The organism is Acidiphilium sp. 34-64-41, assembly GCF_002282635.1.
In the GTDB taxonomy this organism is placed as follows: Bacteria; Pseudomonadota; Alphaproteobacteria; order Acetobacterales; family Acetobacteraceae; genus Acidiphilium; species Acidiphilium rubrum.
Genome location: NZ_NCJX01000001.1, coordinates 148,678 through 192,292, shown reverse-complemented (window position 1 = coordinate 192,292; position 43,615 = coordinate 148,678). Strand labels below are relative to the sequence as shown.

Genomic DNA, 43,615 nt, shown 5'->3' with positions numbered 1-43,615 from the left:
GGTAACGATGCGGGCTAGATGGGCGGGGTCGGTTACCGCTTCGCCTTCGGTGATCTCGAAGATCAGCCGGTCGGTCGGGAAGCCGACGCGCGCCGCGGTCTCCAGCGTTTTGCGGATGCAGGCCTTGGGTTCGTACACCGCATTCGGCATGAAATTGATGGAGAGGGCGGCGGATCTGCCCACAAGTCCGAGCGCGGTTGCCTGTTCGATCGCGGTTATGCGGCAGGCCTGGTCGAAACCGTAGAGCAAGGTTTCGGTCACAGCCTCAAAGACCGAAGCTGCATTTTCTCCGTTCGGACCGCGAACCAGCGCTTCATACGCGAAGATCTCTTGCCGACCGATGTCGACAATCGGTTGGAATGCCATTGTCAAAGGAAAATCGTAAGCCCCGCGGCGACAGGACCCGCATTCAGCCCGCTGAATCGCCCGGGTATCATCCGTTTCCATGTTGCAACTTCCGTCTCGCATCGGTCTGCTACCATTATCGCCGTGATTCCTAACATATAGAAAACAGAATCCCAGGATTTATTCACAATCTGGCGATGACAGCCGCCGCCGGCGGCATGAGCCTGGCCGATCCGCGACCAGATCGGCAATCGATCATCGAGCCCCGCCGATTGCGGCGACCGCATTGGTTCACGCATAAATCTGGAGCGTTATGCTTTCAGCCTAACGCTCCAGCGGTATGTTTATCGATCGATTTCATGCGATTATGGTGACGCTGCGGCGTTAACTTAATCGCATATCGCTCTAACCCGCCTGTGCCGAAGCCTCGCTGCGGGTGGCGCCGACGCGGGCGGCGAGGGAGGCGGCCATGAATTCGTCGAGGTTGCCGTTCAGGACAGAGTCGGGGTTGCCGCTTTCCCAGTTGGTGCGGAGGTCTTTGACGAGCTGGTAGGGGGCGAGGACGTAGGAGCGGATCTGGTGGCCCCAGCCGATGTCGCGTTTGGTGGATTCGGTGGCCGCGCTGGCGGCTTCGCGGCGTTGCAGTTCGGCCTCGTACATGCGGGCTTTCAGCATCGCCATGGCGGTGGCGCGGTTGCGGTGCTGGGAGCGATCGGTCTGGCAGGCGACAATGATGCCCGACGGGATGTGGGTGATGCGGATCGCACTTTCGGTCTTGTTGACGTGCTGGCCGCCGGCGCCGGAGGCGCGGTAGGTATCGACCTTGAGGTCGGAGGGGTCGATTTCGATTTCGATCGTGTCGTCGACGACGGGATAGACCCAGACGCTGGCAAAACTGGTCTGGCGGCGGGCGTTGGCGTCGAACGGGGAGATGCGGACCAGGCGGTGGACGCCGGCTTCGGTTTTCAGCCAGCCGTAGGCGTTCATGCCGGTGATTTGCAGGGTGACGGATTTGATGCCGGCCTGTTCGCCTTCGGACTGGTCGAGCATGGCGACTTTGTAGCCGTGTTGTTCGGCCCAGCGGGTGTACATGCGCATGAGCATTTCGGCCCAATCCTGCGCTTCGGTGCCGCCGGCGCCGGCGTTGATTTCCATATAGGCATCGTTGGCATCGGCCTCGCCCGAGAGCAGGCTTTCGATTTCGCGGCGCTTTGCGTCCTCGGCGATGCGTTTGAGGGCGGCTTCGGCTTCGTCCACCAGGGCTTGATCGCCCTCGGCTTCCGCGAGTTCGACCAGCATGACGGCGTCTTCGGTGTCACGCTCGATCGCGCGCACGGCATCGGTCTGGGTGGCGAGGCGGGTGCGTTCGCGGAGCAGGGCCTGGGCCGCTGCGGCGTCGTTCCAGAGTTGCGGGTCTTCGGCCTGGGAATTCAGGCGATCGAGTTTGTCGAGCGAGGCATCCCAGTCAAAGATGCCTCCTCAGCAGGGCCACGCTTTGCGTGATCTGCTCGGCAAGTGCGAGGGTTTCGGCGGACATTGATTTTTGGTTCCAGAATTGCGGAAGCTGCGACTAATACAGGCCGCCCAGCGATTTGTCGACACTGGCGGGCGCCGGCGGCGGGTTGCCTTGACCTTGGGTTGCCGGGTTGGGGCTGCCCGGGTTGCCGTCGCTGGCGGGGTTGAAATCATGCTGCACAGTCTGGCCGCCGCTGTTGGCGAGCGAGCCGCCGAGGCCGAGCGGATTGTCGGCGACCAGGCCGAGGTTCGACTGGCTGCCGGGAACCTGGCCGGGTTTGAACGCTTCCGTGACGGTCTGGCTGTCGAACGACACGCGCGCGAGCGTCATGCCCGGCGGGGTTGGGAAATCGATCACCGGCTGGCCCTTCAGGGCGACTTTCATGAACTGGTTCCAGGCCGGGCCGCAGACATTGCCGCCGGTCTGGTTAGGGCCGAGGTCGCGCGGCGTGTCGTAGCCGATCCAGCAGCCGGTGACCATTTGCGGGACGAAGCCGAGGAACCAGGCGTCGTTGAAATTATTGGTCGTGCCGGTCTTGCCGGCGATCGGGCGGTTGAGGCCGACGACGGCGGGGACGCCGGTGCCGTGTTCGACCACGTTCCGCATCATCATGATGACCTGATAGACGCTGTTGGGGTCGGCGAGTTGGGCGCCGGGGCGGTTCAGGACCGGCAACTGGCTGGCTGAGCCGTCCATGCAGTTGGCACAGGATTGGTCGGGCGCCTGGTAGAGGATGTGGCCGTCCGGGGCGGTGACGCTGTCGATCAAAGAGGGTTCGACCTGCCTGCCGTATTCATCGAGGGCGGCGTAGCCGCGCACCATGCGCCAGAGCGTGGTATCGAGCGCGCCGATCGCGGCCGGGTAGATCAGCGGCATGTGGTGGACGATGCGGAATTTCTCGAAATTGGCGGCGACGTTGGCGAGGCCGACGCGCCGGACCAGATGCAACGTGGCGAGGTTGAGCGATTGTTCGATCGCGTAGAACACCGGCACCGGGCCGAGGAAGCTCATTTCGTAATTGCCCGGCCGATATAATTGACCATCGGCGAGGCGCTGGGTGAACGGTGCATCGAGAATCGTGGCGTCGGGCTGGATGCCGGCCTGCATCGCGGTGAGGTAGTCGAACGGTTTGATGCTGGAGCCGGGCTGGCGATGCGCCTGGGTGGCCCGGTTGTACGGGCTCATCCGGTTGCTCCAGCCGCCGACCATGATGCTGACGCGGCCGGTTTCGGGGTTCATGCTCAGCATCGATCCTTCGACGACGGGGATCTGTTCGAGCGAGACGGTGCCGCCTTTGGCCGGCTTGTGCGGGTCGATCATGATGACGTCGCCGGGTTTGAGCATCTGGCCGACCGAGCGGAGCAGCGGGCCGGGGTGGCCGTTGACCAGCGGGCGGCCCCATTGCAGGGCGGCGAGGGTGATTGTGCCGGTGCGCGTGGCGGCGGCATTGTCACCCTGGATCCAGCCGATATGGGCGAGGGCGGGGGTTTCGCTTACCACGACGCCGAGGCGCCAGCGCCGGCGCAGCCCTGCCGGGGTGGTTTGTTTGGCGAGGGCGGCGGCCCAGTTGTTCGACAGATCGGCGACGGTCAGCCGGGTGACGGGGCCGTGGTAGAAGCCGAATTCGTGGTCGTAGGCTTCCAGGCGGTTGCGCATCGCGTCCATTGCCGTGGCTTGCAGCCGGGGGTCGAGGCTGGTGCGGACGATCAGGCCGCCTTCCATCGTGGTTTTCTGGCCGAACATCTGGACCAGCTGGGCTTCGACGGCGTTGATGAAATAGCCCGCGCCGGGCACCGGGCGGGTGCCGGCGGCGGCCTTGGGCAGCAAAGGCGAGGCGATGGCGGTTTGGGCTTCGGCGCTGGTGATCACGCCGTCGTCGCGCATGCGCCCGATCACCCAGTTGCGCCGGTTCAGCGCGCGTTTGGGGTGCAGGAAGGGATTGTAGTTGGTCGGCGCCTTGGGCAGGCCGCCCAGTGTCGCGGCTTCGGCGATGGTGAGCTTGGACAAGGGCTTGTCGAAATAGGCTTCGGCCGCGGCGGCGACGCCCCAGGCGTTCTGGCCGAGATAGATTTCGTTCAGGTAGAGGGTCAGGATGCGTTTTTTGCTCATGGCGCGATTGACGCGCAGGGCGAGGATGGCTTCCTTGACCTTGCGGGCGAAATCGATCCGGTTGTCGAGCAGCATGTTCTTGACCACCTGCATGGTGATGGTCGAGGCCCCGAGGGGCCGTTCGTGGCTGCCCAGCCTGGTCATGTCGACGAAGCCGGCGCGGACGATCGCCAGCGGGTCGATGCCGGGTTCGGTCCAGAAGTTACGGTCTTCGGCGGAGATGAACGCGCGCGAGACGAGTTGGGGGATGCGGTTGTAGGGCACGTAGATGCGGTGCTGGGTGCCGAGCGCCGCGATCAGGCGGAAATTGTCTGCGTAGATGCGGGTTTCGAGCGGGGGTTCGTAATGGCGCAGCTTGGCGACACTCGGCAGGCCGTTGCTGAAATAGAGGAACACGCCGCCGCCGATGACCACGCCGGCCACGATGCCGAGGAGGGCGAGACGATAGACGCCGCGCGCGAGCACGCCGCCGGCGACGCGTGCGAGTCCCGGCCGCTGCTTGCGCGGTCGTTTCGGCGCCGGGGCACCTTTGGTGCGCGGCGATTTATCCTTGGCCAGGCGGTCGCCGGCTTTCAATGGTCCAGGCATGGCGCGCTCCTTAGCACCCAATATGCGAGGGTGCGAGCATCGGGGTGAACCACAGAACGGTTAAATATCAGCAACCAGCGGGGGCGCAGGGCACGCCGGCGGGCGGCGCAATGCTGGCGGGACGATGCGAAAACGATCAGTGCCTTGCGGAACCGAGTCCCCTTGGTTATACGCCTCCCCAACGGAGTATAGCTCAGCCTGGTAGAGCACTGTGTTCGGGACGCAGGGGCCGGAGGTTCGAATCCTCTTACTCCGACCATTCATTTTTTACGGGCTTTCCGCCTGACCGGTGATCAACGCCGTCCCGCAGGGGCGTTGTCCGCCGGGGGCAGGCGGGACTTGGCGAAACCGATCGCGATGATCGTGATGATCGATGCGAGGCCGAGGTAGAGACCTGGGCTGCGGGGATCGCCGGTCTGTTCGATCAGCCAGGTGTTGATGAACGGGGCGAAGCCGCCGAACAGCGCGATGCCGATCGCGTAACCCACCGACAGACCGATGCCGCGATGCCTGATCGGGAACACCATGCCCATGAAACCGGTCAGAGGCGCGTTGTAGGGCAGGCCGATCACCGTGAAGAACAGCGGGATCAGAAACAGCGCGGTTGCGCTGGGCCAGAGGCCGAGCAGCATGAACGCCGGATAGCCTGCCGCCATCATCGCGACGCAGGATAGGATCATGTCCCGGCTGCGGTGCGATGTGTCGAACCGGCGGGCGATCAGCAGGCGCAGCGGGACGATCGCGAGGGTGACGATATAGAGCAGGACGATCGCGCCGAGCGCCTTGCCCTGGGTCATGTGCAGCTGGGTTGCGGCGTAGGTCGGCAGATAGACGATCAGATAGGTCTGGGCGGTGCCGATCGCGACCATGCCGGCCGCAATCGCGATGCCGCCGCCGGTGGAGGGGTCGCGTGCCGCGGTGTCGGCCGGGTTGCGCTGCTGGGCGATGAAGCCGGGCGCGTCGACCAGATGGCGGCGCAGCACGATCGCGATCGGCCCGGCCAGCGTGCCGATGGCGAAGGCGATGCGAAAGCCCCAATGCTGAAACGCGGCTGTCGACAAGGCGAGGCTCAACCCGTAGGCGACCGCGGCGGCGAATAGGCCCGCGAAATTCTGGCTGGTGCCCTGCCAGCTTGCGGCGTGGCTTTCGCGGCCGGGTGAATGCTCGATCATCAGCGCGGTCGAACTGCCGAACTCGCCACCGAGCGCGAAGCCCTGGATCAGGCGCGCCAGCAGAATGCCGAGCGGTGCGAGCAGGCCGATGCTGGTGCGCGACGGCATCAGGGTGATCAGCGCGCTTGCCAGGGTCATCAACGAGACGGCGAGGATCATGCAGGCGGTGCGGCCGCGCCGATCGGCGAAAGTGCCGAGAATGACGGCGCCGACCGGGCGGGCGAGGAACGACACGCCGAAGGTGCCGAAGGTCAGCAGCAGTTTGGTCGTGGCATCATGGCCGGGGAAGAAAGCGGTGGCGAGATCGGTCGCGAAGAAGCCGTAGATGAAGAAATCGTAGAACTCGAGCGCGTTGCCGATCGAGGCGCCCAGGATCATGACGGTGCGGCTGATCGTGGGCGCTGCGGTCGGGGTTGACGATGCGACATCCATGCGGCGCGTCCTTCGGGTGGGGGTCGGTGCCAGCATGCCCGGTATTGCCGTGGTTTGCCAAGGCGATAACGCGTGGTGATCATCGCGCGCGCTCCCGTGGGCGTGGGGTTGCCGCCTTGTCCTTTTTCGCTAGAAGGCGCGAAGCAGGGCAGGGTGGCTGCCGCAGCGCATCAGGGGGAAGATGATGTCCGACACACGGGGTTCCATGACCGAGCCCGATATCGCGACCGCGCGCAAGGTGGTGATCGCGGCATTTCTGGGCTGGACGCTCGATGCGTTCGATTTCTTCATCCTGATTTTTACCTTCTCGGCGGTGGCCAAGACGTTCCATGTCGGCATCACCGCGGTGACGATCGCGATTACGCTGACGCTCGCGATGCGGCCGGTCGGCGCGCTGTTGTTCGGCCGGCTGGCGGACCGGTATGGGCGGCGGCCGATGCTGATGGTCAATATCGTGGCGTTTTCATTGTTCGAACTCGCAACCGGCTTCGCGCCCAGCCTGACCGCGTTCATGATCCTGCGCGCGCTCTATGGCATTGCGATGGGCGGTGAATGGGGGATCGGCTCGTCGCTGACCATGGAAACCATTCCGGCGCGCTGGCGGGGCTGGGTGTCCGGCCTGCTGCAATCGGGCTATCCGGCGGGGTATTTCCTGGCGACCGTGCTGTTCGGGTTTGCGTTTCCCTATGTCGGCTGGCGGGGGATGTTCATCATCGGGGCGTTTCCCGCGCTGCTGGTGCTGTATATCCGTTCCTCGGTGCCGGAGAGCCCGGTGTGGCGCGAGATGGCGCGTCAGCCGCGGGTGCCGGTATCAACGGTGCTGCGCAAGCATCTGGGTCTGACCGTGTACGCGGTGATCCTGATGATGGCGTTCAACTTCTTTTCGCATGGTTCGCAGGACCTTTACCCGAGCGCGTTTCTGGGCAAGCAGCACCATTTCAGCCACGCAACGATTACCACGATCGCGCTGATCTATAATCTGGGTGCGATGATCGGCGGCATCGCGTTCGGCCTGCTGTCGCAGAAGATCGGCCGGCGCCTGACGATTGGCATTGCGGCCGGGCTTGCGATCCCGTTGATCCCGCTCTGGGCGTTTTCGATGACGCCGGTGATGCTCGGCCTGGGCGCGTTCCTGATGCAGATTTGCGTGCAGGGTGCCTGGGGCGTGATTCCGGTGCATCTGAACGAATTGTCGCCCAAGGAGATCCGCGCGACGTTCCCGGGGTTCGTGTATCAGCTTGGCAATTTCCTCGCCTCGTACAACGCGACGTTGCAGGCGAGTTTTGCGGCCTCGCACGGGCATAATTACGGATTGGCAATGGCTTGGGTGATCGGCATCGTGGCTGTGGTGATCGTGGTGCTGATGCTGTTCGGGCCGGAATCCAAGGATGTCTCGATGGCGCATAGTTGACGGCATGGTCTGGCGGCGGGCGACGCCAGTGATTGCCGTTTTCGCCCCGGTGGTTTATCGATAAGCCTCCGGGGCGCTGCCCGGATGGTACTTAGAGGATATGATAGCGCTATCATAGTGCGAAGGCCGGTTGATCGTCCAGCAACCGGTTGGTGACGAGAAAAGACTGTCCGCCGGTAACGGCTGAACGAGCAATGGAGGAAACGACAATGAGTGCGACCAGCATGGCCGGCCCGATCGGCAACTCCCGATGGTTTCGACTGATTCCGATCGCGATGATCGTTTATATCATTTCGTTTATGGACCGAACCAATATCGCCTATGCCTTCGCGGGCATCGGCCATGATTTTCACACCACCAAGGCGCAGGAAGGCACGGCGGGCGGTATTTTTTTCGTCGGCTACGTGCTGTTGCAGATCCCCGGTGGCTGGCTGGCCGAACGTTGGTCGGCCAAGAAATTCGTCGCGATCATGATCTGCTTCTGGGGCCTGATGGCGTTGGCCTGCGGGTTTGCCGAGAACTTCACGCAGTTGATCATCGCCCGCTTTTTCCTCGGCGTTGCCGAGGGCGGTATCTGGCCGGCGACGCTGGTGCTGCTGAGCCACTGGTTCCCGGTGCAGGAACGCGCCCGCGCCTATGGGTTCTGGATCGCCAATCTCGCGATTTCCTCGATCATTACGCAGCCACTGTCGGGCTTCATCATCTCGATGTCGGACTGGCGGACGCTGTTTTTCGTCGAAGGCGCGCTGCCTTTCATTATTGCGCTGCCGCTCTGGCTGATCTTCATCAAGGATCGTCCGGAAGATGCATCGTGGTGCCTGCCGCCGGAGCGTGACTATATCAACCGCTCGATCGCGCAGGACCGGGCGAACGAACCGGTGCCCGGCCCGTTCTCGAGCATTTTCAAATCCGCCACCGTCTGGCGCCTGGTTGCGGTGTATTTTCTGGTGCAGATCGGCTTCTATGGGCTGAACATGTGGATGCCGACCTTGTTGAAAGCGCTGACCCATGCCGGGTTCGGCGCGGTCGGGTTGATTGCGATGCTGCCCTATGTTGTCGCGGCGGTGATGCTGTTCGGCAACGGCTGGTGGGCGGATCGCGACCGGCGGTATTCGTGGCATGTATTCCTGCCGATGATGCTGGCCTCGATCAGCCTGATCCTGTCGGTCACGATCGGCAGTTCGATGATCGTGCTGTCGATCGTGTTCCTGTGCCTCGCGATGGGTGGGGCGCTGTCCTACGACGGTCCGTTCTGGGCCGCGGCTTCGCGCACCCTGCCGGTCGCCCTGGTGGGTGGTGCGATGGGGTTGATCAACGCGCTCGGGAATCTGGGTGGGTATCTCGGCCCGTTCCTCGGCGGTTATCTGCAGGATGTGACGGGTAATTTCTATGCCACCGCCATCCTGTTCGCGCTCTCGCTGTTCGCGGCGGGGCTGCTGATGCTCACGATCAATGTGCGCGACGTGGCACCCAGCGTGCGGATGCCGATGGGCAAGCCGGCGGAATGAAGCACTACACCATCGCCAGCGTTCCTGGCGACGGCATCGGCCCCGAGGTGATCGGGGCCGGTGTTGCGGTGTTGCAGGCCTTGGCGCAGCACAGCAACCGCTTCAGCCTCGATGTGACGGGCTTCGATTACGGATCGGACCATTACCGCAAGCACGGCGTCATGATGCCGGCGGATGCGCTCGATCGTTTGCGGGGGTTCGATGCGATCTATTTCGGTGCGGTCGGCGCGCCGGATATTCCCGATCACATCACGCTGTGGGGGCTGCGCCTCGCGATCTGCCAGGGGTTCGACCAATACGCCAATGTCCGCCCGACCCGGATTTTGCAGGGTCTGCGCTCGCCGCTGCGCGATTGCAGCACTGCGGATCTCGACTGGGTGATCGTGCGCGAGAACAGCGAGGGCGAATATGCCGGGCAGGGCGGGCGTTCGCATCGCGGCCATCCCGAGGAAGTCGCGACCGAGGTTTCGATTTTCACGCGCGCCGGTGTTGCGCGGATCATGCGGTTTGCGTTTCAACTGGCGCGGTCGCGGCCGCGCAAGCATATTACGGTGGTGACCAAATCCAACGCGCAGCGCCACGGCATGGTGCTGTGGGACGAAATCGCTTCCAGCACCGCCGCCGATTTTCCCGACGTGACGTGGGATAAAATGCTGGTCGATGCCATGACGGTGCGTATGGTGCATGAGCCTGCCAGCCTCGATGTCATCGTTGCGACCAATCTGCACGCGGATATCCTGTCCGATCTGGCGGCCGCGCTGGCCGGTTCGATCGGCATTGCGCCCACCGCCAATCTCAACCCGGAGCGGACCTATCCTTCGATGTTCGAGCCGATCCATGGTTCGGCGTTCGATATCACCGGCAAGGGCATCGCCAATCCGGTCGGTGCGTTCTGGACCGCGGCACAGATGCTCGAGCATCTGGGTGAGATGGACGCGGCAGCCCGGTTGATGAATGCGGTCGAGCAGGTGACAGCGAACGGCCCCCGCACCCGTGATCTTGGTGGCGATGCCACCACGGTTCAGGTGACCAACGCGGTGATCGCCGCGATCGAGGCGGGCCACACCTGATACGTTGCGTATGCCACCCCACATCCAAGCCAGGATACCGATCGTATCGACGATAGGTAGATGAAGGGGACGCATACGATGATGAAACTCGCTCGCCGTACTTTGCTCGCCGCGACACCGGCGCTGCTGGCCGGTTGCACGCTCGATACCAGTTCCTACCCGTACAAGCCGTTGCAACATGCCTCGGTCGATCTCGGCCGGTTCATGGGCAAATGGTACATCAACGGCCATATCCCGTATTTCGCCGAGAAAAACTACGTCGGCTCCTACGCGGTGTACACCGAGCGGGGGGATGGCGCGATCGATGATCAGTACAACGCCTATCCCAAGTCGTTCGATGCGAAACTGTTCCAGTTCACTTCGATCGATCAGGTCGAGCCGGGGACCGATAACGCGATCTGGCGGGTGACGGCGCTGAGCGGGTCGATCGGTGTGCCGTATGTGATCATGCATATCGAGCCGGATTATTCCGCGTTCATGGCCGGTTTTCCCAACCGCTCGCTGGGCTGGATTTTCGCGCGCGAGAAACGCATGAACCCTGCGGTGTATCAGGCCATGCTCGAACGGTTCTATCACCAGGGCTATGACGCTCGGCAGTTCCGCCGGGTGGCGCAATACCCCTCGGACATCGGCAAGCCCGGGTTCGAAACGGTGACGTAACCGGCGTGAGGCTTGCCTGACCGGGGCGGTTGGCCACATAAACGGGTGAACATTTCGAGGCGTCTGATGAGCGAAGCCCCACCACCGCGTTCCATTGCCGGCCGTATCGCGATACTGCTGTGGCGTCTGGTCAAGATCGTGGTGTTCACGCTCGGGGTGATTCTGCTGCTGGTCATCATTCTCTCAGGTGCTGCGCTGCGGCGTTTGGAGGCGAGCCGGGTCAAGCCGCTGCCGGGCCGATTCGCTTTGGTGCTGGATTTGACGCATCCGCCGGCCGATGCGCCGCGCGAGCCGGCCTGGATGAATTTCGAGGGCACCGCCCGGCCCAATCTGGTCGAGACGGTCGAGGCGATCGACCGCGCCGGGCATGATGGCCGGGTCAGCGGGATCGATATCGAACTCGGCAGCGCGTGCTGTTCGTTGACCACGGCCGAAGAATTGCACAATGCGCTCGCGCGGTTCCGCAGCGAGACCGGCAAGCCGATTATCGCGCGCGCCATGTCGCTCGATGGCGCTGCCGGGCTCGGCGCCTATGTGGTGGCGACCGCGGCGAGCCGGATTGAATTATCCGCTTCCGGCGATTTCGGGGTGACCGGCCTCGCATTGCAAACGCCGTTCGCCGCTGGTTTGTTGAAGACGGTCGGGGTCGATGCCCAGTTCGCCCATATCGGCAAATATAAGACCTACCCGCAGATGTATACGCGCTCGGCACCCTCGCGGGCGAACAGCGCGATGCTCGATAGCCTGGCCGGCTCGCTCTACCAATCGGCCCTCGCGCCGATCGCGGCACGGCTGCATCAGAGCCCGGATCAGGTGAAGGCGCTGATCGATCAGGCGCCGTTGAGCCCGGATCAGGCGAAGGTGGATCATCTGATCGATGAAGTGCTGCCGCTCGATGCGCGGATCGATCATTTCAAGGGGCGCACCGCCGGTCTGGCGCGCTACGTGGCCGACGCGCCGAAGGCGGCGGTGGGGGCGACCAAGGTGGCGCTGATCGTGGCGGCCGGGGATATCGAGGCACCCTCGGCCAGCGGTGATTCCGGCAAGATCGATCCGCGCCGGCTTGCGGGTGAAATCAGCGATGCGCTGGATGATCCATCGATCAAGGCGATCGTGCTGCGGCTGAATACGCCGGGCGGCACCGTGACCGGATCGGCGCTGATCGGAGCGGAGGTCGCGCGCGCGCAGGCGGTGCACAAGCCGCTGATCGTCTCGATGGGCGCGCTCGATGCCTCGGGCGGCTACTGGGTTTCGAGCCATGGCGCCGTGCTGGTCGCTGACCCCGCGACGCTGACCGGTTCGATCGGCGTGCTCGGCGGCAAGCTGAGTTTCGGTGGGCTGCTTGACAAGATTGGGGTGACGGTTGCGGGAGCGTCGCGCGGGGCGAATGCGTTGTTCGACAGCCCGACCACGGCGTGGACACCGGCGCAGATGGCCAATTTGCAGGCCATGCTGAAGCTCGACTACCAGCAATTCGTCGGCTGGGTGGCATCCGGGCGGCACATGACGCCGGCCCAGATCGATGCGATCGGTCAGGGGCGGGTGTGGACCGGGGTGCAGGCCAAGCAGCGTGGGCTGGTCGATCAGATCGGCGGGTATCATACCGCGTTCGATGCGGTGCGCGCCGCGCTGAAACTGCCGGTGCACGCGCCGCTGGACATTACCGATGGCAATGCACAGCCGGGTATTCACGCGCTGCTGGCGCGGGCGTTCCAGCGGGCCAATCCGCTTGCGATCGCCGAATTGCCACCGCAGCTGCGCGCGGTCGTCGCGATGACGCGGCTGCACCGGCTTACAATGCTGCCGATTACGATTCGCTGACAACGGATTGACGGCACCGTGGCGGGCGGTGAGGCAAGCGACAATTAACCTTGCGCGCTTGTCTATAGGAACAAAACAGAAACATAGTCGAGTTGTTGGTTTATCTGTTTATCATTCGTTAACGATTCCGATTTGTTGCCGATAATGCCGATGTTTATTATGATTCGCAGGCATAAACCCTTTGACGCCCATATTTGCCCATGATATCCCATGCTCACCCACGGCGAATCGGGTGCGATGGTTGATTCCTTGCATTCGACAGCTTGCAGCGAGGCATAACAGGCGAGACGAAAGGGCTTTGACGCAGCCGCATGAGCCAATTTCTCGGCACCCACCAGAACCGGCTCGACGCGAAGGGACGGGTTTCGATCCCCGCCCCATTCCGGGCGAAACTGCGCGGTGATGCCGAGCCGATCCGGCTGATTTTCCGCCCTTCGCATAAATATGCCTGCATCGAGGCCTGGCCCGAGCCGATGTTCAAGACGCTGGCGGCGAAGCTCGATCATTTGCAGATTTTCAGCGATCAGCACGATGATCTGGCCGAGCTGATCTATGGCGATGCCTATAAGCTCGATGCCGACAAGGAGGGCAGGGTGCTGCTGCCCGAAAAACTGGTCCGCCATGCCGGGCTGACCGATTCCGTGGTGTTCAAGGGCGTCGGCTCGACGTTTCAGATCTGGGAGCCGGAAGCGGCCGGGCGGCGCAGCGCCGCGGTGCGCGAACCGGAGCGGGCCGCGAGCATGACGCTGCCGTCCGGGGTGCTGGTATGAGCGGCCATATTCCGGTGCTGCGCGACGAGGCGGTGGCGATGCTGGCACCGCGCGACGGCGGCATTTATCTCGATGGCACGTTCGGTGGCGGCGGCTACAGTGCGGCCCTGCTGGCAGCGGCGCGCTGCACGATCTGGGCGATCGATCGTGATCCGGCCGCGATCGTGCGCGGGGCGGCGCTGGCGGCCCAATATCCCGACCGGCTGCATCTGATCGAGGGGCGGTTTGGCGATCTGCTCGATTTGTTGAAAGCGGCAGGGGTTGCGGCGCTCGACGGTGCGGTGTTCGATTTCGGCGTGTCGTCCTATCAGATCGATGATCCGGCGCGCGGCTTTTCATTCCGGGGCGATGGGCCGCTCGACATGCGCATGGGATCGACCGGCGAGACCGCCGCACAGATCGTCAATACCCGCGGTGAGGCCGAGCTTGCGGATATTCTGTACCAGTTCGGCGAGGAGCGCGCCTCGCGCCGGATTGCCGCCGCGATCGTGGCGCGCCGCGCGACCCAGGCGTTCGAAACCACCGCCGATCTTGCCGCGGTGATCCGCACCGTGGTGCGCCCGGATAAATCCGGCATCCACCCCGCCACGCGCAGCTTTCAGGCGTTGCGGATCGAGGTGAACCAGGAATTGGCGGAGATCGAGCGCGGCCTCGCGCAGGCGGCATCACTTCTCGCGCCCGGTGGCCGCCTGGTCGCGGTTTCGTTTCATTCCCTGGAGGATCGCATGGTCAAGCGCTTCATGCAGGCCGCATCCGGCCGTACCGCCGGGCCTTCGCGCCATGATCCGTCCAGCATTTTGCCGACCGCGCTGGCCGATTTCAAACCGCTGACCAAGGGCGTGATCACGCCGGGCGATGCCGAGGTCGCCGCCAATCCGCGCGCCCGGTCTGCCCGGCTGCGCGCGATCGAACGGGTGGCGGCATGATCCGCCCCGTCACCTTCGTGACCACGCTGATGGCGCTGTCGTCCGGTGCGTGGATGTTTGTGGTCAAGCATCAGGCTGAACAGCTCGATCGCCAGATCGGCGGTGTGACCAGCCAGATCCGCGCCTCCGAGCAGCGCATCCGGGTGTTGCGCGCCGAATGGGCGCTTGAGACCGATCCCAACCGCCTGACGCGGCTTGCCGCGATGTTCCTGCCCGAACTCAAGCCGATGGCGCCGGACCAGTTGGTGACGTGGTCCGAACTGGCCGACCGGCTGCCGCCGCCGGGTGCTACCGTGCCGCATCTGCCGTTGCCGCCGCCCATGCCGAGCCAGTTGCCCGATGCAACCGCGGCATCCGGTCCGATCGCCTCGATCGCACCGCCGGCGGTGGTGCTGCCGCCCAACGCGGTTCCGGTCGCGGCGTCGGCGCAGCATCAATCCGGCACGCGTGTGTCGGCCACGGCAACGACGCGGCTTGCCGCGGCGCGGCCGGTGATGTCGGCGCATCAGCGCCCGATCATTCACCGGGTCGGGCTGCCGGTGGTGCACCATGCACTGCCGAAAGCGGCGCATCCGGTGTGGTCGCACCCGATTCCGCTTGGCCGATCGGTGCTGGCGCCGGCGCGCACGGTCCGCCCGATGGGCGCGCAGGTGATGACGATCAACGCGCAATCCGCGCCCATCGCGCCGCCGGTGCCGCAGCGCCCGTTCCACGCGGCGCCACGCCCGGCAGCCGGTGCTTCGACCTCGGTTTTCGGTGGCTATGCCGCCAATCTGGCCCCGCCGCGCCCGGTCGGCAGCACCGCGCCATGACCAAGGCCCCGCATCCGGACCAGATGCCGCCGCATGTTCCCCGGCGGTCCGGTGCGTGGAATACCGCGCGCAACCCGGGTGCGCCGGAGCAGGGTGCGACGCCGCGCGTCGAGCATGTGCGGATCACCACGCCCGATCTGGCGCGCCGCGCCGCGCTGGGTGTGCTGCAGAAGCGCATGGTGTTCGGCCTGGTCGGGTTTCTGCTGATTTACGGTATTCTCGCGGGGCGGCTGATCGATGTGTCGGTGATCAATCCGACCCGGCCGGATGCCGCGGCGATCGCCGCCGAACTGCCGCGCACCAATATTTTGTTGCCACCGCCCGCGCGGGCCGAAATCACCGATCGGAACGGCGTTATTCTCGCGGTTTCGCTGCCGGGTGCCGCGCTGTATGCCAATCCCAAGCAGATCGGCGATCCCGGTGAGGTTGCCCGCCAGATCGCCGCGGTGATCCCCGCGCTCGATCCCGGCTGGCTGGAAGCCCGCCTCGCGGATCGCAAGCGTGACTTCGTCTATCTCGATCGCGGCCTGACCGCGGAGCAGGAGCTCGCGGTCAACCAGCTTGGCATTCCCGGCGTGTATTTCGAGGATATCGAGCATCGGCATTACCCGGAAGGCGATCTGGCCGCGCACATTCTGGGTGGCGTCACGCCGGATCAGCGCGGTATTGCCGGCGTCGAGCAGTATTTCAATAAAACGCTGACCGCTGATCCGGCGACGCCGCTGCGCCTGTCGATCGATATCGGGGCCGAGGGCATCGTGCGGCAGGAAACCCTGCAGGCGATGACCGATTACGATGGCATCGGGGCGTGCGGCATCGTGATTTCGGCGCGGACCGGGCGCGTGCTCGCCATGGCGAGCCTGCCCGATTACAGCGCCGGCGATCTGGGTTCGGCACCCGCCAACGACCGGTTCAACCGCTGCGTCTCCGGCGACTACGAACCCGGTTCGGTGTTCAAGCTGATGACGCTGTCGATGGCGATCAACTCCGGCATGATCCATTACTGGGACCGGTTCGATACCACGCATCCGCTGCATGTCGGCCGCTTCACCGTGACTGATTTCGAGCCCGCGCATATCTGGATGGCGGTGCCGCATATTCTTGAAGTGTCGTCCAATATCGGCGCCTCACGCATCGCGACGATCCTGGGGCCGGACATCCAGCGCGCCTGGCTGAAAAAACTTGGCTTCTTCGGCAAGCCGCCGATCCAGCTGCCCGAGGCGCAGCCGGCGATGTATCACCCGAAATCGAACTGGAAACTGCTCACCACCATGACCGTGAGCTTTGGCAACGGCATCGCGATGTCGCCGCTGCAACTGATTTCGGCGGTGGTGCCGGTGGTCAACGGCGGGGTCTACTACAAACCCTCGCTCGATGATGCCGGGCCACCGCCCGCCGGCGTGCGCGTGATGAGCGCGAAAGCCTCGCTGATCATGCGCAAGATGATGCGCAATGTCGTGGTGGCGCCCAACGGCACCGGTGTTTACGCCCGCGTGCCGGGCTATCTGGTGGGCGGCAAGACCGGTACGGCCCAGGTGGTCGGGCCGGGCGGGCGCTACATGAAGCACCTGAACAACGCCTCGTTCATGGCGGCGTTCCCGATGACCAACCCGCGCTATGTGGTGTACGTGGTGGTGTTGCAGCCGCACGCGACCAAGAAAATGATGCCGTTCTGCCATGGCTTTACCACCGGCGGCTATGTCGCGGCGCCGGCGGTGGCCAATATCATTGCGCGCATCGGCCCGATGCTTGGCATCATGCCGCGCTCGGGCAATGCGCTCGCCAGCGCGCAGGCCGCGCTGTCGATTCCGGTCGACCCGACCGCGCCGCCCGGCCGCTCGGCACTCGGGCCGGGGCATATGTTCCCGCCGGGGGCGAGCAAATACGCTTATATGCTGGCCGGTGAAAAACCGCCCGCGGCGATCGATGAGGCGGCGCATGATGCGGCACTCGCCCGCACCGAAATGTGGCAGCCGCTGGGTGCCACGGCGGAGACCATCAGCGCGCCGTCCGCGCCGATCATCGGCGGTGCCGTCTCGCACCAGACCATGAACGTCACCCCGCCGTTCACCCATGCGGGGGGATGAGCTGATGAGCCGGCTGGCCCGCATCACGCACGCGACGCCCGATTGGATCATCGGCGCCGAGCGTGCGATCACCGGCATCACCGCCGACAGCCGCGCGGTGTTGCCCGGCATGATCTTTGCTGCCCTGCCCGGCACCAGGCTCGACGGGGCGCGCTTCATTGCGGATGCGGTGGCGCGCGGTGCCGCCGCCGTGCTGGCGCCGCCTGGCACCGCCTGGCCGGCCGGCACGCCGCCGCGCCCGCTGCTGATCGAAGACAATCCCCGCCGTCGCCTCGCGGAGCTTGCGGTGGCACTGGCCGGGAAGCTGCCGCGCCGGATTGCCGCGATCACCGGCACCAACGGCAAGACCTCGACCGTCGATTTCCTGCGCCAGATCATCGTGGCTTCGGGCCGGAGCGCCGCCTCGCTCGGCACGCTCGGCCTGATCGCGCCCGGGTTTGCGCCGGGCGAAAGCCTGACCACGCCCGACCCGGTGACGCTGGCCACCACGCTCGCGCAATTGAAACAGGCCGGGATCGATGATGTGGCGCTCGAAGCCTCCTCCCACGGGCTCGACCAGTGCCGGCTCGACGGGCTGCATCTCGCCGCCGCGGGGTTCACCAATCTGACGCGCGATCACCTCGATTATCACGGCGATCTGGCTGGCTATCGCGCCGCCAAGCTGCGCCTGTTTACCGAATGTCTGCCGCGCGATGCGCCCGCGCTGGCGATGGCCGATCTTGATCCCGCCACGCTGGCGCTGCTGCGCGCTCATCGCCCTGATCTGGGCACGGTGGGTGAGGGTGGTTCGGTGATCGATCTGCGCGGCGCCACGCCGTTGCCGGAAGGCCAGGAATTGGTGATCCACAGCGCCGGTGCGACGCGCCGGGTTGTCCTGCCGCTGCCCGGGCGGTTTCAGGCGGATAACGCCTTGCTCGCCGCCGGGCTTGCCCGCGCGCTCGGGGTCGCGGACGCGGTCGATCACCTCACCGCTCTCGCCCCGGTGCGGGGGCGGCTGGAACGCGCCGGCATTCTGGCCAACGGGGCGGCAGCCTATGTCGATTACGCCCACACGCCGGATGCGCTCGATCGCCTGCTGACCGCGCTGCGCCCGCACGCCACCGGGCGGCTGATCCTGGTGTTCGGCGCCGGCGGCGATCGTGATCGCGGCAAACGCCCGCTGATGGGCGCGGTCGCGGCCCGCCGCGCCGATATCGTTATCGTGACCGACGATAATCCGCGCAGCGAAAATCCCGATGCGATCCGCGCCGCCATTTTGGCCGCCTGCCCCGAGGCGCATGACATCGGCGATCGCCGCACCGCGATTGCCACCGGGCTTGGCATGCTGCGCGCGGGCGATGTGCTCGCGGTGGCCGGCAAGGGGCATGAGCAGGGCCAGATCATTGGCACCACCACGCTGCCGTTCGACGATGCCGCAATCATCCGGGCGCTGCTGGCATGACGATATTATGGTCCGCCGACGAGCTCGCGATCGCCACCGGCGGCGCGTTTCCGCGTGATCGGTTCGCGGCCTCCGGCGTTGCGATCGACAGCCGCAGCCTCACTCCGGGCGATCTGTTCGTGGCCTTGCAGGATACGCGCGACGGGCATGATTTCGTGCCCGACGCCTTGCGGCAGGGGGCTGCCGGTGCGCTGGTCTCGCAGGATGCGGGCGCAGGTCCGGCTTTGCTGGTCGAGGATACCGAGGACGCGCTGAGCCGGCTTGGCGCGTTCGGCCGCGCCCGCAGCACCGCACGGGTTGCCGCGGTTACAGGGAGTGTCGGCAAATCCACCACCAAGGAAATGCTACGCCGCATATTCATGGGTTTCGGTGCGACGCACGCCGCCGAGGCCTCGTTCAACAACCATATCGGCGTGCCGCTGACCCTGGCACGGCTGCCGGCCGATGCGGCTTACGCGGTGGTTGAAATCGGCATGAACCACCCCGGCGAAATTGCCCCGCTCGCGGCGATTGCGCGACCCCATGTCGCGATCATCACCAGCATCGCGGCATCGCATATCGGCCTGATGGGCTCGATCGAGGCGATCGCCGATGAAAAAGCCGAAGTGCTGCGCGGGCTGCTGCCCGGTGGCACGGCGGTGCTGCCGCGCGGCCCGCACCTGGCACGCCTCGCGCGCCGCGCGCCGGATGGTGCGACGATCATTTCGTTCGGTACGCATGATCTGGCCGAAGCCCGGCTGATCGATGCGGCGAGCGATGCCGGTGGTGTTTCGATCGTCGCCAACATTCTCAATCGCATCGTGCGCCTGCGCCTTGCCGCGCCCGGCACCCATATGGCGATGAACGCGGTGGCAGCGCTCGCTGCCGCTGTGGCACTCGGGCTCGATGCCGAAGCGGCGGCCGCCGCGCTCGATGGGTTTGCCCCGCTCCCCGGCCGGGGTGCGCAGCGCAGCCTGCGGATCGGCGGTGGTACGATCACCCTGCTCGATGAAAGCTACAATGCCTCCGGCGCTTCGATCCGCGCGGCCCTCGATGTGCTGGCGCTGCATCCGGGCCGCCATATCGTCGTGCTCGGCGACATGCTGGAACTCGGCGACTACGCCGATGACGAGCATCGCGATCTTGCGGCACCGGTGGCCGCGGTCGCCGACCTGGTGTTCGCCTGCGGCGAGAAGATGCGCCTGCTGGCCGATGATCTGCCGCCCGCCTGCGCGAGCCACTGGGCACCCACCGCCGCTGACCTCGCACCTTCGGTACGCGATGCGCTGCGCGACGGCGACGTCGTGTTAGTCAAGGGCAGCCTCGGCTCGCGGATGCGCACCATCATCACTCTTCTTGAAGACGCCGCCTGATGCTTTACGCCCTTCTCCTGCCGCACAGCGCCGTGTTTCACGTGCTGAACCTGATCCGCTACATCACCTTCCGCGCCGGTGGTGCGTGCATCACCTCGTTGATCGTGAGTTTCCTGCTCGGTCCGCGCCTGATCCGCTGGCTGAAATCCCTCCAGCGGCAGGGTCAGCCGATCCGCCTCGATGGGCCCGAGCGGCATCTGATCGAGAAAAAAGGCACGCCCACCATGGGCGGTTTTCTGATCCTGATCGCGATGAGCGTGTCCACCCTGCTCTGGGCCGATCTTGAAAACGGCTATGTCTGGGCGGTGCTGATGGTCACGATCGGCTACGGCGCGATCGGGTTTGCCGATGATTTCCTGAAACTGACCAAGCGCAACACCAAGGGCGTGCCCGGCCGGGTCAAGCTGGTGTTCCAGGCGCTGATCGGCCTGGTCGCGGCGATCTGGATCACTGAGCTGATGCCGCCGGGGATTGCCGATGATCTGGCGGTGCCGGTGTTCAAATCGCTGCTGATCCCGTTCGGCCTGGCGTTTCCGCTGATCGCGATGTTCGTCATGATGGGCGCCTCGAACGCGGTGAACCTGACCGATGGGCTGGATGGTCTGGCGATCGTGCCGACGATCATTGCCGCCGGCGTGTTCGCGCTGATCGCCTATCTGGTCGGCAACCGCATTTTTGCGCATTACCTGCAGATCAATTTCGTACCCGGTACCGGTGAGCTCGCGGTGTTCTGCTCGGCGCTGATCGGCTCGGGCATGGGGTTTCTGTGGTATAACGCACCGCCCGCCGCGGTGTTCATGGGCGATACCGGGTCGCTCGCGCTGGGTGGCGCGCTCGGTTCGGTCGCGGTTGCGACCAAGAACGAGATCGTGCTCGCGATCGTCGGTGGTTTGTTTGTCGTCGAAACGGTTTCGGTGATCGTGCAGGTGTTCTGGTACAAGCGCACCGGCCGGCGGGTGTTTTTGATGGCGCCGTTGCATCACCATTTCGAAAAGAAGGGTCTGGCGGAACCGACGATCGTGATCCGGTTCTGGATCGTCGCGATGATTCTGGGATTGGCAGGGTTGGCAACCCTGAAGATCCGATGAGCAACGTTATCAAACCGTGGCCGCGCGTGTTCGAAGGCCAGAGTTTCGCCGTGCTCGGCCTCGGCCAGAACGGGCTGCCCGCCGCCGTCACGTTGCGGACCATGGGGGCCGCGGTGGTCGCCTGGGACGATGATGCGGCGCGGCGCGATGCGGCCCATGCGGCTGGTGTTCCGCTCGCCAGGCCGAGCGAGGTCGATCAGCTCGACGCGCTGATCCTGTCGCCGGGGATACCGCATGATCGTCCCGCACCGCACCCCGAGGCGGCGGCGATGCGCGCGCGGGGCGTGGCTATTCTGTCGGATGCCGAATTGTTGTTCCGCGCGGTGCGCGCCGCCGGCAGCGCCGCGCGATTCGCAGGCATTACCGGCACGAACGGCAAATCGACCACGACGGCGCTGCTCGCGCATATTTTCGCAACCTCTGGCGTGCCGGTCGCCGCTGGCGGCAACCTCGGGCCGGCGTCGCTCGCGCTGCCGCTGCTGCCCGATGACGGCATTTATGTGCTGGAAATGTCGAGTTACATGTTGGAGCGAATCGCAACGATGCGCTTCGATGCAGCCATAATGCTGAACCTTACCCACGACCACCTCGACCGCCATGGCAGCATGGCCGGATACGTCGCTGCAAAGGCAGCGATTTTTGCGCGTCAAACTGATACCGATACGGCGGTGATCGGTATCGACGACGAACCGTCGCGCGTTTTGGCCGGGGACATTGCAACGCATGCGGCCCGGTTGATCCGGATTTCGGGCGGTCACCGGGCGGATTTTTTCGCCGATCGTCGCATCCTGCAGGATGAATTTGGCCCGATCGCCGATCTGTCAACCGCGCCCGCGCTGCGCGGCACGCACAACGCGCAGAACGCCGCCGCCGCGGCGGCGGTGGCGTTGGCGCTGGGGATCGAACGCGGCCGCATCGCACCGGCGCTTGCGAGCTTTGCCGGGTTGCCGCACCGCCAGCAGCGTATCGCGACGATCGATGGCGTCGACTTCATCGATGACAGCAAGGCCACCAATGCCGATGCCGCCGCGCGCGCGCTCGATAGTTTCGAGCGGGTGGTGTGGATTGCGGGCGGCATCGGCAAGGATGGTGGCATCGCTGGACTGGCGCCCTGGTTCGACCGGATCGACCATGCCGTGCTGATCGGCCGCGATGCGGCGATGTTCGCGCAAACCCTCGCCGCGCACGGCGTCGCGCATGAAATCGCCGGCACGCTCGACCGTGCGGTGCCGCTGGCCTTCGACCGCGCGCGCCGACACGGCATCGATACCGTGCTGCTCTCACCGGCGGCGGCCAGCTTCGACCAGTTCGCCAACTATGCTGAGCGCGGCTTGCAGTTTGCTGCCCTCGCACGTTCGATCCCGGCACGTTCGATCAGCCTGCCGGCGGCGTGCTCCTGATGCCGATTCTCTCACGCGCGGATACCTCGGTCGTCGGGCGCTGGTGGTGGAGCATCGATCGCGTCATGCTCACTGCCCTGATCCTGCTGGTCGGCATCGGCTATGTGCTGGCGCTTGCGGCGACGCCGGCCACCAATATCGCTTTGTCCGATCCGCGCACGATGGTGATGATCAAGCAGATCGTCTACCTCGCGGTCGGCGCCTTCGTGATGATCGCGACCTCGATGCTCGACCTCAAGCAGGTCAAGCTCGCGGCGCTGGGTATCGGCATCATCTTTCTGATCCTGACCGCCTTCACTTTGGTTCATGGCGTGGTGATCGATGGTGGGCGGCGCTGGATCGCGCTGCCCGGCTTTACGATCCAGCCTTCCGAATTCCTCAAGCCCGCGCTGATCATCGCGACCGCCTGGCTGCTCGCCGAGCGCCGCCGCACCCCTGGCTTTCCCGGCATGATGGCAGCACTCGGCCTCAACGGTTTGGTGCTGCTGATGCTGCTGCGCCAGCCCGATGTCGGCTCGACCGCGCTGGTCGCCTCGACCTTCCTGGTCCAGTTGTTCCTCGATGGGCTCAATGTGTATTGGGTCGGCATCGCGGTGGCCGGTTTCGGGGCCGCGGGTTTTGCGGCGTTCGAGTTCATCGCCCATGTCCACATGCGCGTGATGCTGTTTCTGCACCCGACCAAGGACAAGGCGTATCAGGCGATTACCGCACTTTCGGCGTTCGGCAACGGCGGCCTGTGGGGCCGTGGCTCCGGCGAAGGCCAGGTGAAACATTATCTGCCGGATGCGCGCTCCGATTTCGTGTTCGCGGTGGCCGGTGAGGAATTCGGGTTGATCGTCTGCCTCGGCATTATTCTGATTTTCGCGGTCATCGTGCTGGCATCGGGCCTGCTGGTCAGTTTCGGGCTGCAGGCGTTCATCAACATGGCGTCGTCGCTGTCGCTGATCCCGACCAAGGGCATGACGCTGCCGTTCATTTCCTACGGTGGTTCGGCGGTGCTCGCGGTCGGGCTGCACATGGGATTCCTGCTGGCGCTGACCCGCAAGCGCAACCACGCGGAACGCGCCGCCGAACGCGGCGCCGGCGCGACCATGCAGGACCGGGTGGCATGAGAGGCACGATGCTCAAACCCATCATCATCGCCGCCGGGGGCACCGGCGGTCATTTGTTTCCTGCCGAAGCCGTGGCCGATGTGCTGATGCGGCGGGGTGAGCGCGTCGTGCTGATGACCGATGCGCGCTCCGGCGCCGGTCAATCCGCGGTCTTCGCCGGGTGCGAGCAGCATGTGATCGAAGGGGCCGGCCTGGCCGGGCGTAGCCCCGCGCGGGTCGCCGCTGGCCTGCGACAACTCGCGCGCGGCACGAAATCGGCCCGCACCCTGCTCACCACGCTCGACGCGGCGGCGGTGATCGGGTTCGGTGGCTATCCCTCGGTGCCGCCGATCGTGGCAACGCTCGGCCTGCGTCGCCGGCCCATTGTTATTCTGCACGACCAGAACGCCATCCTCGGCGGTGCCAACCGCATGCTCGCGCGGATCGCGGATCATCTGGCGACCAGTTTTCCAAAGACCGAGGCGGTGCCACGGCGGATCAAGACCACGCTGACCGGCAACCCGGTGCGCCCGGCGGTGGTGAAGCTGCTCGCCGCGCCCTTCGTGCCGCCCGCTCAAACCATCGATCTGCTGGTGCTGGGCGGCTCGCTCGGCGCGCGGATTTTTGCGAGCCTGATCCCGGCCGCGCTCGCGGCCCTGCCCGAACCCCTGCGCCGCCGGATCCGCCTGACCATGCAATGCCCGCAACCCGAAATCGCGGCCGCGCGCGCGCTGCTCGATGCCGCCGCGATCACCAACGACCTCGCACCGTTTTTCACCGATGTCGCACCCCGCATCGCCGCCGCACATCTGGTCATCGCCCGCGCCGGGGGCTCGACGGTTGCCGAACTCGCGGTGATCGGCCGGCCGGCGATTTTCATCCCGCTCGCGATCAATGCCGATCAGCGCCACAACGCCGATGCGATCGCGCGCAAGGGCGGCGCCATCCGGCTCGATCAGGCGAGCCTCACCCCGCCCGTGCTGGCCCGCGCGGTTGAAACGCTGCTGGCCGAACCCGGCCGGCTGGCCGCGATGGCGCAGGCGGCGGCCGCCTGCGGCATCGCCGATGCCAGCACGCGGCTCGCCGATCTGGTGCAATCCTGTGTCGCGGCGCGCGTATCATGAGGGCGATGCCGCTCGGGATCGGGATGATCCATTTCGTCGGTATCGGCGGTATCGGCATGTCCGGCATTGCCGAGGTGCTGCATAATCTGGGCTACGCCGTGCAGGGCTCCGACATTGCGGAAAACGCCAATGTCGCCCGCTTGCGCGCCGCCGGCATCCAGGTCGCGATCGGCCATGCCGCCGCCAATCTCGGCACCGCTCAGGTCGTCGTGATCTCGACCGCGGTGCCGCGCGACAATCCCGAGGTTCAGGCCGCGCGCAGCAAGCTGATCCCGGTGGTGCGGCGCGCTGAAATGCTGGCCGAACTGATGCGCCTGCGCTGGTCGGTCGCGATCGGCGGCACCCACGGCAAGACGACCACCACCAGCATCGTCGCCGCTGTGCTCGAAGGTGCCGGGTTCGATCCCACCGTGATCAACGGCGGCATCATCAACGCCTACGGCACCAATGCGCGCCTCGGCACGGGCGACTGGATGGTGGTCGAGGCCGATGAAAGCGACGGCAGCTTTCTTCGCCTGCCCTCGGTCATCGCGGTCGTCACGAACATGGACCCCGAACATCTCGACCATTGGGGCACCCGCGAGGCGATGGAGGCGGGCTATCGGCAGTTCGTCTCGAACATCCCGTTCTATGGATTCGCGGTGCTGTGCATCGATCATCCGGCGGTGCAGCAGATGATCCCCGATCTGTCGGATCACCGGCTGATCACCTATGGGTTCTCGCCGCAGGCCGACGTCCGTGCCGAGCGCATCATGTCCGACCGCAATGGCGCGACCTTCGAGGTGCGCCTGTCCGACCGCATCGGCGGCAAGGCGCGCCGGATGGGCCCGTTCCGCCTGCCGATGCTCGGCAATCACAACGTATCGAACGCGCTCGCGGCCATCACCATCGGGCTTGAGATGGACGTGCCCGAAATCGATCTGCGCGCGGCCCTGGCGGGGTTTGCCGGCGTCAAGCGCCGTTTCACCAAAACCGGCGAGGTCGGCGGCATCACCATCATCGATGATTACGGCCATCACCCGGTCGAGATCGCGGCGGTGCTGAAGGCGGCGCGGCAGGCCGGCGCGCGCGAGGTGATTGCCGTCGTGCAGCCGCATCGGTTCTCGCGCCTTGCCTCGCTGTTCGATGATTTCTGCACCTGCATGAACGATGCCGATACCGTCATCGTCGCTGATGTGTACGCCGCCGGTGAAGAGCCGATCGAAGGCGTTGATCGCGATGCCTTGATCGATGGCCTGCGCTCGCGCCAGCATCGTGCCGTGGTGCCGCTGGCCAGCCCCGATCATCTGGCCGAAATGGTCAACGCGATCGCCCGCCCCGGCGATTTCGTGGTCTGTCTCGGTGCCGGCACCATCACCCAATGGGCGCAGGCGCTGCCGGCGCAGTTGCAGGCGCTGACCGATCAAAACCGCCGCGGCCAGGGTGGCCTGCGATGATGGCCGCCAGCATCCAGGCCGACTGGCGCGACAGCCTGCCGGCCCCGCGCGGCCGGGTGGCGTTCGATGCGCCGCTGGGGGCGGCCACCTGGTTTCGGGTGGGCGGTGAGGCCGCGTATCTGCTGCGCCCGCAGGACGCCGATGATCTGGCGGCGTTCATGGCTTCGGTGCCGCCGGAACTGCCGGTTACCATCATCGGGGCGGCCTCGAACCTGATTATTCGCGATGGCGGGATTCCCGGCATCGTCGTCAAACTCGCGCGCGGCTTCAGCGACATCGCGATCGAGCCCGATGGCGTGATCGCGGGTGCGGCGGCGCTCGACATGACGATTGCCGAAACCGCCGCCGCCGCCGGTCTTGCCGGTCTCGAATTCCTGTCCGGCATTCCCGGCTCGCTCGGCGGTGCCGTCGCGATGAACGCCGGCGCCTATGGCAGCGAAATCCGCGACGTGCTCGACTGGGCCGAGATCATCGGGCGCGACGGCACCATCGCCCGCTACACCGCGGCCGATCTCGCGCTGTCCTACCGCCATGCCAGCCTGCCGCCGGGCGGCATCGTCGTGCGCGCCCGCCTGATCGCGCGTGGCGATCAACCGGCAGCGATTGCCGCCAGGATGGCCGATATCCGCACCAATCGCGAGGCGAGCCAGCCGATCCGCGCGCGCACCGGCGGCTCGACGTTTCGTAACCCGGAGGGTCACAAGGCCTGGCAGTTGATCGATCAGGCCGGTTGCCGCGGCATGGTGATCGGCGATGCCCAGGTTTCCGAAAAACACTGCAATTTCCTGATCAATCGCGGTGCCGCCACCGCCGCCGACCTCGAAGCTCTGGGCGATGCGGTGCGCGCGCGCGTGCGCGCCGAAACCGGCATTGCGCTGCTGTGGGAAATCAAGCGCATCGGCGTCGTGCCAAGGGCGCGGTCATGATCGGTGCCTCGCCCGGCATCAAGCGCGTCGCGGTGCTGTTCGGCGGCATCTCGGCGGAGCGCGAGGTTAGTCTTGCCACCGGCCGCCAGGTGATCGCCGCCCTGCGCACCGCCGGTTACGAGGTGCTCGCCATCGAGGTCGGGGCCGATCTCAGCGCGGTGATCGCCGCACTCACGCCCGCGCCGGATGCGGTGTTCAACGCGCTGCACGGCCGCTTCGGCGAGGATGGCACGATCCAGGGCGTGCTCGATTATATGGGCATCCCCTACACCCATTCCGGCGTGCGCGCCTCCGCGATGGCGATGGATAAATCGGTCGCCAAGGCCGCCTTCGCCGCCGCCGGCCTGCCGCTGGCGCAGCATCGCATCGTGCCGCGCGACGAACTCGCCGAGGCCGATCCGCTGCCGCGGCCCTATGTGCTGAAACCGGTCAATGAAGGCTCCTCGGTCGGTGTGCATATCATCCGCCACGGCGATAATCGCCGCGCCGATATCGCGCGCGACTGGCCGTTCGGCGACACCGTGATGGCCGAGGAATATATCCCGGGCCGCGAACTCACCGTCGCCGTGCTCGATGGCCGGGCGCTGGCGGTGACCGAAATCCGCTCGGATGGGTTCTACGATTACACGGCCAAATATGCCGAAGGCGGCTCCCGCCACGATGTGCCGGCCCGCGTGACGCAGGAAATCACTGCGCGGGCCAAGGATGTCGCGGTCGCGGCGCATCACGCGCTCGGCTGCCGCGGCGCCTCGCGCGCCGATTTCCGATACGATGACGAAACCGATCGTCTGGTGCTGCTCGAGGTCAATACCCAGCCGGGCCTGACGCCGACCTCGCTGGTGCCCGAGCAGGCGGCTTATTGCGGCATCGATTTCCCGGCGTTGTGCGCCTGGATGGTGGAGCACGCCGCATGCCGCGTGTAAAACCCAAATCCCGCAAGCCGGTCGTGCAGGATCGCCCCAGCGCGCGCACCCTGCTGCTGCGCCGGCTGCGCAAATCGCGCAAGCCGATTATTTTCGGCATCGCCATCGTGTCTGCCCTGGTGATCGTGCCGCTCGGGCTGCGCGGGGTCGATGCGCTGTTCCGCCCGGTGCATAACGCCGCCGCCGCGGTGCTGGCGGATGGCGGCTTCCGGGTTCGCCATATCGAAATCTCCGGTGCCTCGACCACGCCCCGCGCGGCGATCGAGCGGGCGCTCGGTGTGGCCAAGGGCATGCCGATCCTCGGATTTTCGCCCGCCCAGGCCTCGGCGCGGATCGCGGCCCTGGGGGCGGTGCGGAGCGCGACCGTCGAACGCCTGCTGCCCGATACGGTGCGGGTTGCCGTGGTCGAGCGCCGTCCCATCGCGATCTGGCAACAGCCCGACAACCGCTTCGCCCTGATCGGGCCGGACGGCACCGTGCTGCTCGGCCACGATGCCGCGGCCGCCCGCGCGCACGACCCTGACCTGCCGCTGCTGGTCGGCGCCGGCGTGCCGCAGCACGCAAAGGCGCTGCTCGCCCTGCTGAAACAATATCCCTCGATCGCCAAACACGTCGTCGCCGCCGAGCGGATCGACAATCTGCGCTGGAATCTGCTGTTGCGCGACCACACCACGGTCAAGCTGCCGGACCAGCATGAAGCGACCGCGATGGCGCGGCTGATGCAGGCGGACGACCGGATCAACCTGCTGGAACGCCCGGTGCTGACCATCGATCTGCGGCTCGCGGATCGTCTGGTGGTGCGCCCCTATCCCAAGGGGTTCCTCTCGGAAGCCGCAGCACCGGGGCATCAATCATGAAAAGGACCGCGCCATGAACGACATGTCGAGGCGTGCCGCGCTGCCATCGCCAAAAGGCGAGGGGCGGCCTGACAACGCAAGGCCGCGGCCCGCGCGATCCGGCCCGTTCGGCGTGCTCGATATCGGTTCGACCAAAATCGCCTGCCTGATCGGCCGTGCGGAATCCGATGGTCGGCTGCGCGCGCTGGGGTTCGGCTGGCAGAAGGGCAGCGGCATCAAGGCGGGCGGCATCGTCGATCTCGATGAGGCCGAGCGCAGCATCCGCGCTGCCGTCGGTGCGGCGGAAGACCAGGCGGACATGCGGTTGAAATCGGTCGTGGTCAATCTGTCCTGCGGCCAGCCGCAGTCGCGGTTGTTCAACGTGCAATGGCCGATCGATGGCCGCGCCGTCACCGGCGATGATATCCGCCGCGTCGTCCGCGAAGCGCGCGCCCGTGCTTCGACCGAGGGGCGCGGCACCATCCATGTCCTGCCGCTGAACTTTGCGAGCGACGAGACCGGCGGCGTCGCCGATCCGCGCGGCCTGTACTGCGACACGCTGACGGCGCAGCTTCATGTTGTTGATGCCGCCTCCACCGCGATCAAGACCATGACCGCCTGCCTCGAGCGGTGCGAGCTTGAAATATCGGCGATGGTTTCCGCCCCCTTCGCCGCCGGCCTCGCCACTCTGGTGGCAGACGAACGCGAGCTTGGCGCCACCGTGATCGATATGGGCGGCGGCACCACCACGATTTCGGTGTTCGCCGAGGGTCATCTGCTGCACACCGCCCAGCTACCGATCGGCGGCATTCACGTCACCAACGATGTCGCCCGCCTGCTGTCCACCCAGGTTGCCCATGCCGAGCGGTTGAAAACCCTGTTCGGCAGTTGCCAGGAAAGCCCGGACGATGTGCGCGAACTGCTGCACGTGCCGCTGGTCGGCGAGGCGGAATATCAGCTCGCCAAAGTGCCGCGCAGCGCGCTGGTTTCGATTATCCGCCCGCGCCTTGAAGAGATTTTCGAACTGGCGCGCGACCGGATCGAAACCTCCGGCCTCGGCCGCGCGGCCGGCGGGCGCGTGGTGCTGACCGGCGGCGCCGCACAATTGGTCGGCGCGCGTGAACTCGCCGCGCATATCCTCAACCGGCAGGTCCGGCTCGGCCGCCCGTTCGGCGTGATCGGCCTGCCGGATGCCGCGACCGGGCCCAATTTCGCCACACTGATCGGGCTCCTGGCGTTTGCCACCGGCGATGGCCAGACCATGCACGATCTCGACTTCACCACCGAGACGCCGAGCGGCACCGTTGGCCGCATCATCAATTTCCTCAAGCGGCGCCTCTGACATGACGCACCGCCCCCACGCCGCAACCCCTCGTTCACCCGCCCTTCGCGCGATCGCAAAACGCATAACGCCCGCCTGCCAGGAGACATAATCATGACGCTCAACCTCATCCCCCAGAAAACCAGCCACACCGATTTCACCCCTCGCATCACCGTCATCGGTGTCGGCGGCGGTGGGACCAACGCGGTCAACAACATGATCGCGCTCAATCTGCCCGGTGTTGATTTCGTGGTCGCGAACACCGATGCGCAGCAATTGATTCTCTCGCGCGCCGAACGCCGCATCCAGCTTGGCCCGCACATCACCCAGGGCAACGGCGCTGGCGGCCGGCCGGAAGTCGGCAAGGCCTCCGCCGAGGAAGCCGCCGAGGATCTCGCCCGGCACCTCGATGGCGCGCACATGGTGTTCATCACCGCCGGCATGGGCGGCGGCACCGGCACCGGTGCGGCGCCGGTGATTGCCCGCATGGCGCGCGAACGCGGTATTCTCACCGTGGGCGTCGTCACCAAGCCGTTTTCCTTCGAAGGCAAGCGCCGCCTGAAATCGGCCGATGAAGGCATCACCGAACTGCAGAACTACGTCGATACATTGATCGTCATTCCGAACCAGAACCTGTTCAAGAATGGCCGACCATGTGCTCTACATGGGCGTGCGCGGCGTGACCGATCTGATGGTCGTGCCCGGCATGGTCAATCTCGACTACGCCGACATTCGTTCGGTGATGTCGGAAATGGGCAAGGCGATGATGGGCACCGGCGAGGCCGAGGGCGAAGACCGCGCCATCCGCGCCGCCGAGGCCGCGATTTCCAACCCGCTGCTCGAAGACACCAACATGAAGGGCGCGCGCGGCCTGCTGATCAATATCACCGGCGGTTCCGACCTCACCCTGTTCGAGCTTGACCAGGCGGCCAATCGCATCCGCGAGGAAGTCGACGAAGATGCCAACATCATGGTCGGCATGGCGCTCGATGAGAATCTCGGCGGCCGGGTCCGCATTTCGGTTGTCGCCACCGGCATCGATTCCGCCGCACCGGCGCAGTCCGAACGGCCGAAACTGGTCGCCATGGGCGGTGGTGGCGGTGTCATGAACGATGCGGTCGCCAACATCAGCACCGGTCAGCACCAGCAGCCTGTTCTGAACGTGGTTCCCTCCAGCCCGATGCAGCAGCAAGCGGCCCAGCAGGGCGCAGCGCACCCGATGCAGCATGCACCGCAACAGGTGCCGATGGCCGCCACCCAGGCTGGACATATCCAGGCGGCACACACCCAGGCGATGCACGCACAACCGATGACGCAGGGCGAACCACCGATGCGTGCGCCGATCTCGGCTCCCGCCGCCTATCGCGATGCGCCCCGGGCCGCCGAACCGGCGCGCAAGGCGAGCCTGTTCAGCCGCATGACCAACGGCTTCCGCGGTGCCGCGGCCCCGCAACCGATGCCGACCGAAGCCCCCCGCCAGGAGCCGCAGCAGCACGCCTACGTGATGCCGCAGGAAGCGGCACCGCAACACTACCAGGCACCGGCCCCGCAGCAACACCAACCGGCACCGGCGCCGCATGCCGCCGTCGCGCCGGTGCAGCAGAGCGAACCACGCCCGGCCGTCCGCCTCGCCCATAACGAGGAAATCGGGATCGACATCCCCGCCTTCCTCCGCCGCCAGCAGTCCTGACGCTCCGTCCACCCAGACGGCGCCCGCGCAAAACGCCGGCGCCGTTCTCGGCGGAAATGCTCCGCCGGATCGAACGGCGCGGCCTCGGCCGCGTCGGCTTTTCCGACCTGTTCCACGCGCTGATGACCATGCGGCTGGCCACCCTGGTCGGCCTGCTGGCACTCGGCATCGTGGCGATGAATTTCATGTTCGGCACGATCTACTGGCTGATCGGCGGCATCGGCGGTGCCCAGCCCGGCAACTACGGCGATGCCGTGTTCTTCTCGGTGCAGACCTTCTCGACCACCGGTTATGGCGTGCTCTACCCCAAGACCATCCTGGCCAATTCGGTCGCCAGCGTCGAAATCATCACCGGCCTGCTTTCCACAGCACTCGCCACCGGCCTGCTGTTCGCCCGCCTCTCGCGGCCGCAGGCGCGTGTGATGTTCTCGAAAATCGCCGTCATTCACCCGGTCAACGGCGTCCCCACGCTGATGTTCCGCGCCGCCAACCGCCGCCGCAACGCCCTGACCAACGCGGAAATGACGGTCGCCATGACCCGCGACGAAATCGACCCCGAAGGCAACAATCTGCGCCGCCTGCTCGACCTCACTCTGGTGCGCGACCGCTCGCCCGCCTTCGCGCTGTCCTGGTCGGTCATGCATCGCATCACCGAATCCAGCCCGCTCTACGGGCTCGATGCCGAAGCCCTGGCGCGGGAGCACTGCATCTTTATCTGCGTCCTCACCGGCCTCGACGACACGCTGCTCTCGACCGTCGCGACCCGCCATATCTATAACTTCACCGATATCAAATTCGGCGCCCGTTTCGTCGATATTTTCGATCGCGCGGCCGATGGCAGTTTCGCGATCGACTACACCCGGTTTCATGATTTGGAAGAATAAGGACGGGCTGCCTCGGTCGTGCAGAAAAGAAGTGCCGCCGACAGACCTTTATCCTCGACATCCGCCGCCAAACGGTCCATCTGAAACGAGTACCAACCCAGGCAACCGGAGGGCAGCATGACAGTCATTGTGAACCGCCCCGACGCTCTGCGCGTCGCCCGCCCCCGCGCCTGACGCGTACCGACCGGACGCTCAGGCCCGCCTGCCGCTATCCTCACGGAGCCTGATCGAAATGACCGATCTCGACCATCTCGGATGGAGCGAAACCCTCGCTCAATCCTTCGCTGACATCGCCGAACCCACCCACATCGCCGGCCGCATCATCGCGCATCACCGCGGCCATTATGAACTCGCCTACGCCGGCGGCACCATCCGCGCCCAATGTGCAGGGCGGATGCGCCATCGCGACACCGACCTCGGCCTGCCCGTGGTCGGCGATTTCGTCGTCGCCCGCCTCGAAGGCGGTGGTGCGACCATCGATGCCGTGCTGCCCCGCCGCACCAAATTCGCCCGCGCGGTCGGTGACCTGACCCGTCACGACGTCGCCAAAGGCGAACAGATCATCGCCGCCAATATCGATTACGTCTTCATCGTGACCGGTGCCGATGCCGATTTCTCGACCCGCCGCCTCGAACGCCTGCTCGGCGCCGCCTATGGCTCCGGCGCCGTCCCGATGATCGTGCTGACCAAAATCGACCTCGGACTCGCCCCACCGATGATCGACCAACTCGCCATCGAAGCCCCCGGCGTCGCCGTCCACCTGGTCTCCAACGCGACCGGCGAAGGCATCGCCGCCCTGCGCGCCCTGATCCGCCCCGGCGAAACCGCCCTGCTGGTCGGCTCCTCCGGCGTCGGCAAATCCAGCCTGGTCAACCGCCTGCTCGGCACCGACCGCCAGGCCACCTCCATCACCGATGAAAACGGCCGCGGCCGCCACACCACCACCAGCCGCGACCTGTTCGCCCTCGATGGCGGCGGTCTCATCCTCGATACCCCCGGCATCCGCGCGATCACCCAATGGCAGACCGAAGGGCTCGACGACGCCTTCGCCGACATTACCACAATCGCCACACACTGCCGGTTCTCCGATTGCCGGCACGAAGCCGAACCCGGCTGCGCCGTTCAGGCCGCCATCGCCGACGGCACGCTCGAAGCCCACCGCCTGACCGATTACGCCAAACTCGATCGCGAAATGGCCCACCTCGCACGCCGCGGCGATAAACGCGCCGAAGCCGCCCAACGACGGAAATGGGCCAAAACAACCCGCCAGCGGCGCACAAGCGACGTCGCGCCCTGATGGCGATGGGTGGGGTGATGCTGGGAGAAAGCAAGGCCAGGGGCTCTGCCCCTGGACCCCGTTAAAGGCGGAGCCTTTAAAATCCATTAGTTTTAGGCAAGGGGAGGGCGACCCAGGCCAGATAGACGGAACCACCGAGGCAGCGCCCTCCCCTTGCCTAAAACTAGCGGGTTCTAAGGGCTCCGCCCTTAGTGGGGGTCGAGGGGGCGTAGCCCCCCGCCTTACTCGCTCCGAGCGGCACCCAACCGGTCGGCACCAGGGTGCCGCGCGGCTACGCTCGCGCGGCGATGGCGACGTAGTCGCGTTGTGGGGCGCCGGTATAAAGCTGGCGTGGGCGGCCGATGCGTTGCTGGGGATCTTCGATCATTTCCATCCATTGGCTGATCCAACCGGTGGTGCGGGCGAGGGCGAACAGCGGGGTGAACATGGTGGTTGGAAAGCCCATCGCTTTCAGGATGATACCTGAGTAGAAATCGACGTTCGGGTAGAGTTTGCGGCTGACGAAATAATCGTCATCGAGCGCGATTTTCTCGAGTTCCATGGCGAGGTCGAGCAGAGGATCGTTCTTGATGCCGAGTTCGCCGAGCACTTCGTAGCAGGTCTGCTGCATGATTTTCGCGCGCGGGTCGAAGTTTTTATACACCCGGTGGCCGAAACCCATCAGTTTGGTATGGCTGCTCTTGTCTTTCACTTCGGCGATGAATGCCGGGATGTTCTTTTTATCACCGATTTCACCGAGCATTTTCAGCACGGCTTCGTTGGCACCACCGTGAGCGGGGCCCCACAGCGCTGCAATGCCGGCGGCGATGCAGGCGAACGGGTTGGCGCCGGTCGATCCGGCGAGGCGCACGGTCGAGGTCGAGGCGTTTTGTTCATGATCGGCGTGCAGGATCAAGATCCGGTCCATCGCCCGTTCGAGGATGGGGTTTTTGCGGTACGATTCGGCCGGCACCGCGTTCATCATGTACAAAAAATTCTCCGCGTACGACAAATCGTTGCGCGGATACATGAACGGCTGACCGATCGAATATTTATACGCCCAGGCCGTGATGGTCGGAATTTTCGCGATCAGCCGGAACGCGCTGATCTCGCGCTCGCGCGCATCGTTGATGTTCACACTGTCGGGATAGAACGCCGACATTGCGCCGACCACGCCGCAGAGCACCGCCATCGGGTGCGCATCACGCCGGAAGCCTTCCCAGAACCGGCGGATCTGCTCATGCAGCATGGTGTGCATGGTCACGCCGTGGTTGAACTCCTCGAACTGCGCCGCGTTCGGCAGGTCGCCATACATCAGCAGGTAGGCGACTTCCAGAAACGTCGATTTTTCAGCGAGTTGCGCGATCGGATAGCCCCGATACAGCAGCACGCCCTCATCGCCATCGATATAGGTGATCTTGCTTTCGCACGACGCCGTCTCGCCATAGCCGGGATCGAAGGTGAAGATTCCGGCCTGGGCTTGCAGCTTGCGTATATCGGCGACCTGCGGCCCCAATGTGCCGGACAGCAGCGGCAGCACCGCCGTCGTGTTGCTGCCTTCGATGGTGATGGTGGCTTGGCTCGGTTTGGCGCTGGCGCTCATTGGCATGGTCCCTTGGGGCGATCGGGACGGTGCGTTGTGTCCCATCGCGCATTTGATCAAACGATACCGGCTAAAACTTAAGCGAGTGTAAATCGAACCCGCATCATCGCGCAACCTTCGCGCATGCAGCATAAATCATCGCGTGGTGGGCGGATCGATCACCCGCTGCAATCGCACGCCCGCGGCCCGCAGGTCGCGCCAGGGCGTCAGCACCAGGAAATCCGCCAGCCGCGCGGTCGGAAATCCCTCGTTTAACGCGATGTGCGCGGCCGAGGGCGCGGCCCTTGCGCCCGGCGCGCCCGCCGCAAGGTCCAGCGCCAGATCGTGCAAGCCGGGATTATGGCCGATGATCATCACGCTGCGCACCGTCTCGCGCAGCCCTTGCAGAATTTCGAGCAGGCGGGCTGGAGGCGCCATATAGAGCGCGTCGAGCGTTTCGATATTCGGCTGATCGTCCCAGAACGCGACGCAATCCAGCGTGTCGCGCGTGCGCCGTGCCGAGGAGACCAGAACCACGTCCGGTTCCAGCCCCAGGCTGCGCGCGAGGCTGCGCATCCGCAGCGCGGCATCGCGGCCGGCAGGGCTCAGCGCCCGCATATGATCGGGTTCATCGTCGCGGGCACGTTCGGCCTTGGCGTGGCGCATCAGAATCAGCTGGTGCATGAAGCTCTTTCGCGAATTTTACCGTAGTCATGTTTATGAGCCTGTGTGACCTCGCGATAAAGAGCGGCCACCCCATTTATATAGGCGGAGGTACGCATGTCTGATCCAATCGTTATTCTCGGCGCCACCGGCGGCGTCGGTGCTGCACTTGCGCGCACGCTGGCGGCGCGCGGCGCCGATCTGCATCTCATCGGGCGCGATGGCGCGGCGCTTGCGGCGCTCGCAACCGAGCTCGGTGCGCGCCACGCAATGGCCGATGTCACCGATGATGCTGCCCTCACCGCCGCGATCGCCGCGGCGGGTCCCCGCATCGCGGGTCTCGCCTATTGCGTCGGCTCGATCGTGATGAAGCCGCTGAAACGCGCGACCGTGGCCGACTTTGCCGATACCTACGCGCTCAACGTCATCGGTGCGGCCCGCGCGGTCGCGGCGGCCGAGGTGGGTCTGCGCGCCACCGGCGGCGCCGTCGTGCTGTTTTCCTCGGTCGCGGCGCGTGCCGGATTTCCCAACCACACCGTCATCGGCAGCGCCAAGGCGGCGGTCGAGGGTCTGGCGATCGCGCTGGCCGCCGAACTCGCACCGGTGCGGGTCAACTGCATCGCGCCCAGCCTGTCGCGCACCAAAATGGCCGCCGGGCTGACGGGCAACGAGGCGATGGCGAAAGCCATCGCGGCACAGCACCCGATTCCCCGCCTTGGCGAAGCCGAGGACAGCGCCGCCCTCGCCGCATTCCTGCTCTCGGCCGATGCCGGCTGGATCACCGGCCAAATCATCGGCGTCGATGGCGGGCGCGGCATCCTGCGCACCAAACCCTGACGGAAAGGACGAACCGCATGCCACCATCGATCGATCGCCGCAGTTTCATCGCCATGGCTGCCGCCGTGGCGATTCCGTTGCCGCGCGGCAACCGGCTCTCGTTCGATGTGTTCCGCAACGGCAGCAAGGTGGGCGAGCAACACCTGCGCTTCATCGATGCCGGCGATATGCTCACGGTCGATAATCACGTCGAATTGAAGGTGGGATTGCTGGCGATCCCGCTGTTTCGCTACACCGCACATATCGTCGAGCATTGGCGCGATGAACAATTCGTCTCGGCCACCAGCGCCATCGATGACAACGGCACCCCGCATCAATTGTTCGTCGAACGCCAGACCAGCGGCGTCGTCATCCAGGGCAATCGCACGCCGCGTTACGTCGCCGCCGCCAACGCGCTGCCGCTCACCTACTGGAACAAGGCAATGCTGAACGGCCCGATGATCAACATGCAGACCGGCCATACCGATACCCCGACCATCGCGAAAATCGGCTGGTTCAAACTGCCCGCGCTGCCTGGCGGAACCGTTACGGCCCAGCAATATAAACTCACCGGCCCGATCCGGCTTTCGGTTTATTACGATCAGAAAAACATCTGGTCCGGCCTTGCGTTCGACCATAAGGGCCATATCACCTACAAGCCCGTCCTTGGCTGATCGCGCCATGCCCCAAAGCCTCACTGCCGCCTTGCGGGTCATCCTGGGCGATCAGTTGTCGCGCGGCATCGCCAGCCTCGCGGACATCGATCCGCAGAGCGATGTCGTCTTGATGGCCGAGGTGCTGGGCGAATGCACCTACGTACCGCACCACCCCCAGAAAATCGCCATGATCCTCGCCGCGATGCGCCATTTCGCCCAGGCCCTGACCGCCCGCGGCATCAAGGTGCGCTACATTCCGCTCGATGATCCGGACAACACCGGCACCTTGTCCGACGAGGTTGCCCGCGCCGTCCACGCCCTGCACCCAACCCGCATCATCGCGACCGAACCCGGCGAGTACCGCGTGCGCGAGGCGATGCGCAACTGGTCCGCCGAAACCGGAATTCCCTGCGAAATCCGCGAGGATACCAGATTCCTTGCAACCGCCGATGAATTCGCCCAATGGGCCGAAGACCGCAAGCAGCTGCGCATGGAGTTCTTCTACCGCGTGATGCGCCGCAAACATCGCATCCTGATGGAGGGCGAAGAACCGGTCGGCGGCCGCTGGAATTTCGACAGCGAAAACCGCAAATCCCTGCCTGAAACCATCGAAATCCCAACCCCGCTCCGCTTTGCCCCCAGCGCCGAAACCACCGCCGTGATCGATCTGGTCGCGGCGCGCTTCGCGGGCCATTACGGTACGCTGGACCGGTTCGATTACCCGGTCACCGCCCAGGATGCCGAGGCCGGGTTCGCCGACTTCCTGTCCCACCGCCTGCCCCAATTCGGCGACTGGCAGGACGCGATGGCCGCTGGCACACCCTACATGTTTCACGCCCTGGTCTCCGCACCGCTCAATCTCGGCCTGCTCGATCCGCTCGATCTGTGCCGCAGGGCCGAGGCCGAATATGCTGGCGGCCGCGCGCCGCTGAACGCGGTGGAGGGCTTCATCCGCCAGATCCTCGGCTGGCGGGAGTTCGTGCGCGGCGTCTACTGGCTGTATATGCCCGACTACGCAACGAAAAACGCGCTCGACGCCACGTTGGATCTGCCAGAATTCTACTGGACCGGCGACACCGCGATGCGCTGCATGGCCGATACCATCAGCCAGACCCTGCGCCACGCCTACGCCCATCACATCCAGCGCCTGATGATCACCGGCAATTTCGCCCTGCTCGCCGGCATCCACCCCGATGCGGTCGATCGATGGTATCTCGCGGTCTACGCCGATGCCTATGAATGGGTCGAAATGCCCAACACCCGCGGCATGGCGCTGCACGCCGATGGCGGCATCGTCGGCTCGAAACCCTATGCCGCATCGGGCGCCTATATCAACCGAATGAGCAATTACTGTGCAAAATGCAGCTACGATGTGAAGGACGCAACCGGCGCCCGCGCCTGCCCGTTCAACGCGCTGTATTGGGATTTCATCGCCCGCCACCAGGACCGCTTCGCCAACAACCCCCGCATGGCGATGCCGGTGCGCAGCTGGCGCGGCATGGCTGAGACGAAACGCATTGCCTTGCAGGCGCGCGCGGCGCATCTACGCAAAGCTCTTTCAGAAGGTGTGAAACTTTGAAAATCCCGAAACCCGCCGACGGCATCGTGTGGATCACCGGCGCATCCAGCGGCATCGGCCTCACTTTGGCCGAAGCGCATCTCGCGCGCGGCTGGACCGTCGCGGTCACCGCCCGGCGCGCAGAGCCGTTGCAGGCCCTGGCGGCACGGTTTCCCGGTCGGGTCATCGTGCAACCGGCCGATATCACCGATGCCGATGCGATCAACGCAGCCGTCGCCGCAATCGAGGCCGAGCACAAAATCGCCCGCGCCATCCTGAATGCCGGCACCTACGAGCGCGATACCGCCGAAACCTTCAGCGCCGCGCGCTTCCGCCGCCAGGTCGACCTCAATCTGACCGGCACCGCCATCTGCCTCGAGGCGATCATGCCGCGCATGATCGCGCGCAACGCCGGCCAGATCGGCCTGGTCGCCTCGCTCGCCGGTCTCGCCGGTCTGCCAGGCTCCGGCTCCTATTCCGCGACCAAGGCCGGGCTGATCGCGCTGGCGGAATCCCTCAAATTCGATCTGGACAAGCGCGGCGTCGCCATATCCGCCATCTGCCCCGGCTTCGTGAAGTCGCCGCTGACCGCGAAAAACACCTTCCCGATGCCGTTCCTGATGGAGGCGGATGCCGCCGCGAACACCATCATCAAAGGGCTCGACGCCAACACATTCATGATCGCGTTTCCCGAAGGATTGGCCCGGCCGCTGCGGATTTTGCGAAGCCTGCCCTACGGCGTGTTCTTCCCCCTGATTGCGCGCGGCACCAAGGGGCAGGATTAGATCACAGCGTAAACCGATCCTCGGCAGCCTCTTCGCTCTCACCGAACCGCCGTTCGGCGGTGTCGATTGCGGCGCGGATCGCGGTGAAAATCCGGGTGATCTGCTCGGGTGAAAAACTGTAATTGTTGCGGTTCGACAAATTACCGATTTTGCGAATCGCATCCAACGCCTCGTTGGTGCGGTTTTCGGCGAGTCGCTTGAATGCGTCGGATTTATCCCGTGCCATGATCAACCTCCTGTCAAAATATTCGTTCCGGTACTGCCAAAACCTTGTGCATCGCGCTCGGTCCGATCCAGATCGTCGGTTTCGCGCCAGGCAATCCGGCTCACCGGCGCCAGCACCGCCTGGGCAATCCGCATACCGCGCGTCACCGTGAAGGCGGCATCGCCGGCATTGAAAATAATGATCTGGATCTCGCCCCGATAATCCGCATCCACCGTACCCGGGCTGTTCGCGATCATGATACCCTGCTTGAGCGCCAGCCCCGAACGCGGGCGGATCTGCAATTCATGATCAGGCGGCAAGGCGATCGCCAGCCCGGTCGGCACCAGCGCGCGGGCGAGGGGGGCAATCACCATCGGCTCTGCATTCGCCGCCAACAGATCCATCCCGGCCGCGCCGGACGTGGCGTAGTCAGGCAACGGCAGATCGGCGCCATGGGGCAGGCGCTTGACTGAAACAACAACACTCATGAAAAAACCTCGATCATCCGGGAGACGAGCCGATCCGCGATTGCGGTCTTGGAAGCCCGCGCCCAGTGTTCTGCCCCATTTTTGTCGACCAGCACAACCTCGTTGGCCTCGCCACCCATCACGTCGGAACCCGCCCCGACATCATTGGCGATGATCCAGTCACACCCTTTGCGCGCAAGCTTCGCCGTCGCGTTGTCGAGCAGATGCTCCGTCTCGGCCGCAAAGCCGATCACCAACGTCGGCCGACCCTCGGTGCGGTGCGCAATGTCACTCAGAATATCCGGATTCTCGACTAACGAAAACTGTGGCGGCATGCCGGATTTCTTGATTTTCTGTTCCGACGTCACAACATACCAATCCGCCACCGCCGCACAGAACACGGCAATATCGGCCGGCAGTGCTGCCTCCACCGCCGCGTGCATCGCGCGCGCCGATTCGACATGCACGCAGGTCACGCCAGATGGATCGGCCACTGAAACCGGCCCGGTCACCAGCGTCACGCGCGCCCCCGCTGAAGCCAGCGCCCGCGCAATCGCGTGGCCCTGCCTGCCGGAACTGCGATTGGCAATATACCGCACCGGATCGATCGCCTCATGCGTCGGCCCGCTGGTCACAATCGCATGCCGCCCCGCCAGCGCGCCCGATCCGGCAAGGCGTGCCGCAATCGCCGCGAAAATCGCCTCGGGTTCAGCCAGCCGCCCCGGTCCGAATTCACCGCAGGCCATCGCCCCATCATCCGGCCCGATCACCGCGATGCCGCGCGCCGTCAATGTCGCGATGTTAGCGGTGGTCGCCGCGTGCTGCCACATCCGCACATTCATCGCCGGTGCCACCAGCACCGGCTTGTCCGTCGCGAGCAGCACCGTCGTTGCCAGATCATCGGCAATCCCGGCCGCCATCCGCGCCAGAATATCCGCCGAAGCCGGCACCACCACCAGTAAATCCGCACTGCGCGAGAGTTGAATATGCCCCATCTCGCTCTCATCGGTCAGCGAGAACAGATCAGTAAACACCCGATCCTCACAAAGCGCCTGCAACGACAGCGCCGTGACGAATTCCGCCCCACCCCGCGTCAGCACCACGCGCACGCCGATTGCGGCCTTGCGCAGCAAGCGGATCAGTTCGAGCGATTTATAGGCAGCGATCCCGCCACTGACGATCAGCAGAACCCGCTTGCCCGCCCCTGCGCCGCCTGCACTCAAATCCGCCATCCCGCATGGATCGCGGCAATCCCGCCCGTCAGGTTCCGGTAGGTCACCCGCGCAAATCCCGCCGCCCGCATCATCCCCGCCAGCGTCTCCTGATCGGGAAACATCCTGATGCTCTCGGCCAGATATTGATAAGACTCCCGGTCCCCGGCAACCCGCGCGCCGATCGCCGGCAGCGCCGCGAACGACCACCGCTCATACAACGGTGCTGCGACCGCTACCTGCAATTTCGAAAATTCGAGGCAGAAAAACCGCCCCCCCGGCTTGAGCACCCGCAGCGCCTCGCTCAGCACCCGATCCTTGTTGGTGCAGTTGCGCAAGCCAAACGCCATCGAAACCCGGTCCACCGTGCCATCCGCCACCGGCAGCGCCTCGGCATCGGTCACCGCAAAAGAAATCCCGCCGATCAGGCCGCGCTGCTCCGCGCGCTCGCGCCCCACTCCGAGCATCTGCTCATTGATGTCGGTCAACAAAACCGGCCCGCCCCCGCGCCGCCGCCACTGAAACGAAATGTCGCCCGTGCCGCCCGCCAGATCGAGCAACATGCGGTTCGGCCGCGGGTCCATCAGCGTGACGAAATCACGCTTCCAAAGCCGATGCACCCCCAGCGACATCAAATCGTTCATCACGTCGTATCGCCGCGCGACACTGTTGAACACATCGCGCACGCGCTGGCTTTTCGCACTGCGCTCGACGGTGGAAAACCCGAAATCGACGGTATCGCTGCTGCTGGTATCGGCCATGGCATCAGGCTATAGCGACAAAATCATCATGCCGGAACTCCCCGAAGTCGAAACCGTCATGCGCGGCCTCGCAGCCAGTCTGCAAGGCAGGCGCATTGCCGCCGCCCGCCTCGCGCGCGGCGATCTGCGCTGGGCCGTGCCGGATGGCTTCGTGCAGGCCATCGTCGGCGCGCGGGTCGATGCGTTTCGCCGGCGCGGCAAATACATGTTCATGCAACTCGACCGCGAGGTCTCGGTGCTCATCCACCTCGGCATGTCCGGCCGCATGACGATCGACCGCGACCCGCTACCCCACCAGCACCTCACCCTCACCACCGATCAGGGCGGCGTCATCGGCTTCGTCGATCCACGCCGATTCGGCGCGCTCGATCTGGTCGCCACCGCCGCGGAAGACAGCCACCGCCTGATCCTCGGCCTCGGCCCCGAACCCCTGCTGCCCACCTTCACCGCCCGCGTCCTCGGCGCCGCCCTCGCCGGCAAGGCAACCCCGATCAAATCCGCCCTGCTCGACCAATCCATCATCGCCGGCCTCGGCAACATCTATGTCAGCGAAGCCCTGTTCCGCGCCAAAATCAGCCCGTTCCGCCTGGCCGGCACACTCACACCCGCCCAGATCCGCAACCTCGTCAAAGCCATCCGCACCACCCTGACCGAAGCCATCGCCGCCGGCGGCTCATCCCTGCGCGACTACGTCCAGCCCTCAGGCGAACTCGGCTACTTCCAACACGCCTGGAAAGTCTACGGCCGCACCGGCCAACCCTGCGAACGCTGCCCAGGCCCACCCCACTGCACAGGCATCGAACGCGCCACCCAAGCCAACCGCTCCACCTTCTGGTGCAGGCGCACGCAGGCCTGACGCACGATGCCGGCCGGCTTGGGGTGTGGCGCTTGAAGCC

Annotated in this window: 37 protein-coding genes, 1 tRNA gene and 1 pseudogene; 29 read left to right on the top strand and 10 right to left on the bottom strand. The window is 65.4% G+C overall.

Features of this window, described 5'->3' with window-relative positions:
- The 3 genes from B7X49_RS00895 to B7X49_RS00885 all read right to left on the bottom strand — a co-directional run.
- Window positions 1-447, bottom strand: a 447-nt coding sequence (locus B7X49_RS00895; protein WP_286837698.1) for an EAL domain-containing protein, incomplete at its 3' end; no start/stop codon positions are given.
- Between the two features lie 303 nt (window positions 448-750).
- Window positions 751-1,882, bottom strand: a protein-coding gene (prfB, locus tag B7X49_RS00890) for a peptide chain release factor 2 (RefSeq protein WP_286702420.1) whose coding sequence is annotated in 2 segments (ribosomal slippage) — window positions 751-1,812 and window positions 1,814-1,882 — 1,131 coding nt in all. Because the reading frame shifts where the segments join, the coding sequence is not laid out codon by codon here.
- 33 nt (window positions 1,883-1,915) lie between these two features.
- Complete coding sequence (locus B7X49_RS00885; protein ID WP_286702419.1) at window positions 1,916-4,558, bottom strand: penicillin-binding protein 1A; 2,643 nt, start codon at window positions 4,556-4,558, stop codon at window positions 1,916-1,918.
- 182 nt (window positions 4,559-4,740) lie between these two features.
- Between B7X49_RS00885 and B7X49_RS00880 the strand changes: the two genes are divergently transcribed.
- Window positions 4,741-4,817, top strand: a tRNA-Pro gene (locus B7X49_RS00880).
- A 34-nt stretch (window positions 4,818-4,851) separates the two neighbouring features.
- On the opposite strand, the gene B7X49_RS00875 is transcribed toward B7X49_RS00880, so the two are convergent.
- Window positions 4,852-6,162, bottom strand: coding sequence for an MFS transporter (locus B7X49_RS00875; protein ID WP_286702418.1), 1,311 nt, complete (start codon window positions 6,160-6,162; stop codon window positions 4,852-4,854).
- A gap of 184 nt (window positions 6,163-6,346) precedes the next feature.
- Between B7X49_RS00875 and B7X49_RS00870 the strand changes: the two genes are divergently transcribed.
- From B7X49_RS00870 to rsgA, 23 genes and pseudogenes are all read left to right on the top strand, one after another.
- Window positions 6,347-7,573 (top strand): MFS transporter, encoded by a 1,227-nt coding sequence (locus tag B7X49_RS00870; RefSeq protein ID WP_286702417.1) that lies wholly within the window; start codon window positions 6,347-6,349, stop codon window positions 7,571-7,573.
- Between the two features lie 209 nt (window positions 7,574-7,782).
- Window positions 7,783-9,081: an MFS transporter gene (locus B7X49_RS00865; protein WP_286702416.1), complete on the top strand. Its 1,299-nt coding sequence runs from the start codon at window positions 7,783-7,785 to the stop codon at window positions 9,079-9,081.
- Window positions 9,078-10,151 (top strand): tartrate dehydrogenase, encoded by a 1,074-nt coding sequence (locus B7X49_RS00860; RefSeq protein WP_286702415.1) that lies wholly within the window; start codon window positions 9,078-9,080, stop codon window positions 10,149-10,151. The genes B7X49_RS00865 and B7X49_RS00860 overlap by 4 nt, the downstream gene beginning before the upstream one ends.
- An 81-nt stretch (window positions 10,152-10,232) precedes the next feature.
- Complete coding sequence (locus tag B7X49_RS00855) at window positions 10,233-10,811, top strand: lipocalin family protein (RefSeq protein ID WP_286702414.1); 579 nt, start codon at window positions 10,233-10,235, stop codon at window positions 10,809-10,811.
- A gap of 66 nt (window positions 10,812-10,877) precedes the next feature.
- The gene (locus tag B7X49_RS00850) at window positions 10,878-12,632 is read left to right on the top strand and encodes a S49 family peptidase (protein ID WP_286702413.1); all 1,755 of its coding nucleotides are present in this window, start codon (window positions 10,878-10,880) and stop codon (window positions 12,630-12,632) included.
- A gap of 311 nt (window positions 12,633-12,943) precedes the next feature.
- Window positions 12,944-13,402, top strand: coding sequence for a division/cell wall cluster transcriptional repressor MraZ (gene mraZ, locus B7X49_RS00845; RefSeq protein ID WP_286702412.1), 459 nt, complete (start codon window positions 12,944-12,946; stop codon window positions 13,400-13,402).
- Window positions 13,399-14,328, top strand: coding sequence for a 16S rRNA (cytosine(1402)-N(4))-methyltransferase RsmH (rsmH, locus tag B7X49_RS00840; protein ID WP_286702411.1), 930 nt, complete (start codon window positions 13,399-13,401; stop codon window positions 14,326-14,328). Before mraZ ends, rsmH begins: the two co-directional genes overlap by 4 nt.
- Complete coding sequence (locus B7X49_RS00835) at window positions 14,325-15,140, top strand: hypothetical protein (protein ID WP_286702410.1); 816 nt, start codon at window positions 14,325-14,327, stop codon at window positions 15,138-15,140. The genes rsmH and B7X49_RS00835 overlap by 4 nt, the downstream gene beginning before the upstream one ends.
- Window positions 15,137-17,227 carry a penicillin-binding protein 2 gene (locus tag B7X49_RS00830; RefSeq protein ID WP_286702409.1) on the top strand — a complete coding sequence of 697 codons (2,091 nt, stop codon included), beginning with the start codon at window positions 15,137-15,139 and terminating at the stop codon, window positions 17,225-17,227. Before B7X49_RS00835 ends, B7X49_RS00830 begins: the two co-directional genes overlap by 4 nt.
- 4 nt (window positions 17,228-17,231) lie before the next feature.
- A complete protein-coding gene (locus B7X49_RS00825; protein WP_286702408.1) occupies window positions 17,232-18,668 on the top strand; it encodes a UDP-N-acetylmuramoyl-L-alanyl-D-glutamate--2,6-diaminopimelate ligase in 1,437 nt (478 codons plus the stop codon).
- Complete coding sequence (murF, locus tag B7X49_RS00820) at window positions 18,665-20,020, top strand: UDP-N-acetylmuramoyl-tripeptide--D-alanyl-D-alanine ligase (protein ID WP_286702407.1); 1,356 nt, start codon at window positions 18,665-18,667, stop codon at window positions 20,018-20,020. Before B7X49_RS00825 ends, murF begins: the two co-directional genes overlap by 4 nt.
- Window positions 20,020-21,108 carry a phospho-N-acetylmuramoyl-pentapeptide-transferase gene (gene mraY, locus B7X49_RS00815; RefSeq protein ID WP_286702406.1) on the top strand — a complete coding sequence of 363 codons (1,089 nt, stop codon included), beginning with the start codon at window positions 20,020-20,022 and terminating at the stop codon, window positions 21,106-21,108. The genes murF and mraY overlap by 1 nt, the downstream gene beginning before the upstream one ends.
- A complete protein-coding gene (gene murD / locus B7X49_RS00810; RefSeq protein ID WP_286702405.1) occupies window positions 21,105-22,508 on the top strand; it encodes a UDP-N-acetylmuramoyl-L-alanine--D-glutamate ligase in 1,404 nt (467 codons plus the stop codon). Before mraY ends, murD begins: the two co-directional genes overlap by 4 nt.
- Window positions 22,508-23,620 carry an FtsW/RodA/SpoVE family cell cycle protein gene (locus B7X49_RS00805; RefSeq protein ID WP_286837748.1) on the top strand — a complete coding sequence of 371 codons (1,113 nt, stop codon included), beginning with the start codon at window positions 22,508-22,510 and terminating at the stop codon, window positions 23,618-23,620. Before murD ends, B7X49_RS00805 begins: the two co-directional genes overlap by 1 nt.
- Window positions 23,617-24,723 carry a UDP-N-acetylglucosamine--N-acetylmuramyl-(pentapeptide) pyrophosphoryl-undecaprenol N-acetylglucosamine transferase gene (locus B7X49_RS00800; RefSeq protein WP_286702404.1) on the top strand — a complete coding sequence of 369 codons (1,107 nt, stop codon included), beginning with the start codon at window positions 23,617-23,619 and terminating at the stop codon, window positions 24,721-24,723. The genes B7X49_RS00805 and B7X49_RS00800 overlap by 4 nt, the downstream gene beginning before the upstream one ends.
- The gene (murC, locus tag B7X49_RS00795) at window positions 24,720-26,159 is read left to right on the top strand and encodes a UDP-N-acetylmuramate--L-alanine ligase (protein WP_286837630.1); all 1,440 of its coding nucleotides are present in this window, start codon (window positions 24,720-24,722) and stop codon (window positions 26,157-26,159) included. The genes B7X49_RS00800 and murC overlap by 4 nt, the downstream gene beginning before the upstream one ends.
- Window positions 26,156-27,085, top strand: a complete 930-nt coding sequence (gene murB / locus B7X49_RS00790; protein ID WP_286702403.1) for a UDP-N-acetylmuramate dehydrogenase — start codon at window positions 26,156-26,158, stop codon at window positions 27,083-27,085. The genes murC and murB overlap by 4 nt, the downstream gene beginning before the upstream one ends.
- The gene (locus B7X49_RS00785; RefSeq protein WP_286702402.1) at window positions 27,082-28,008 is read left to right on the top strand and encodes a D-alanine--D-alanine ligase; all 927 of its coding nucleotides are present in this window, start codon (window positions 27,082-27,084) and stop codon (window positions 28,006-28,008) included. Before murB ends, B7X49_RS00785 begins: the two co-directional genes overlap by 4 nt.
- A complete protein-coding gene (locus tag B7X49_RS00780; RefSeq protein ID WP_029312948.1) occupies window positions 27,996-28,865 on the top strand; it encodes a cell division protein FtsQ/DivIB in 870 nt (289 codons plus the stop codon). The genes B7X49_RS00785 and B7X49_RS00780 overlap by 13 nt, the downstream gene beginning before the upstream one ends.
- Before the next feature lie 13 nt (window positions 28,866-28,878).
- Window positions 28,879-30,186, top strand: a complete 1,308-nt coding sequence (gene ftsA, locus B7X49_RS00775) for a cell division protein FtsA (protein WP_286702401.1) — start codon at window positions 28,879-28,881, stop codon at window positions 30,184-30,186.
- 93 nt (window positions 30,187-30,279) lie between these two features.
- Window positions 30,280-31,855, top strand: a pseudogene (gene ftsZ / locus B7X49_RS00770) (cell division protein FtsZ).
- A gap of 56 nt (window positions 31,856-31,911) precedes the next feature.
- The gene (locus tag B7X49_RS00765; RefSeq protein WP_286702399.1) at window positions 31,912-32,739 is read left to right on the top strand and encodes an ion channel; all 828 of its coding nucleotides are present in this window, start codon (window positions 31,912-31,914) and stop codon (window positions 32,737-32,739) included.
- A gap of 232 nt (window positions 32,740-32,971) precedes the next feature.
- Window positions 32,972-34,036: a ribosome small subunit-dependent GTPase A gene (gene rsgA / locus B7X49_RS00760; protein ID WP_286702398.1), complete on the top strand. Its 1,065-nt coding sequence runs from the start codon at window positions 32,972-32,974 to the stop codon at window positions 34,034-34,036.
- A 271-nt stretch (window positions 34,037-34,307) separates the two neighbouring features.
- On the opposite strand, the gene gltA is transcribed toward rsgA, so the two are convergent.
- Both gltA and B7X49_RS00750 read right to left on the bottom strand, forming a co-directional pair.
- Window positions 34,308-35,618 (bottom strand): citrate synthase, encoded by a 1,311-nt coding sequence (gene gltA, locus B7X49_RS00755; protein ID WP_029314079.1) that lies wholly within the window; start codon window positions 35,616-35,618, stop codon window positions 34,308-34,310.
- Window positions 35,619-35,753: 135 nt separating this feature from the next.
- Window positions 35,754-36,281: a histidine phosphatase family protein gene (locus B7X49_RS00750; protein ID WP_286702397.1), complete on the bottom strand. Its 528-nt coding sequence runs from the start codon at window positions 36,279-36,281 to the stop codon at window positions 35,754-35,756.
- 96 nt (window positions 36,282-36,377) lie between these two features.
- Between B7X49_RS00750 and B7X49_RS00745 the strand changes: the two genes are divergently transcribed.
- From B7X49_RS00745 to B7X49_RS00730, 4 genes are read left to right on the top strand one after another with little or no spacing between them, the layout of a single operon-like run.
- The gene (locus B7X49_RS00745; RefSeq protein WP_286702396.1) at window positions 36,378-37,097 is read left to right on the top strand and encodes an SDR family NAD(P)-dependent oxidoreductase; all 720 of its coding nucleotides are present in this window, start codon (window positions 36,378-36,380) and stop codon (window positions 37,095-37,097) included.
- A 17-nt stretch (window positions 37,098-37,114) separates the two neighbouring features.
- Window positions 37,115-37,750 (top strand): DUF6134 family protein, encoded by a 636-nt coding sequence (locus tag B7X49_RS00740; protein ID WP_029314074.1) that lies wholly within the window; start codon window positions 37,115-37,117, stop codon window positions 37,748-37,750.
- A gap of 7 nt (window positions 37,751-37,757) precedes the next feature.
- Window positions 37,758-39,311: a cryptochrome/photolyase family protein gene (locus tag B7X49_RS00735; RefSeq protein WP_287994667.1), complete on the top strand. Its 1,554-nt coding sequence runs from the start codon at window positions 37,758-37,760 to the stop codon at window positions 39,309-39,311.
- Complete coding sequence (locus tag B7X49_RS00730) at window positions 39,308-40,075, top strand: SDR family NAD(P)-dependent oxidoreductase (protein ID WP_286702394.1); 768 nt, start codon at window positions 39,308-39,310, stop codon at window positions 40,073-40,075. Before B7X49_RS00735 ends, B7X49_RS00730 begins: the two co-directional genes overlap by 4 nt.
- Window position 40,076: 1 nt before the next feature.
- Here the strand turns inward: B7X49_RS00730 and B7X49_RS00725 are convergent, their stop codons facing one another.
- Genes B7X49_RS00725 through B7X49_RS00710 form a run of 4 tightly spaced genes read right to left on the bottom strand, consistent with a single transcriptional unit; the run spans window position 40,077 to window position 42,719 of the window.
- Window positions 40,077-40,301 (bottom strand): hypothetical protein, encoded by a 225-nt coding sequence (locus B7X49_RS00725; RefSeq protein WP_286702393.1) that lies wholly within the window; start codon window positions 40,299-40,301, stop codon window positions 40,077-40,079.
- 2 nt (window positions 40,302-40,303) lie between these two features.
- Window positions 40,304-40,768: a dUTP diphosphatase gene (gene dut, locus B7X49_RS00720; protein WP_286702392.1), complete on the bottom strand. Its 465-nt coding sequence runs from the start codon at window positions 40,766-40,768 to the stop codon at window positions 40,304-40,306.
- Window positions 40,765-41,979 carry a bifunctional phosphopantothenoylcysteine decarboxylase/phosphopantothenate--cysteine ligase CoaBC gene (gene coaBC, locus B7X49_RS00715; protein ID WP_286702391.1) on the bottom strand — a complete coding sequence of 405 codons (1,215 nt, stop codon included), beginning with the start codon at window positions 41,977-41,979 and terminating at the stop codon, window positions 40,765-40,767. The genes dut and coaBC overlap by 4 nt, the downstream gene beginning before the upstream one ends.
- Window positions 41,967-42,719 (bottom strand): class I SAM-dependent methyltransferase, encoded by a 753-nt coding sequence (locus tag B7X49_RS00710; RefSeq protein ID WP_029314067.1) that lies wholly within the window; start codon window positions 42,717-42,719, stop codon window positions 41,967-41,969. The genes coaBC and B7X49_RS00710 overlap by 13 nt, the downstream gene beginning before the upstream one ends.
- Window positions 42,720-42,747: 28 nt before the next feature.
- Between B7X49_RS00710 and mutM the strand changes: the two genes are divergently transcribed.
- Entirely contained in the window at window positions 42,748-43,575 is an 828-nt protein-coding gene (mutM, locus tag B7X49_RS00705; protein ID WP_029314066.1) for a bifunctional DNA-formamidopyrimidine glycosylase/DNA-(apurinic or apyrimidinic site) lyase, read from the top strand.
- Window positions 43,576-43,615 lie beyond the last annotated feature (40 nt).

What these genes read in the sequence shown, in the direction of transcription:
- coaBC (WP_286702391.1), bottom strand. Translation starts at nt 41,979, where the DNA reads ATGGCGGATTTGAGTGCAGGCGGCGCAGGGGCGGGCAAGCGGGTTCTG.
- murD (WP_286702405.1), top strand. Translation starts at nt 21,105, where the DNA reads ATGAGCAACGTTATCAAACCGTGGCCGCGCGTGTTCGAAGGCCAGAGT.
- gltA (WP_029314079.1), bottom strand. Translation starts at nt 35,618, where the DNA reads ATGAGCGCCAGCGCCAAACCGAGCCAAGCCACCATCACCATCGAAGGC.
- B7X49_RS00735 (WP_287994667.1), top strand. Translation starts at nt 37,758, where the DNA reads ATGCCCCAAAGCCTCACTGCCGCCTTGCGGGTCATCCTGGGCGATCAG.
- B7X49_RS00835 (WP_286702410.1), top strand. Translation starts at nt 14,325, where the DNA reads ATGATCCGCCCCGTCACCTTCGTGACCACGCTGATGGCGCTGTCGTCC.
- mraY (WP_286702406.1), top strand. Translation starts at nt 20,020, where the DNA reads ATGCTTTACGCCCTTCTCCTGCCGCACAGCGCCGTGTTTCACGTGCTG.
- B7X49_RS00780 (WP_029312948.1), top strand. Translation starts at nt 27,996, where the DNA reads ATGCCGCGTGTAAAACCCAAATCCCGCAAGCCGGTCGTGCAGGATCGC.
- B7X49_RS00750 (WP_286702397.1), bottom strand. Translation starts at nt 36,281, where the DNA reads ATGCACCAGCTGATTCTGATGCGCCACGCCAAGGCCGAACGTGCCCGC.
- ftsA (WP_286702401.1), top strand. Translation starts at nt 28,879, where the DNA reads ATGAACGACATGTCGAGGCGTGCCGCGCTGCCATCGCCAAAAGGCGAG.
- B7X49_RS00765 (WP_286702399.1), top strand. Translation starts at nt 31,912, where the DNA reads ATGCTCCGCCGGATCGAACGGCGCGGCCTCGGCCGCGTCGGCTTTTCC.
- murC (WP_286837630.1), top strand. Translation starts at nt 24,720, where the DNA reads ATGAGGGCGATGCCGCTCGGGATCGGGATGATCCATTTCGTCGGTATC.
- B7X49_RS00725 (WP_286702393.1), bottom strand. Translation starts at nt 40,301, where the DNA reads ATGGCACGGGATAAATCCGACGCATTCAAGCGACTCGCCGAAAACCGC.
- B7X49_RS00785 (WP_286702402.1), top strand. Translation starts at nt 27,082, where the DNA reads ATGATCGGTGCCTCGCCCGGCATCAAGCGCGTCGCGGTGCTGTTCGGC.
- B7X49_RS00875 (WP_286702418.1), bottom strand. Translation starts at nt 6,162, where the DNA reads ATGGATGTCGCATCGTCAACCCCGACCGCAGCGCCCACGATCAGCCGC.
- B7X49_RS00870 (WP_286702417.1), top strand. Translation starts at nt 6,347, where the DNA reads ATGTCCGACACACGGGGTTCCATGACCGAGCCCGATATCGCGACCGCG.
- B7X49_RS00825 (WP_286702408.1), top strand. Translation starts at nt 17,232, where the DNA reads ATGAGCCGGCTGGCCCGCATCACGCACGCGACGCCCGATTGGATCATC.
- B7X49_RS00740 (WP_029314074.1), top strand. Translation starts at nt 37,115, where the DNA reads ATGCCACCATCGATCGATCGCCGCAGTTTCATCGCCATGGCTGCCGCC.
- rsmH (WP_286702411.1), top strand. Translation starts at nt 13,399, where the DNA reads ATGAGCGGCCATATTCCGGTGCTGCGCGACGAGGCGGTGGCGATGCTG.
- rsgA (WP_286702398.1), top strand. Translation starts at nt 32,972, where the DNA reads ATGACCGATCTCGACCATCTCGGATGGAGCGAAACCCTCGCTCAATCC.
- murB (WP_286702403.1), top strand. Translation starts at nt 26,156, where the DNA reads ATGATGGCCGCCAGCATCCAGGCCGACTGGCGCGACAGCCTGCCGGCC.
- B7X49_RS00805 (WP_286837748.1), top strand. Translation starts at nt 22,508, where the DNA reads ATGCCGATTCTCTCACGCGCGGATACCTCGGTCGTCGGGCGCTGGTGG.
- B7X49_RS00855 (WP_286702414.1), top strand. Translation starts at nt 10,233, where the DNA reads ATGAAACTCGCTCGCCGTACTTTGCTCGCCGCGACACCGGCGCTGCTG.
- B7X49_RS00710 (WP_029314067.1), bottom strand. Translation starts at nt 42,719, where the DNA reads ATGGCCGATACCAGCAGCAGCGATACCGTCGATTTCGGGTTTTCCACC.
- B7X49_RS00830 (WP_286702409.1), top strand. Translation starts at nt 15,137, where the DNA reads ATGACCAAGGCCCCGCATCCGGACCAGATGCCGCCGCATGTTCCCCGG.
- mutM (WP_029314066.1), top strand. Translation starts at nt 42,748, where the DNA reads ATGCCGGAACTCCCCGAAGTCGAAACCGTCATGCGCGGCCTCGCAGCC.
- dut (WP_286702392.1), bottom strand. Translation starts at nt 40,768, where the DNA reads ATGAGTGTTGTTGTTTCAGTCAAGCGCCTGCCCCATGGCGCCGATCTG.
- B7X49_RS00860 (WP_286702415.1), top strand. Translation starts at nt 9,078, where the DNA reads ATGAAGCACTACACCATCGCCAGCGTTCCTGGCGACGGCATCGGCCCC.
- B7X49_RS00865 (WP_286702416.1), top strand. Translation starts at nt 7,783, where the DNA reads ATGAGTGCGACCAGCATGGCCGGCCCGATCGGCAACTCCCGATGGTTT.
- murF (WP_286702407.1), top strand. Translation starts at nt 18,665, where the DNA reads ATGACGATATTATGGTCCGCCGACGAGCTCGCGATCGCCACCGGCGGC.
- B7X49_RS00800 (WP_286702404.1), top strand. Translation starts at nt 23,617, where the DNA reads ATGAGAGGCACGATGCTCAAACCCATCATCATCGCCGCCGGGGGCACC.
- mraZ (WP_286702412.1), top strand. Translation starts at nt 12,944, where the DNA reads ATGAGCCAATTTCTCGGCACCCACCAGAACCGGCTCGACGCGAAGGGA.
- B7X49_RS00885 (WP_286702419.1), bottom strand. Translation starts at nt 4,558, where the DNA reads ATGCCTGGACCATTGAAAGCCGGCGACCGCCTGGCCAAGGATAAATCG.
- B7X49_RS00850 (WP_286702413.1), top strand. Translation starts at nt 10,878, where the DNA reads ATGAGCGAAGCCCCACCACCGCGTTCCATTGCCGGCCGTATCGCGATA.
- B7X49_RS00745 (WP_286702396.1), top strand. Translation starts at nt 36,378, where the DNA reads ATGTCTGATCCAATCGTTATTCTCGGCGCCACCGGCGGCGTCGGTGCT.